Origin of the sequence: Clostridioides sp. ES-S-0190-01 (assembly GCF_020658275.1) — a bacterium.
GTDB lineage: Bacteria > Bacillota > Clostridia > Peptostreptococcales > Peptostreptococcaceae > Clostridioides.
Genome location: NZ_JACVWA010000045.1, coordinates 1 through 57,671, shown reverse-complemented (window position 1 = coordinate 57,671; position 57,671 = coordinate 1). Strand labels below are relative to the sequence as shown.

General features: G+C 28.0%; 49 protein-coding genes, 1 riboswitch and 1 other annotated feature (1 of these 51 running past the window's edge). Of the genes, 38 read left to right on the top strand and 11 right to left on the bottom strand.

Going from position 1 to position 57,671, the window contains the following annotated elements:
- Nucleotides 1-332: the 3' portion of a GNAT family N-acetyltransferase gene (locus IC214_RS18570; protein WP_227866882.1), read on the top strand. It extends 193 nt beyond the left edge of the window; 332 of the gene's 525 nt are visible here — the last part of the coding sequence; the start codon falls outside the window, past its left edge; it ends in the stop codon at nucleotides 330-332.
- 115 nt (nucleotides 333-447) lie between these two features.
- Here IC214_RS18570 and IC214_RS18565 read toward each other — a convergent pair whose 3' ends face one another.
- A complete protein-coding gene (locus IC214_RS18565; protein WP_227434777.1) occupies nucleotides 448-594 on the bottom strand; it encodes a hypothetical protein in 147 nt (48 codons plus the stop codon).
- 138 nt (nucleotides 595-732) lie between these two features.
- Nucleotides 733-1,659 (bottom strand): AEC family transporter, encoded by a 927-nt coding sequence (locus IC214_RS18560; protein ID WP_227482557.1) that lies wholly within the window; start codon nucleotides 1,657-1,659, stop codon nucleotides 733-735.
- Nucleotides 1,660-1,848: 189 nt separating this feature from the next.
- Here IC214_RS18560 and IC214_RS18555 point away from each other — a divergent pair, with 189 nt between their 5' ends.
- The gene (locus tag IC214_RS18555) at nucleotides 1,849-3,720 is read left to right on the top strand and encodes a tetratricopeptide repeat protein (RefSeq protein WP_227434775.1); all 1,872 of its coding nucleotides are present in this window, start codon (nucleotides 1,849-1,851) and stop codon (nucleotides 3,718-3,720) included.
- A 93-nt stretch (nucleotides 3,721-3,813) separates the two neighbouring features.
- On the opposite strand, the gene IC214_RS18550 is transcribed toward IC214_RS18555, so the two are convergent.
- On the bottom strand, nucleotides 3,814-4,749 hold the full coding sequence (locus tag IC214_RS18550; RefSeq protein WP_227866881.1) for a magnesium transporter CorA family protein: 936 nt from the start codon (nucleotides 4,747-4,749) through the stop codon (nucleotides 3,814-3,816).
- A 518-nt stretch (nucleotides 4,750-5,267) separates the two neighbouring features.
- Between IC214_RS18550 and IC214_RS18545 the strand changes: the two genes are divergently transcribed.
- Nucleotides 5,268-5,780 (top strand): flavin reductase family protein, encoded by a 513-nt coding sequence (locus IC214_RS18545; protein ID WP_227866880.1) that lies wholly within the window; start codon nucleotides 5,268-5,270, stop codon nucleotides 5,778-5,780.
- Between the two features lie 314 nt (nucleotides 5,781-6,094).
- Here IC214_RS18545 and IC214_RS18540 read toward each other — a convergent pair whose 3' ends face one another.
- The 3 genes from IC214_RS18540 to thrC all read right to left on the bottom strand — a co-directional run bounded on the left by IC214_RS18540 (nucleotide 6,095) and on the right by thrC (nucleotide 9,664).
- On the bottom strand, nucleotides 6,095-7,153 hold the full coding sequence (locus tag IC214_RS18540; protein WP_255606541.1) for an NAD(P)H-dependent flavin oxidoreductase: 1,059 nt from the start codon (nucleotides 7,151-7,153) through the stop codon (nucleotides 6,095-6,097).
- A 126-nt stretch (nucleotides 7,154-7,279) separates the two neighbouring features.
- Nucleotides 7,280-8,173: a homoserine kinase gene (thrB, locus tag IC214_RS18535; protein ID WP_227835462.1), complete on the bottom strand. Its 894-nt coding sequence runs from the start codon at nucleotides 8,171-8,173 to the stop codon at nucleotides 7,280-7,282.
- Nucleotides 8,174-8,182: 9 nt separating this feature from the next.
- Nucleotides 8,183-9,664 carry a threonine synthase gene (gene thrC / locus IC214_RS18530; protein ID WP_227850990.1) on the bottom strand — a complete coding sequence of 494 codons (1,482 nt, stop codon included), beginning with the start codon at nucleotides 9,662-9,664 and terminating at the stop codon, nucleotides 8,183-8,185.
- Nucleotides 9,665-9,770: 106 nt separating this feature from the next.
- Nucleotides 9,771-10,000: a binding site (T-box leader), on the bottom strand.
- An 876-nt stretch (nucleotides 10,001-10,876) separates the two neighbouring features.
- Between thrC and trxB the strand changes: the two genes are divergently transcribed.
- Nucleotides 10,877-11,785, top strand: coding sequence for a thioredoxin-disulfide reductase (trxB, locus tag IC214_RS18525; protein WP_227482559.1), 909 nt, complete (start codon nucleotides 10,877-10,879; stop codon nucleotides 11,783-11,785).
- 92 nt (nucleotides 11,786-11,877) lie between these two features.
- Here the strand turns inward: trxB and typA are convergent, their stop codons facing one another.
- Nucleotides 11,878-13,701, bottom strand: a complete 1,824-nt coding sequence (gene typA / locus IC214_RS18520) for a translational GTPase TypA (RefSeq protein ID WP_227434769.1) — start codon at nucleotides 13,699-13,701, stop codon at nucleotides 11,878-11,880.
- Nucleotides 13,702-13,915: 214 nt separating this feature from the next.
- On the opposite strand from typA, the gene IC214_RS18515 reads away from it, so the two are divergent.
- The 10 genes from IC214_RS18515 to IC214_RS18470 all read left to right on the top strand — a co-directional run bounded on the left by IC214_RS18515 (nucleotide 13,916) and on the right by IC214_RS18470 (nucleotide 23,158).
- Nucleotides 13,916-14,158, top strand: a complete 243-nt coding sequence (locus IC214_RS18515) for a hypothetical protein (protein ID WP_227434768.1) — start codon at nucleotides 13,916-13,918, stop codon at nucleotides 14,156-14,158.
- A gap of 117 nt (nucleotides 14,159-14,275) precedes the next feature.
- Nucleotides 14,276-14,467, top strand: coding sequence for a DUF1450 domain-containing protein (locus IC214_RS18510; protein ID WP_227434767.1), 192 nt, complete (start codon nucleotides 14,276-14,278; stop codon nucleotides 14,465-14,467).
- A gap of 310 nt (nucleotides 14,468-14,777) precedes the next feature.
- Nucleotides 14,778-17,276, top strand: a complete 2,499-nt coding sequence (locus IC214_RS18505; protein ID WP_227482561.1) for a heavy metal translocating P-type ATPase — start codon at nucleotides 14,778-14,780, stop codon at nucleotides 17,274-17,276.
- Between the two features lie 155 nt (nucleotides 17,277-17,431).
- Nucleotides 17,432-18,100, top strand: a complete 669-nt coding sequence (locus IC214_RS18500) for a response regulator transcription factor (RefSeq protein ID WP_227434765.1) — start codon at nucleotides 17,432-17,434, stop codon at nucleotides 18,098-18,100.
- Nucleotides 18,084-19,361 carry a sensor histidine kinase gene (locus IC214_RS18495; protein ID WP_227434764.1) on the top strand — a complete coding sequence of 426 codons (1,278 nt, stop codon included), beginning with the start codon at nucleotides 18,084-18,086 and terminating at the stop codon, nucleotides 19,359-19,361. Before IC214_RS18500 ends, IC214_RS18495 begins: the two co-directional genes overlap by 17 nt.
- A 554-nt stretch (nucleotides 19,362-19,915) precedes the next feature.
- Nucleotides 19,916-20,839, top strand: a complete 924-nt coding sequence (locus IC214_RS18490; protein WP_227866879.1) for an ABC transporter ATP-binding protein — start codon at nucleotides 19,916-19,918, stop codon at nucleotides 20,837-20,839.
- A complete protein-coding gene (locus tag IC214_RS18485) occupies nucleotides 20,832-21,641 on the top strand; it encodes an ABC transporter permease (RefSeq protein WP_227866878.1) in 810 nt (269 codons plus the stop codon). The genes IC214_RS18490 and IC214_RS18485 overlap by 8 nt, the downstream gene beginning before the upstream one ends.
- A complete protein-coding gene (locus IC214_RS18480) occupies nucleotides 21,629-22,036 on the top strand; it encodes an ABC transporter permease (RefSeq protein WP_227866877.1) in 408 nt (135 codons plus the stop codon). The genes IC214_RS18485 and IC214_RS18480 overlap by 13 nt, the downstream gene beginning before the upstream one ends.
- 114 nt (nucleotides 22,037-22,150) lie before the next feature.
- A complete protein-coding gene (locus tag IC214_RS18475; RefSeq protein WP_227866876.1) occupies nucleotides 22,151-22,420 on the top strand; it encodes a hypothetical protein in 270 nt (89 codons plus the stop codon).
- A 516-nt stretch (nucleotides 22,421-22,936) separates the two neighbouring features.
- The gene (locus tag IC214_RS18470; protein ID WP_227434761.1) at nucleotides 22,937-23,158 is read left to right on the top strand and encodes a hypothetical protein; all 222 of its coding nucleotides are present in this window, start codon (nucleotides 22,937-22,939) and stop codon (nucleotides 23,156-23,158) included.
- Between the two features lie 273 nt (nucleotides 23,159-23,431).
- On the opposite strand, the gene IC214_RS18465 is transcribed toward IC214_RS18470, so the two are convergent.
- On the bottom strand, nucleotides 23,432-24,196 hold the full coding sequence (locus tag IC214_RS18465) for a DeoR/GlpR family DNA-binding transcription regulator (RefSeq protein ID WP_227434760.1): 765 nt from the start codon (nucleotides 24,194-24,196) through the stop codon (nucleotides 23,432-23,434).
- Nucleotides 24,197-24,482: 286 nt separating this feature from the next.
- Between IC214_RS18465 and fsa the strand changes: the two genes are divergently transcribed.
- Nucleotides 24,483-25,157 carry a fructose-6-phosphate aldolase gene (gene fsa, locus IC214_RS18460; RefSeq protein WP_227434759.1) on the top strand — a complete coding sequence of 225 codons (675 nt, stop codon included), beginning with the start codon at nucleotides 24,483-24,485 and terminating at the stop codon, nucleotides 25,155-25,157.
- A 129-nt stretch (nucleotides 25,158-25,286) separates the two neighbouring features.
- Here fsa and IC214_RS18455 read toward each other — a convergent pair whose 3' ends face one another.
- Together IC214_RS18455 and IC214_RS18450 are read right to left on the bottom strand one after the other, a co-directional pair.
- Nucleotides 25,287-26,681: an SLC13 family permease gene (locus tag IC214_RS18455; RefSeq protein WP_227866875.1), complete on the bottom strand. Its 1,395-nt coding sequence runs from the start codon at nucleotides 26,679-26,681 to the stop codon at nucleotides 25,287-25,289.
- 63 nt (nucleotides 26,682-26,744) lie between these two features.
- Nucleotides 26,745-28,091 carry an MATE family efflux transporter gene (locus IC214_RS18450; RefSeq protein ID WP_227434757.1) on the bottom strand — a complete coding sequence of 449 codons (1,347 nt, stop codon included), beginning with the start codon at nucleotides 28,089-28,091 and terminating at the stop codon, nucleotides 26,745-26,747.
- A 266-nt stretch (nucleotides 28,092-28,357) separates the two neighbouring features.
- A riboswitch (purine riboswitch) is annotated at nucleotides 28,358-28,460 on the top strand.
- 93 nt (nucleotides 28,461-28,553) lie between these two features.
- Here IC214_RS18450 and IC214_RS18445 point away from each other — a divergent pair.
- Complete coding sequence (locus tag IC214_RS18445) at nucleotides 28,554-29,930, top strand: NCS2 family permease (protein ID WP_227434756.1); 1,377 nt, start codon at nucleotides 28,554-28,556, stop codon at nucleotides 29,928-29,930.
- Between the two features lie 91 nt (nucleotides 29,931-30,021).
- On the opposite strand, the gene IC214_RS18440 is transcribed toward IC214_RS18445, so the two are convergent.
- Nucleotides 30,022-31,167, bottom strand: a complete 1,146-nt coding sequence (locus IC214_RS18440) for a DEAD/DEAH box helicase (protein ID WP_227434755.1) — start codon at nucleotides 31,165-31,167, stop codon at nucleotides 30,022-30,024.
- A gap of 277 nt (nucleotides 31,168-31,444) precedes the next feature.
- On the opposite strand from IC214_RS18440, the gene IC214_RS18435 reads away from it, so the two are divergent.
- The 22 genes from IC214_RS18435 to IC214_RS18330 form a co-directional block, all read left to right on the top strand.
- Complete coding sequence (locus tag IC214_RS18435) at nucleotides 31,445-32,152, top strand: ABC transporter ATP-binding protein (protein WP_227866874.1); 708 nt, start codon at nucleotides 31,445-31,447, stop codon at nucleotides 32,150-32,152.
- Between the two features lie 48 nt (nucleotides 32,153-32,200).
- Nucleotides 32,201-33,796 carry a putative ABC transporter permease subunit gene (locus tag IC214_RS18430; protein WP_227823995.1) on the top strand — a complete coding sequence of 532 codons (1,596 nt, stop codon included), beginning with the start codon at nucleotides 32,201-32,203 and terminating at the stop codon, nucleotides 33,794-33,796.
- Nucleotides 33,797-33,899: 103 nt separating this feature from the next.
- Entirely contained in the window at nucleotides 33,900-34,979 is a 1,080-nt protein-coding gene (locus IC214_RS18425) for a lysylphosphatidylglycerol synthase transmembrane domain-containing protein (RefSeq protein WP_227434752.1), read from the top strand.
- Between the two features lie 205 nt (nucleotides 34,980-35,184).
- Nucleotides 35,185-35,346: a DNA polymerase III gene (locus tag IC214_RS18420; protein WP_227482569.1), complete on the top strand. Its 162-nt coding sequence runs from the start codon at nucleotides 35,185-35,187 to the stop codon at nucleotides 35,344-35,346.
- A gap of 344 nt (nucleotides 35,347-35,690) precedes the next feature.
- Complete coding sequence (locus IC214_RS18415; protein WP_227434750.1) at nucleotides 35,691-36,959, top strand: cation:proton antiporter; 1,269 nt, start codon at nucleotides 35,691-35,693, stop codon at nucleotides 36,957-36,959.
- A 193-nt stretch (nucleotides 36,960-37,152) separates the two neighbouring features.
- Nucleotides 37,153-37,941, top strand: coding sequence for an FAD binding domain-containing protein (locus tag IC214_RS18410; RefSeq protein ID WP_227434749.1), 789 nt, complete (start codon nucleotides 37,153-37,155; stop codon nucleotides 37,939-37,941).
- The gene (locus IC214_RS18405; RefSeq protein ID WP_227434748.1) at nucleotides 37,941-38,390 is read left to right on the top strand and encodes a (2Fe-2S)-binding protein; all 450 of its coding nucleotides are present in this window, start codon (nucleotides 37,941-37,943) and stop codon (nucleotides 38,388-38,390) included. Before IC214_RS18410 ends, IC214_RS18405 begins: the two co-directional genes overlap by 1 nt.
- A 3-nt stretch (nucleotides 38,391-38,393) precedes the next feature.
- A complete protein-coding gene (locus tag IC214_RS18400) occupies nucleotides 38,394-40,658 on the top strand; it encodes a molybdopterin cofactor-binding domain-containing protein (protein WP_227835971.1) in 2,265 nt (754 codons plus the stop codon).
- 142 nt (nucleotides 40,659-40,800) lie between these two features.
- On the top strand, nucleotides 40,801-41,109 hold the full coding sequence (locus IC214_RS18395) for a hypothetical protein (protein ID WP_227434746.1): 309 nt from the start codon (nucleotides 40,801-40,803) through the stop codon (nucleotides 41,107-41,109).
- Nucleotides 41,110-41,391: 282 nt separating this feature from the next.
- Nucleotides 41,392-41,892, top strand: coding sequence for a QueT transporter family protein (locus tag IC214_RS18390; protein ID WP_227434745.1), 501 nt, complete (start codon nucleotides 41,392-41,394; stop codon nucleotides 41,890-41,892).
- 73 nt (nucleotides 41,893-41,965) lie between these two features.
- Nucleotides 41,966-42,943 (top strand): helix-turn-helix transcriptional regulator, encoded by a 978-nt coding sequence (locus tag IC214_RS18385; protein ID WP_227482571.1) that lies wholly within the window; start codon nucleotides 41,966-41,968, stop codon nucleotides 42,941-42,943.
- A 49-nt stretch (nucleotides 42,944-42,992) separates the two neighbouring features.
- Nucleotides 42,993-43,715 (top strand): cell division protein, encoded by a 723-nt coding sequence (locus IC214_RS18380; protein ID WP_227482572.1) that lies wholly within the window; start codon nucleotides 42,993-42,995, stop codon nucleotides 43,713-43,715.
- Nucleotides 43,716-43,742: 27 nt separating this feature from the next.
- On the top strand, nucleotides 43,743-45,677 hold the full coding sequence (locus IC214_RS18375) for an McrB family protein (protein ID WP_227482573.1): 1,935 nt from the start codon (nucleotides 43,743-43,745) through the stop codon (nucleotides 45,675-45,677).
- On the top strand, nucleotides 45,670-46,938 hold the full coding sequence (locus IC214_RS18370) for an McrC family protein (protein WP_227830596.1): 1,269 nt from the start codon (nucleotides 45,670-45,672) through the stop codon (nucleotides 46,936-46,938). The genes IC214_RS18375 and IC214_RS18370 overlap by 8 nt, the downstream gene beginning before the upstream one ends.
- A gap of 336 nt (nucleotides 46,939-47,274) precedes the next feature.
- Nucleotides 47,275-48,315, top strand: a complete 1,041-nt coding sequence (locus IC214_RS18365) for a sigma-54 interaction domain-containing protein (protein ID WP_227434740.1) — start codon at nucleotides 47,275-47,277, stop codon at nucleotides 48,313-48,315.
- A gap of 346 nt (nucleotides 48,316-48,661) precedes the next feature.
- A complete protein-coding gene (locus IC214_RS18360) occupies nucleotides 48,662-49,984 on the top strand; it encodes a uracil-xanthine permease family protein (protein ID WP_227434942.1) in 1,323 nt (440 codons plus the stop codon).
- Between the two features lie 295 nt (nucleotides 49,985-50,279).
- Nucleotides 50,280-51,641 carry a uracil-xanthine permease family protein gene (locus IC214_RS18355; protein ID WP_227434739.1) on the top strand — a complete coding sequence of 454 codons (1,362 nt, stop codon included), beginning with the start codon at nucleotides 50,280-50,282 and terminating at the stop codon, nucleotides 51,639-51,641.
- A gap of 72 nt (nucleotides 51,642-51,713) precedes the next feature.
- Complete coding sequence (locus tag IC214_RS18350) at nucleotides 51,714-53,108, top strand: amidohydrolase family protein (protein ID WP_227434738.1); 1,395 nt, start codon at nucleotides 51,714-51,716, stop codon at nucleotides 53,106-53,108.
- A 61-nt stretch (nucleotides 53,109-53,169) separates the two neighbouring features.
- Complete coding sequence (locus IC214_RS18345; protein WP_227434737.1) at nucleotides 53,170-53,640, top strand: (2Fe-2S)-binding protein; 471 nt, start codon at nucleotides 53,170-53,172, stop codon at nucleotides 53,638-53,640.
- Nucleotides 53,641-53,642: 2 nt separating this feature from the next.
- Nucleotides 53,643-55,859 (top strand): xanthine dehydrogenase family protein molybdopterin-binding subunit, encoded by a 2,217-nt coding sequence (locus IC214_RS18340; RefSeq protein ID WP_227434736.1) that lies wholly within the window; start codon nucleotides 53,643-53,645, stop codon nucleotides 55,857-55,859.
- 81 nt (nucleotides 55,860-55,940) lie between these two features.
- Nucleotides 55,941-56,612, top strand: a complete 672-nt coding sequence (locus IC214_RS18335; protein ID WP_227434735.1) for a flavodoxin family protein — start codon at nucleotides 55,941-55,943, stop codon at nucleotides 56,610-56,612.
- A 595-nt stretch (nucleotides 56,613-57,207) separates the two neighbouring features.
- Nucleotides 57,208-57,671: pyridoxal-phosphate dependent enzyme (locus IC214_RS18330; RefSeq protein WP_227866873.1), on the top strand; the 464-nt coding region annotated here is incomplete at its 3' end.

Below are 57,671 nucleotides of genomic sequence, written 5' to 3'. Positions count from 1 at the left end.
ATGGAGAAAAAAATGTAATAGGTTTTGCTGGTTTACATGTGAATCCATCTCCAAGATTAAGACATAGTGCAGAATTAGGAATAACTGTTGATGAAAAGTATCATGGTATAGGAGTAGGTCAAAAGCTTATGGAACAACTTTTAGACATAGCAGACAATTGGATTAAGTTGATGAGAGTAGGGTTAGAAGTAATTGTAGACAATGAAAAGGGATTAAACTTATACAAAAAACTGGGATTTGAAATAGAAGGAACTAAAAAATATGCTGTAATTAGAGATGGAAAATTTGAAGATGTTTATATCATGGGAAGATATAATAAAGATTTAATTTAACTCATTCCAATAAAAATAGAGAAGTAGAATAGATTATCTATTAATAAAGAATTTTCATTAAAGATAATTTAATATTACTTCTCTATTATATTTTAAAAACTTTATTATCGAAAATTTATAAAAACATTCTATATACAAATAGAATTATTAGCAATATCAAAGCTACCTTAAAAGCTAGACTAGCAACAGTTTTTATAATTTTTACAGAAACGCCTATAGCAACTATAGCAAATACTATTTTAAAGAGTAAATCTATATCCATATTTAAGCCTCCTATTCTATCATACATATAGATATTATTGACAAATATCTAGGAAAAAATTCCATCAATACACTATAATAAATTGTTTATATTTGTAATTTATTGAGTCTATTATTATATAATACATAAAAGAATAAATCAAGATAGTAAAAAAATACTTATAAAAGGTATTGATATAACTGAAAATAATGTCGTAAAAAATACACATTGTGAGGCTAGTGTTACATTAGAGTCATATTGATTAGCAAATATAGCAGTATTTGCAGCAGCAGGCATAGAAGAAATTACTACTGGTATAGCTAAAATCATTTTATCATTAACCCACCCTTTTAGAATAAAGTATATAATCACAGGAAGTACTAATAATCTTACAATAGTAACTAGATATAATCTTTTATTTACAAAACAATCTATTGCTGAAGAATTAGCAAGCAAACTACCAATAATAATCATAGATATTGGTGTAGTCATATCTCCTAACATCTTAAGTGGATCATTTATAAACTGAGGTAATCTAAGACCTGTTATAAATAAAAATAAACCAATAACTACTGCTATTGTAGCAGGGCTTATAAGTGATTTCATTGAAAATCCTTTAGTGCTACTACCTTTAGATAACAAGTAAATTCCCAAAGTAAAAGAAAACAAGTTAAATGGTAGATTAAAAATAGCGGTGTAGAATATAGCCTCGTGACCTAGAACTGCTTCAATTACAGGATAACCCATGAAAGCTACATTTGAAAAAACAACTATATACTGATATATCCCCAGGTCTTTTGTATCTTCACATTTTAAAATGTATTTTAACAAAAAAGCAATTATAATAGAAACTATATACATAACTAAGGATATAAATAATAATAGTAGTATTTTTTGTATCATTTTATTATCAAAGTTAATCTGCATAGAACTAATTATCATAGATGGTAAAAAAATAGTCATTGTCAAATTTGAAAGTTTAGATGTACAGTGTTCATCCAATAAGTTGAATTTTCTGACAAAGTATCCTACTAAAATAATTATAAATAAAACTGCAACTTGAATAAAAATATTGCTGAAATTCATAAAATGTCCCCCCTATATATACATTATATACCAACTCAATAATAAAATCTAATGATTATAAAATTTAAAATTCAATATTACAATATAGTGACAAAAGGTAAAAATTCAATATTATAGCATTAATTATGGTTTATAATGTATAATAATGTTTGAGAGAATATATTTTATAAAATGGGTAGGTAGCGAATAATGAAAAACACAAAATTTTCTATAAGAAAAATAAAAAATATATCTAGTGACCCCAAAGTTATACATACTAAGGGAGCTCTTTTTGAAAAGATGGGAAAGACAGAAAGTGCAATAGAATTATATAAAAGTGCAGCATTAGATAATTATGTAAAATCTCAATATACTTTGGGAAATATATATGAAAATAAAAAGCAATTTAAAGAAGCAGAAAAATGGTATTCAATGGCATATAAGAATGGAAGTGAAGATGCTGCATTTGACTTAGGTAATATGTATTATAGATTAGATGGATATGAGTATGCTATATACTGGTATGAGAAAATAGCTACTATAGGATATTTACAAGCACAAAATAATTTAGGTGTATGCCATTTTAAAATGAAAGATTTTATAAGATGCGAAAAGTGGTTAAAAGAAGCAGCAGATAATAATCTCGGTAAGGCTTGTTTTAATCTAGGAGTATTGTATACATTTTTAGAAAAAGAAGATGAGGCATATGAATATTATAAAAAAGGTTCTGTACTTTTAGATGATGATGCGAAGTATAATCTAGCAATACTAAATGGAAAGAAGAAGGACAATAAATCTACAGTAAGTCTATATAAGCAATTGTATAAGTCTGGTCATATGAAAGGTTGTTTTAACTTGGGTATGATTATGGAAATCAATGATAATTTGGAAGAAGCAGAGAGATATTATAAAAAGAGCGCAGATAGAGAAGATGTAAAATCTGAGTATAGACTTGCATATGTATATGATAGAAAAGAAGAATTAGGAGACGCAATTTATTATTATGAAAAAGCAATAGAAAAAAATCACACACTTTCTAAATATAGACTTGCAAATTTATATAATAGAGAGAATGAGATAGAAAAAGCAAAGACTTATTATAAAATGGCAGCAGAAGATGATATAACAGAAGCTAAAAACAATCTAGCAGGTATATATTTTGAAGAAAAAGATTATGAAAATGCTATAAAGTACTATGAAGATGCTATAGCTGTTGGATGTAAAAGTTCTCTTGAGAATCTTGGAGACTTATATTATCAAAATCAAGATATAGAAAAAGCAGTTTCATATTATTCTAGAATTCCAAATAATGTATCTTGTCAAATAAAATTAGGGAATATATATGAAGATTTAAATAACATAGAAGAAGCTATAAGTTGGTATAAAAAAGCATCTGAAAATGGAGATACCAAATCTAGCTATAGATTGGGATGTATATATGAGAATTTAGGAAATACAAAAAATGCTAGAAAGTATTTTGAGATGGCAAGTAGTAAAAATCATATGAATGCGCGTATACATTTAGGTAGAATTTATTTTAGAGAAGGAAAACTAGAAGAATCTAAAATGATGCTTGACACACCTGCTAATGAAAATAATATATATGCTCAACACATGGTAGGACTTATTTATGATATGTTTTACAAAGATTATGTTAATTCCAAATACTGGTATGAGAAGGCTAGAGCACAAGGTTGTGTTGAATCAATATATAATTTAGGGCAAATTTATTTAAAATTAAATGATGATGCAGAAGCTGAAAAATATTATAAAGAAGGTATTAAATTTGGGAGTAAGAAGTGTGAATATATGCTTGCAGGACTTTACTACAAAAAAAGTTTAGATATGTATATTTCTCTAGCAGATGAAGAATATGATAACTGTGGAGAAATAGTAGAAGATTTCCCTAAACTAAATATAAACTTTGATGAAATATTAATTCCACCATTTAAATTACAGGAAGAAATACTTGATGAAGAAGAGTATGTTCCAATTTATATATTGAACATAAAAGAAAGTTTAGACTCAATGTTGGAAGGTCTTGAAACTGAAATGAGTATAGATGAAGAATATGATAATTAAAAAACCTGATAAAAAGAGTATTTTTAAAATAAATAAAAGCCATTGGAGTAAATGTAAATTAATTAACTCTAATGGCTTTTTCTTATTAATATTTTATAATAGCTTGTTTCTTGACATAAAAAATGTAATTATTATGCATATTATAGAAGTAATGAGCATAATTATCCAAAATCCATTTGGGTTATCAGAAAATGGCATATTGATAACATTCATACCAAAGAGTCCTGATATTATTGTAGGTATTGAGAAAATTAGTGTAACTACTGTTAAAAATTGCATAACATTATTTTGATTATTACTTATAATTGCACTGAAAGCATCCATAATTCTACTCAATATATCTCCATATATTTTAGCCATATCAAGAGCCTGTCTATTTTCGACTATAACATCTTCTAAGAGGTCTTCATCATCTGGATATTTCTTTATACCAGCAGTTCTAACCATCTTGTTTAAGACCAATTCATTGGACTTTAAAGAGGTAGAGAAGTATACCAAAGACTTTTCTAATTCCAATAGTTGTACTAGTTCTTTGTTTTTCATAGATTTGTAAATTTCTTGCTCTATTATGATTGTCATTTTATTTATTTTTCTTAAGTAATGCAAGTAATAAGCTGCATTTTTATGAAGAATTTGAAGCAAAAAGCGAGTTTTTTTAAATGTAAAAAAATCTTTAATATGACCAACTATAAAGTCATTTAAAATCTTAGTTTGCGCATTACAAACTGTTATAATAGCTTCTTGAGTTATTATAATACCTAAGGGTATTGTAGTATAATGAGAAGAATTAGAGTCACTTTCGTCTACTGGTATATCTATAAGTATAAGAGTATGATTGTCTTCAACATCTATTCTTGAGCGCTCTTCTTCATCTAGTGCAGATTCTATACTTTCTACATCTATATTTAATAAATTAGAAATTTCGTTGATTTCACTATGATTAGGTTCAACAAGATTTATCCAACAGCCATCTTCAAAAAAACTAAGTTTCTCTAATTTTGAATCTATAGTTTTGTAATATCTTATCATGGCAACACATCCTTTATTCAGTTTTATATAAATCTCATCATTTAATAGTATCTATTAATTAACTAATTTATATAACTGAATATCTGTATTAGTTTTAAATTTAGATATTATTAAGTGATGAAATTGTAAAAAATTCTCTCCGCAACGGACTAGTATCCATTGCTCATCACTCTCCTTATTTATTATTTTATACATGCCTATATACAAAAGAAGTATTTTAAGCACTCTTTAATATAATACCTTTTCCAGGTATATAAATCAAGTTTTGATTTAGTCAAATGATATTTTTGTCATAATTTACATGTAAAACATAACAGTCATATTTAACTTAGATAAAGTATATATATACTCTGAGTGAAAATATTAAATATATTAGAAAATGAATAGGTATCTATATCCTTACTCCTTTATAATATGTTTAATAAAAAATACTTTATTTTTCAAAGTAAATTCTAGTAATAATTTATGATGAAAATAAAAGTATTATCAATATAAAAGAATGAGAGGTTATTAGAGGTATGAGTGAATTTAAAGAGATTATGTCAGAAGAAATAAAAAGTAATCCATTTAAGTTGATAGGTAAAGACTGGACATTGATAACAGCTGAAAAAGAAGGTAAAGTAAATACAATGACTGCTAGTTGGGGTGGACTTGGAGTTATGTGGGGAAAAAATGTTGCTTTTGTAGTAATAAGACCACAACGTTATACTAAAGAATTTATAGATAATACAGATTCATTTTCTCTTACTTTTTTTGATGAAGATTTTCGTGAAGAACTTTCTTATTGTGGTAAAGTATCTGGCAGAGAAGAGGATAAAATATCTAAAACAGGATTTAATGTAGAACATTTAAATGGTACACCTTATTTAAAAGAGGCAAAGTTGGCTATTATATGTAAAAAAATGCACTACCAAAAAATTGACCCACAATGTTTTATTGATGAAGAGATAGATGGAAGATGGTATCCACAAAAAGATTATCACACTCTATATGTAGCTGAGATAACAAATGTACTTGTAAAAGAAGATTAAATAATATGCAATGATAGGGTTATATCAGTAAGCAGTATTATAGAAAGCAAAGAAAATTTAATTATGATATATAAGTGATTGAGTTTTTATACATGAAATTTTCTACAATTGATTGGAAAATAAATTAAGTAAGAGCAAGTGAAATTTTGAAATATACTATTAATAATGGTGTAAATTATATTTATATAGTATCTTAATAAAAATAAAGATGAGAATATAAATAAGCTAAGGATATAAATATGTTAATATAGATTGATTAGTAACATATTTAAAAATCCTTAGCTTAATAAAAATTTAATTTGTAAATTTTCAAATTATAATTCAGAAATTAATTCATTGATAACATCTTCAACAGAACTTAACTTATCAATTTTATACGCATTATTGCCACAGAATAAAAGTGAATTTTCCACATCTCCTTTAACAGCATTAATTAATGCTTGAGAAATACAGTATGGTGTTTCTTTTGGATTGCAAGGAATCAAACAGTTGTAACATTTTTTTATCTCTGGACGATTAGTTTTAACATCTTCTATAAATTTATTTCTTATAGCACGTCCAGGAAGACCTACAGGGCTTTTAACTATGTGTACATCTTCTTCTGTAGCATTTATATACGCCATTTTAAAGTTTTCATGTGCATCACACTCATAAGTAGCAACAAATCTCGTACCAACTTGTACACCACTTGCTCCCATATCAATATATTTTTTTACATCACTACTAGAAGTTATGCCACCAGCAGCAACAACTGGAATGTTCTTGCCAAATTTTTCTCCATAATTATTTGCAACTTTTAATATCTCAACAAATTCTTTATCATAGTCTATAGAATCTATGTTATCAAGCTCCTCATTAGAGTATCCAAGATGACCACCAGCTTTTGGACCTTCAACAACTATTAAGTCAGCAGTAGTTTTCTCTTTTCTATCCCACATTTTTAAGATTACACTAGCAGCTTTTGCAGTAGAAACTATAGGTGCTATTTTTACATTACTTCCTTTTACTAAAGATGGTAGTTTATTAGGAAGTCCAGCCCCTGATATTATAAGGTCTACACCAGCTTTAACAGCTTCTTTTACATATGTTTCATATTCTTTCATAGCGACCATGAAATTAATGCCAATAATGCCACCATTTGAAATTTCTTTTGCTCTGGAAATATGTTTTTTTATAGCTCTTAAATTTGCATTTATAGTGTTAGTCTCAAAATCTTCCTCATCATAACCAATTTGAACTCCAGAAACTACACCAACACCACCAAGCTTAGCAACAGCACCAGCAAGTGATGATCTAGATATACCAACGCCCATTCCACCTTGAATTATAGGAACTTTTGCAACTAAATCTCCAATTATTAACTCTTTTATGATAATCCCTCCTCAATGTAAACATGTTTAAAGAACTAGATTATAATACTTAATATTATTACCTAGTCCTAATTATTATACTACAAATTATAATAAAAGAGTAGTTATATTTTATATGTGAGACAATAATTATAGAATATTTAAAACTGCTCCTTTAGAATCACAACACAACTCTTTTATTTCCCAATTAGATTTTAAGTTTGATAGATAATCTCTCATATTATACACGAAATTATCATCATTTTCTTTTATTAAAGCCATTATAGTAGGCCCAGCTCCACTTAAGAATACGCCAATACTATTTAATTGTTCAGATTTTTTAACAATATCACTGTAGTTTTCAATTAAAGTACCCCTATAATCTTGATGCAATTTATCTTGACAAGCTACTTTAAGAAGCTCAAAGTTTTTGTTTAACAGTGCAGACACAAGTAAAGCGACTCTACTAACATTAAACACTCCATCAGAATATGGTATTTCTTTTGGTAAAACACCTCTAGCTTTTTCAGTTGACAGTTTGAAATTAGGTATCATTGCACAAAATTTGAGTTCATTAGGGATTTCTATAATATCGTAGTGTATATTGTCATTATCAGTAACAGAAACAACCATATTACCTAAAATAGCAGGAGCAACATTATCTGGATGTCCCTCTATTTCTGAAGCTATATTTAACAACTGGCATTTATCTAAATTAGCATTTGATAGAGCATTTGCAGCTATAACGCCAGCAACTATACAAGAGGCACTACTACCAAGACCTCTACATATAGGGACATCACTTTGGATTTTTATTTTGATACCAGTAGGTATTTTAGCTGGCTTAACTCTATCAAAGAAGTATTTCATAGATGTATAAACTAAATTATTTTCATTTTTGTAGGCATCTTCGCAACCTTCTATTTCAAGACCACTTTCAATTTCTTCAACATAAAATTTATTATATATATTTAAAGCAATTCCAAGACAATCAAATCCTGGACCTATATTTGCACTTGTTGCAGGAACTATAATTTCTAACATAATAATCACCTATACCTTTAAGAATTTTTCTATAGCTATTTTTAATTCATCCTTTTCATAAATATCTTTATGTAGTATTTCTGCATTTTGAAGATTTCTAATAGGTTTTGGTATATCTACCTTAGCAATATTTGATAATCTATCTATTATGGCAAAATCATCAAGATTTCCCAAATTGGAGTCTATAGATTTTAAAACATCTTCAGAAAACTTAAATGGGCTTGCAGTACTTACAACAACAGTTTTTGTATCATCAGAAGTTTCTTTTTTGTATTTTTCATAACAATTATATGCAACAGCAGTATGAGTATCGATTAAATAATTGTAATTTTTAAAAATATTATTTATCGTGTTTTTAACTTCTTCCTCATTAGAATATTCACCATAGAATGAAGCCAGATTCTTTTTCATATCTTCATTTATTTTATAAACTCCATCTTCACTAAGATTAGATAGAAGTCTGCTTACAGTTTCAGTATTTCTATTTGATATTTCAAATAATAATCTTTCTAAATTACTTGAAATTAATATATCCATAGAAGGTGAAGAAGTCAATTTCAATGCTCTATTTTTATCATATATACCAGTTTTAAAGAAGTCATAAAGTACATTGTTGTCATTTGATGCACATATCAATTTATTTATTGGAAGTCCCATTTGTTTAGCATAATATCCAGCTAAAATATTACCAAAGTTACCAGTTGGGACTACAAAATTTATTTTGTCATTTAACTTTATTTCATCACTATCTACCAATTTCATATATGAATAAAAATAGTATGCAACTTGAGGAAGAAGTCTTCCTATGTTAATTGAATTAGCAGAAGATAAGATATAATTACTATCTAATAGTTTTTCATTAAATTCCTTATTAGAGAAAATTTTCTTTACACCAGATTGTGCATCGTCAAAATTTCCTTTTATACCAACTACATATGTATTTTTTCCAGTTTGAGTCTTCATCTGAAGTTTTTGCACTGCACTTACACCATCTTCTGGAAAGAATACAATTATTTTTATCTTGTCTATATCTTTAAAACCTTCAAGTGCTGCTTTTCCTGTATCTCCAGATGTAGCAGTAAGAATTACAACATCTTTTTCTAAATTATCTTTTTTAATAGATGTTTTAAGAAGGTGAGGCATTATAGTAAGTGCCATATCCTTAAATGCTAAAGTTGGACCATGATATAATTCTAAGAAATAAGCATCATTTACTTTATTTAATGGAGCTATACTAGTGCAATCAAATTTTTCGTCATATGCATTTGTTATACAATCTTTAATCTCAGATTCAGTAAAATCGCATAAAAATTTACTAAGTACAAAAAATGCTATTTGGGAATACGTTAAATTTACTAAATCTATAAGTTCATTTTTTACATTTGGAAATTCACTTGGAACATAAAGACCACCATCGTTTGAAATTCCTTTTATTATTGCTTGTGATGCAGTTACTTTTTCTTTGGTGCCTCTTGTACTTGAATAATACATTTCTATAATCCTCCATATATTTTAAATTTTTAATTAGCTAATTAAACTAGATACAGAATATTTTAAAAACTGAATTTAGGTAATAAAAAAAGACCCTCATCCCTAAAAAAGGGACGAGAATCTGTTTCCCGCGGTTCCACCCAAATTGATTTTAAAAAATCCACTTGATACTTTAACGTAAGTAGTAAAACGTCTATTCTTACTAAAATCATAAGATAACTTCAGATAGAAGCTCATAGGTAGTTTTCAATCTTTCTAGTTAAAGAAACTTTTCAGCTAATAGTTTCCTTCTCTGGTAACCGATTCAGATTTACTCTTCCTAATCAAAGCCTTTCAATATTCTTAATATTATTAATTATTCTAGAATATAAAACAGACAAAGTCAAGTATTAATATAAAAATTTGGAAAAAATATTTTTTGAAATGTAAAAAAACTGTAATCAAATTGACTTATATACAGAATATTTTTTTAACCTTTTTAAATCTATAAAAACTTGAATTTTCATAGAAATGAAGTGGATTTTAATAAAAATTAATTAGAAGATAAGAGTTACATATCTGTAATATTAAAATTTTATGCTACACCATATTACAAAAAAAGTTTACAAAACTTTAATTTGAAAAATGTAATTATATGGTATATCATATAAATATAGATAAATAGCGTTAATATTTAAACGATTAATTGTACTTGAATTAATAAAAGTATATAATTCTTAATTTGAAAAAAATACTATTGTAAAATTACAAATATGTTCAAATTAAATTCACAAGTATTTCACATAATAAGAGTATACTGTAAACAAAAGGAGGTATTAAATATGGGAATAGTACTTATAACAGCAGCATTAGTTTTGGTTATGTATGGACTTTCAATTCTATCATATATATCAGAAAGCAATATATTAGAAGACACTGTAAATGATAACCAATAAGGTTTTAAATTATATAAATAAGTAGAACTGTAAGTAAAAATTACTTTTTATTTACAGTTTTTTTATATATTTATTAAATAAAGTTAACATATAAATAAATAAAGTTAAAATGTAAAAAATAATACTTTATTTATAGCTATCAGTTTTTAAATTAATCCTTTCTATAAACTAACAAAAATAATGTTTTGTTTATAGTATATATGGATAATAATAGTAAAGTATAAGAATAATGAGAATAATATATAAGAAATAATAATATAAAGAGAGGTAAATTGTCATGGTAGATATTATTGTAATTGGTGCTGGACCAGCAGGTTTAACTTCAGCAATTTATGCTATGAGAGCTGGTTTAAGTGTAACAGTCTTTGAAAAAAGTATTTATGGAGGTCAAGTTGCAAGTACATCTGAGGTAGAAAATTATCCAGCAGTTCAAAAAATTTCTGGTATAGAGTTTTCTACTAACATATATAATCAAGCAGTCGATCAGGGTGTTGATATTCAGTTTGATGAAGTAGAAAGGATAAGTTTAGAAGGTAAAGTAAAAATTGTTAAAACAGCATCAGGAGAACATAAAGCAAAGGCTGTTATCCTTGCAAATGGAGTCGAAAGACGTAAATTAGGATGTGTTGGAGAAAAAGAGTTTACAGGTAGAGGAGTATCTTATTGTGCAACATGTGATGGAGCCTTTTTTAAGAATAAAGAAGTTGCAATAGTTGGTGGAGGAAATACTGCATTAGAAGATGCTTTATTTTTAGCTAATAATTGTACAAAAGTGTACTTAATTCACAGAAGAGATGATTTTAGAGGTGAAGAAGTATTAGAAAAGTCAGTAAAGGCAAGAAAAAATATTGAGATACTTTATAGTCATGGTGTAGAAAAAATAGAAGGTGAAAAGACAGTATCAAGAATAGAAGTAAAAGACTTAAAAACTGAGGAGAAAAGAACTATAGATGTAAGTGGTATTTTCATTGCTATAGGACTTAAACCTAACAATAAAATGTTTGAAAATGTACTTGAGTTAGATGAAGGTGGGTATATAGTTTCAGATGAGTCTTGCACAACATCAGTTGAAGGTGTATATGTAGCAGGAGATAATAGAACGAAGTTTTTACGTCAAATAATAACAGCAGCTTCAGATGGTGCTATCGCAGCTGTTCAAGCAGCTAATTATATAAATGTTGAATAAATATAACTCTTAAATAAAAATAGCCATATAACACTATAAAGAAAATATATCTTTAAGTATTATATGGCTATTTAGTAAATAGATATTAGAATTTATTTACCTTGTCTAGACTTATTATATCTTAATCTATCATGTTCATTTAATAATCTTTTTCTAAGTCTTATAGAATCTGGTGTGATTTCAACTAATTCATCATCTTCTATAAATTCTAATGCTTCCTCAAGAGTGAATATTCTAGGAGGTGATAATTTTATAGCATCATCTGAACCAGAAGCACGTACGTTACTCATTTTCTTGTTTTTACAAGGATTAACTACCATGTCATCTTTTCTAGAATTCATACCAATTATCATGCCTTCATAAACTTCTACACCAGGGTCTACAAACATCGTAGCTCTATCACTTAAAGCATTAAGAGAATATCCCATAGTAACACCAGGCCCTTGTGCTATTAAGACACCATTTCCTCTTGAAGGTATTTCACCCTTAAATTCTTCAAATTTTTCAAATGAACGAACTAGAGTACCTTCTCCACGAGTAGCATTTATAAACTCACTTCTATATCCTAAAAGACCACGAGTAGGAGCTAAGAATTCTATTTTTACATAGTCTCCTTCTATTGACATAGACTCCATCATACCTTTTCTCATGTTCAATTCATTTATAATAGTACCTGAATAAACTTCTGGACAGTTTACAATAACTCTTTCTACTGGTTCCATTAACTTTCCATCTTCTTTATGCATTAAAACTTCAGGCTTAGAAACACCAACTTCATAACCTTCACGTCTCATATTTTCAAGAAGTATAGATAAATGAAGTTCTCCACGTCCAGAAACTTTATATCCATCAGTAGTATCAAGAGGTTCAACTTTAAGTCCTACATTTACTTCAAGTTCTTTTTCAAGTCTGTCTTTTAAATGTCTAGTTGTAACGAATTTACCACTTTTTCCAACAAATGGAGAATCATTTACTAAGAAGTTCATAGAAAGAGTAGGCTCTTCTATTTTTATCATTTCCATAGGAAGTGGATTATCTAAATCACATAGAGTTTCTCCTATAGATATATCAGGAATACCAGATATAACAACTATTTCTCCACTAGTAGCTTCATTCACTTCAACTTGTTTTAAACCTTCATATACAGAAAGTCTTGATACTTTTCCTCTAGATACAACAGAACCTTCTCTACAAATAGCAACTTGTTCATTGCTTTTAAGTGTTCCTTTATAGATTCTACCTATACCAAGTCTACCTACATAATCATCATATGCAAGAGCTGATATTTGGAATTGTAGAGATTCATTGTCGTAATCAGGATAAGCTTCAACATGATTTACAATAGTTTTAAATAGTGGAGATAGGTCTTCACTGTCATCATCCATTTCAAGTTTAGCTATACCTTGTTTAGCTATTCCATATATTATAGGGAACTCACATTGTTCGTCTGTTGCATTTAAGTCTACAAATAAATCGAAAACTTCATTAACTACTTCTTCCGCTCGTTGGTCTTTTTTATCAATTTTATTGATAAATAGTATTGGTTTTAAACCGAACTCTAAAGATTTTTGTAAAACAAATCTAGTTTGAGGCATTGGGCCTTCGCTTGCATCAACTAGTAAAATAACTGTGTCAACAGTTTTCATAACACGTTCAACTTCAGAAGAAAAGTCGCTATGTCCTGGTGTATCAACTATATTTATTTTATAGTCTTGATAGTTTATTGCACAGTTTTTTGAATATATAGTTATGCCTCTTTCTTTCTCAAGGTCGTTACTGTCCATAACGCAGTCTTTAACTACTTCATTTTCTCTAAAAACACCACTTTGAGAAAGGAAAGCATCAACTAGTGTTGATTTTCCTGCATCAACGTGGGCAATAACTGCGATATTTATAATTTTATGTTTTTGTGACATTTTTGTTGCTCCCTTCGATTAAAATAACTTATTAATTATATCACAATATATTGTTAGGTACAAGGAAAAATAGATTAAAATGCATTAATATAATTTAAATTAGGTAAAAATGTTGATTTCAAATATATAAATTTATTTTGTTTAAAAAAAATTTTTAGACAAATAATAAATTTATAAATGAACATACTAATTTAAAAGTAGAGGATGATATATATTGGAAGTAACTAAAATAATCATTAAATATTTTACAAGTGAAAGTGATACTTTCATAAAAGAGGAAGTAGATAATTTTGAAGAACTTTTAAGATGTTCTAAAAAGTTTATTGAGGGTAAAAAAATAGAAGAAGATGTTTTATATATAAAATCTAAAGAAAACTACAAAGTAAATGTAGTTAAGTTTATAGAAGTTAAAGAGTTGGAGATAGTAAGAAAACAGCAAATACCCCCATACATGTAATAATAGAATTACTATAAAATGGAATGCATGGAAATAATTTATTGTAAAAAAAAAATTACAAAGCTTATATTTGGGTATAACTGTATTAATTAGACATTAATTAGGAGGAACTTAAATATGATAAGAGTATGCCCAAACTGTTCAAATGTGGATGTAAATAAGCTAAAAACTTTAGTTGGAGAAGAAAATGTGAAGACTGGTTGTATAGGTCAATGTAGAGCATTTAAAAAAGAAGCTGTAGGAATAATAGATAATGAGCTTGAAATAAGAGAAACAGAGGAAGAATTTTTTGAAGCATGTAAGAAATAAACTATACATGTAAGAAAAAACTACAGTAGAAAATAAATTATATAAAAGAGAGCATATAAATTGAGTAAGTATTTAGCAATTTATTTGCTCTCTTTTTATGTACATATTTAATTATGAGTATACTTTTTTATTAAATACAAATAAATATAACTAAATTAAATTTATTTATTAAAAAAATATTGATTAAATATACCTATAGGGGGTATAATAAATACTATAGATTTCCAAATAAAGAATTTATCAATATTACATATCAAAATAAAATATACAAATTAATTGAAAATATATTGAAAGAGAGGAAGAGTTTATTATGAGTTCAAATAAAATAGTAGAAAATTATAAAATAACAGGTATGACATGTGCAGCTTGTGCAAAGGCAGTAGAAAGAGTAACTAAGAAATTAGATGGAGTATATGACCAAAGCGTAAACATAGCTACTGAAAAACTTAAGATAGAATATGACAATTCTAAAGTTAGCTTTGATGACATAAAGCAGGTTGTAGAAAAAGCTGGATATGGAATTATAAAGGAAGAAAGTAATAAAAAAATTGATATGAAAATTGATGGAATGACATGTGCAGCCTGTGCAAAAGCTGTAGAGAGAGTAGTAAAAAAATTGGATGGAGTAGAAAGTATTAGTGTAAATATTGCAACTGATAAAGCTAATATAGACTATAATCCATCAAAAGTAAAATTATCTCAGATAAAAGCAGCTATAGAAAAAGCTGGTTATAAACCAATAGAAGAAGTAAAAAATAAAGTTGATGTAGATGAAGATAAATTAAGAAAAGAAAAAGAAATGAATACTTTATTTATTAAATTCATAGTTGCAATAGTATTTGCAGTACCTTTGTTTTATATAGCAATGGGTCCTATGATAATAAAACCTATAGGACCATGGCCTTTACCAGAAATTCTAAATCCTATGACAAATACTTTAAATTATGCATTAGTTCAATTGATTTTAGTAATCCCAGTTATGATAGCTGGATATAAATTTTATATAAATGGGTTTAAAGCACTTTTTTCTTTAAGTCCTAATATGGATTCTTTGGTTGCAATTGGTACCTTGGCAGCATTTTTATATAGTCTATATACAACAGTACAAATAGCAAATGGACAAATTCAGGGTATGCACCATCATCAGTTGTATTATGAAAGTGCAGGAATAATAATAGCACTTATATTACTTGGTAAATATTTAGAATCAAAATCAAAAGGAAAAACATCAGAAGCAATTAAAAAACTTATGGGGCTACAACCTAAAACTGCAATAGTAATAGTTGATGGTAAAGAAATAGAGACTCCTATAGAAGAAGTTGGAATAGGAGATATAATACTAGTAAAACCAGGGACTAAAATACCAGTAGATGGAGTTGTAATAGAGGGATATACATCAGTTGATGAATCTATGCTTACAGGTGAAAGTATACCAGTAGAAAAAAATATTGGAAGTAAAGTTACAGGAGCTAGTATAAATAAAAATGGTGTTATTAAATTTAAAGCTGAAAAAATTGGTGGAGATACAGCTCTTGCTCAAATAATAAAATTAGTTGAAGATGCACAGGGTACAAAAGCACCCATTGCTAAACTTGCTGATACTGTTTCTGGATATTTTGTACCAATAGTAATTGCAATAGCTATAGTATCATCATTATTGTGGTTTTTAGTGGGTGGAAAAGATATAGTATTTGTACTTACTATATTCATATCAATACTTGTAATTGCTTGCCCTTGTGCATTAGGATTGGCTACACCAACTGCTATAATGGTTGGAACTGGAAAAGGTGCAGAAAATGGAATACTGATAAAAGGTGGGGAAGCACTAGAATCTGCTCACAAAGTAAATACAGTAATATTTGATAAAACAGGTACAATAACAGAAGGAAAACCAAAAGTAACAGATATTGTATTAAATAATGTGAAAGAAGAATACCTAATTAAGATTGCTTCAAGTGCAGAGAAAGGTTCAGAACATCCTCTAGGAGAAGCAATAGTTAGATATGGAGAAGAGAAAAATATACAGATTGAAAAAGTTGATAACTTTAAAGCTATACCAGGTGCTGGTATACAAGTTGCTATAAATAATGAAAATATATTACTTGGAAATAGAAAGCTTATGAACGACAATAATATTAACCTTAAAGATTTAGAGGAAAAATCTAATATACTAGCAAGTCAAGGTAAGACACCTATGTATATTGCTGTAGATGGAAATTTATCAGGAATAATTGCAGTTGCAGATGTGGTTAAAGAAAGTAGTAAAAAAGCAATAGATATTCTTCATGATATGGGAATAAAAGTTGCAATGGTAACTGGAGATAATGTTAAGACTGCAAATGCTATAGCAAGTCAAGTAGGTATAGATATGGTATTAGCAGAGGTTTTACCAGAAGATAAATCAAAAGAAGTTGAAAAATTACAAAATCAAGGTAAGTTTGTTGCAATGGTAGGAGATGGAATAAATGATGCACCAGCTCTTGCAAAAGCTGATATAGGAATAGCAATAGGAAGTGGAACAGATGTAGCAATTGAGTCTGCAGATATAGTGCTTATGAAGAGTGATTTAATGGATGTTCCAACTGCGATTAAACTTAGTAATGAAACTATAAAAAACATAAAGCAAAACTTATTTTGGGCATTTGGATATAATACAATTGGTATACCTGTAGCAGCAGGATTATTGTATATATTTGGAGGACCTCTTTTAAATCCAATGATTGCAGCAGCAGCCATGAGTTTAAGTTCAGTTTCGGTAGTTTCAAATGCGCTTAGACTTAAAAATTTCAAAGCATATAAAAAAAATTAGAATAATAAATTAAGTAAAAATGTATTTAAAAGAGCTATCTTTAATTAAAAGGATTAATTTACAAATTAAGATAGTTCTTTTTTCATGTAAAATTCACAACAATGAGATAAAATATAAGTAATATAAGAAATTTTAAAATAGAAAGGATTGATAGGATGAACTCGTCAATACTTGTAATCGAAGACGATTCAAACATACAAGAATTAATATCAGAGTTTTTAAGTGCAGAAGGCTATCAGGTTGAGTCAGCAAATGATGGATTAGAAGGTATACAAAAATTTAAGCAAGGAAGTTATGACTTGGTAATATTAGATATAATGATGCCAAACTTAGATGGTTATGGAGTTTGTAAAATGATAAGAAAATCATCAAGTGTTCCAATTATATTTTTGACTGCTTTAAACGATGAAGGAGATCAACTTAAGGGATTTGACTTAGAATGCGATGATTATATAACAAAACCATTTTCATTTAATCTTCTCATTAAAAGAGTAGAAGCTATCTTGAGAAGAAGCAACAAAACGATAAATGATAAGTTTATAGTTTTTGAAAAATTAAAGTTAGATTTAAACACATATATTGCTGAAATAGATGGAGAGCCTATAGAACTTACATTAAAAGAATTTAATATATTGAAAGCTTTGATAGAAAAATATCCACAGGTTATAACTAGGGAAGGTCTTTTAGATAGTATATGGGGTTATGATTATTATGGAGATACTAGAATTGTTGATGCACATATAAAAAATATAAGAAAAAAAATATCATTACCATATATTAAAACTGTAAAAGGAATAGGATATACACTTGAGAAGGATATTTGATAAGTGGGAAAAATTAAGTATAAAGTATAAATTATTTTCCATAACAACATCATTATTAATAGCATTAGCTTTAATAATATACCTAATTTTATATTTTTTATTGCCATCATATTATCATGAGTATAAAATTGAGTCTCTTCAAGAAAGCTTAAAATCTCTAGTAGATAGTTCAATTCACTTTGATACATATACTTTAGAAGAAAGACTCTATTATATGGCTAAAGACCAAAACCTTGCTATTTTACTAAAAGACAACCAAGGAAAAATTGTATATGGTAAAAATGAAGTAGTTATTTTAAGATATAGTAAGTATATGATTAATAGTATTGAAGATGAGTATAGAACATCTATACCTATATATACAAAAGACTCAAAAGACGGGCCATATAGTTTAGAACTTGTTATGCCATTACAGCCAATTGACGAAGCAAATGAAGTCATAAGAAAGTTAATGCCATACATTATATCAATAGCGATATTAATAGCAATTATTGGAGCATATATATATTCAATCGTAATAACAAAGCCTCTTATAAATATAATAGAGAGTGAAAGAGAACAGGAATATAGAAGAAAGGATTTTGTTGCAACGATATCACATGAATTAAAAACTCCAATAACCATAATAAGTGGTCAAATTGAAGGAATGATTTATAGTGTAGGTAAGTATAAAGATAGGGATACTTACTTGAAAAAATCATATGAATGTACACAAGAGCTAAAAGATTTAGTAAATGAGATGATAGAGGTTTCAAAATCAGAAATACTAGAAAAAGATTTAAAATTAGTATCAATAAATATAAGTGAACTTTTAAATAGACTGGTAAAAAGACAAGTATTTTTAATAGAAGAAAAACATATGAAAACTATTCTAAAAATAGAAGAAAACCTAGAAATTAAGGCAGACCAAGAGAGAATAACTAAAGCAATTAATAATATAATAAATAATGCTATAAAATATTCTCCTGAAGGCTCAGACCTTATAATTAGACTTTATGATAAAAACAATCGAATAAACAAAAAAACTTCTAATCAAAGAGTTATTTTAGAAATTGAAAATACTGGTGTAACTATAGAGAAACGTTACTTAGAAGAGATATTTAATCCATTTTATAGAATAGAAAAATCTCGTTCAAGAAAAACTGGAGGAAGTGGTCTTGGTCTTTATATAGTCAGTCAAATTTTTAAAACTCATGGGTTTGAATACAGTATAAAAAATAAGGAAAACTCTGTAGTATTTACGGTTGAATTTAAAAATTAGCTTTAAAACATATATAGAGTATCTTTTCATAAGTTGGAAAATGTCAGCATAGCCTGTATTTACGAGTTTTGATAAGGATGGTAGTAGAAAATTAGCAAAATCAAGGCTTTGCAGACAGCAGGCAGACAGTGTGATTATATAAAACTGAATATTATGATAGAAAAAGGACGCATTTTTGAAATCTGCGTCCTTTTTCTATTGGATTTTGCTTATCCTTGAAAAGTCAGCAGGAAGTAAAGAACATCATTGAATGGGCTTCATTGATGGCTTTTGATTAAATGGGTTTTAGAGCCGTGTTACAGTCATTTTTAGATACCGAAGATACAAGGCATCTTACTTAGAGGATGGGCAAAATCTAGCGCTGGATAAGGTAGATTTTGGTTATCTCATTGAGCATTTATACAGGCAGACTGGAACTGAATATGAGTTATTCCCTGCTGAAGAAGAAATTTGAGAGGGATTTTTTGGATAAATTGCAAGGTTAATGCAAGGTTCTAGCAAGATTAATGTAAGATTAGAGTGTTATAATGGGAATCAGAATAGGGGGAATGTATATGAACAAATACATAATTGAAACGAAAAATCTTACAAAACAGTATGGTTCGCAAAAAAGTGTTGCTGACCTGAACATCCATGTACAGAAAGGGAGAATTTACGGTCTGCTTGGTAGAAACGGAGCAGGAAAAACTACCACAATGAAAATGTTGCTTGGATTAACACAGCCTACTTCTGGTGAAGTGAAGATTTTTGGAAAATGCTTAAAAGACAATGAAAAAAAATTGCTGCCACGCATAGGAAGTCTGATTGAATCGCCTGGTTTTTATCCGAATCTGACTGCTACGGAAAATCTGTGTATTTTTGCTACTTTACGTGGAATTCAAAACCGGAACGCTATCAAAAATGCTTTGGATTTAGTAGGTCTTCCCTATAAAGACAAAAAGCTGTTTTCTCAATATTCTCTGGGAATGAAACAAAGACTAGCGATTGCCCTTGCTATTATGCACGAGCCAGAATTATTGATTTTGGATGAACCAATTAACGGTCTTGACCCTATTGGAATTGCAGAAATACGCTCATTTATCCATGACCTATGTAAAAAAAGAGGAAAGACCATTTTAATCTCCAGTCACATTTTATCAGAGATAGCTCTGCTGGCTGATGATATAGGAATTATCGACCACGGAGTATTATTGGAAGAAGAAAGTCTATCTGAACTGGAACAGAAAAGCAACAAACATATTCATTTTACGATTTCTGATACAGCACAAGCAGGAAGAGTTTTGGAACACATATTCCATGAGCAGCACTTTACAATTCAAGATGACCACAATTTAAGACTGCATAATCTTGATTTATCTGTTGGAAAAATTGTAACTTCGTTTGTAGAGAATGGATTAGAGGTTTTTGAAGCACATACTTGCGAAGAGACCCTTGAAGACTACTTCAAACGAGTAACCAGAGGTGAGGTAATTGCTTAAACTTATAAAATGTGAATTTTGGAAGTTAAAACGCAAAAAGTTATTATACGCACTTTTGTCATTATCATTATTCTTTCCCTTAATTTTAACATATATGGCAAAATCCAGAACAAACACAGATATGACAGAACATTATCTTCAAACAAGATTTGATTATGTCTATACAATGATGTTAGGTTATGGATTGGTTTTTTTACTGCCTTGTTTAATTGGTATTATTGCAGCTATTCTTTTCTTTATAGAAAGAGACTGTAATACTTCAAAAAATATCAGGACAATACCTATTGCAAATACGCAACTTATCATGGCAAAAATCTATATGTTATTTATTTTTGGAATTGCTTTTTGCCTAATAAATACCTTATCAGTTGCATTGTTTTCCAGTTTGTTTCATGCAGGAATGGTTTATGGTATGTCCTATAAGTTAATGATGAGTTTAGTTTTTGCTGTGCTTATTGTAGCGGCTTCTTTACCGATTGTTTTTCTGATTATTTATTTTAACAAAACATTTTTATTGTCCATCTTGCTTGCATTTTTCTATTCTATTTTCAACTGGGGAATATTGGGGACTGTGGGAACCTCCATAAGTGCTTCTAAAATCACTTTTTTAAATTTCTTTCCAGTTATATGTGTTATGAACTGGGCGAGCGGTTCCATGATGAATAATCTGCAAAAAGATAATCTTTTACCAGAAGCATACGATATTGTACCAACCACTAGCCATACAGTTTTACTCATGGTGATTACTGTTACTATCTCCTTATGGCTGATAGTTCGATTCTACAAAAAATGGACGAGGTAATATATATGGAAAATATAGTAAAAGTTGAATTTTTGAAATTAAAACGATATTCTGTAATAAAGGCTGGAATTATTATGACAACACTTTCTCCACTACTGTCATTATTTTATTCAACAGCTAGTGGTGGACAATCATGGACATTTGAATATTTCATGCAACAGGTTATGACTAGTAATTGTACCCTTTTTTTCCCGATTATTATTACATTGATTGCTGGATATATCATAACACGGGAATATACAGACGATACCATAAAAAGCCTATTAACAATTCCTATTCCTTACAAACAACTACTTTCCAGCAAATTACTTATACTACTACTCTTAACAATTTATTTCAGTTTTATAGGATGTGTTATAGCGTTAGTAATCAATATAATTGCTGGATTTCCATGAGTAGGTTTTGGCAATATCATTAATATGTTTATTCATATTATCGGAGCAAACATTTTTGTATACATTGCTGTTTTACCCATTATCTTACTTTTCTGTTGTTCAGTAAATAACTTTTTGGGTGGTGTTGCACTTGCTTTTGTATATGGATATTTTGGAACTTTTGAAGGAACATTATTAAATTATTATCCGATTAAAGCAAGTATGATTTTAATGGATTCTAATTGTAGTGCGGAGTATGGATATACTTATCGTATTTTTCCTGCTTTAATTGTACGGCTGTTCATTTTATTGATTTCTGGAATTATCCTTGCTGGCAAAAAGAAAGAAACTAGTGTATTAACGATTACTAAAAAGAAAAAAACAGCAAGAAAAAAGGGATGGTAATAATTTAAAAATAAGCCAACAGAAGATTATTCTTCTATCAGTTTATATTGGATAATTTCGTAAATTAAATACTGATCTGCAATACAATATCTTTACATATATAGTATTTTCTACATTAAAAAGTAGAAGTTTCAATAATAGTTCATTGTAAAATCATAAAAAATTCATACTAAAAATGTATTATGTAAATAGAAATAAAAAATTTTAAACCATAAAATAACACCAAGCTATAATGATGATATAACCTAATATCCTCCAATTAAATCATCATTATAGTAATTCCCAACAATTAAATGCAATGAATTTAAGAAATAACATCGAGCATAGAGTATATATGCTTGATGTTATTTTTATTTTAAAACGAAAAATAGGTAATCTTTATTAAAAGTTATATATTCAGATAGTCTTAAATTACATTTAATAACTTAAAAATTATACTTGATAGAGCAAATAAATATATACATTTTGGGAAAAATAACTGTAGGAAGTATTATATTTACAGAGGAGGTAGTTTTGATGGATAGACTTAAAAGAGATATGAAAAACATGAAAGAAGATTTAAAAGAAGGTGCTAAAAAGACAGCTTATGTAATGAAAAATACTGCTGAAGACTTAAAAGATGACGCTCAAGGTGCTATGGTAAACCTAGAAATGAAGAAAGATGAAATGATGGAAAGATATGAGCAAAAGAAATTTGCAAAAGATTTAGAAAAGCAAATGAAAGATGAAATGAAATAAAGTTTTGTCTATAGATTTAGGTACTATTGTCAATAATAGTTCTTAGATAAGAAATACTATAAAAGGTTTTACAGAAGAAATAGGCTTTCTAAAAATAACTGTATTATATTTAGAAAGTCTATTTCAAGTATGTTGTATTTAAATCATATCAATTTTAAAATTTTAAATATTAAATTTGATTATTGCTGTAATCATATAGAATTAAGGCTTTTAAGGATATTTACAAAATAATGGTTTATCTCTTTAATCTATTTGAAAAATATATCATTAAGTTTATAAAACATTCACATTAAATTCTGATAAAGTATTTACTATGTCAGGAGTAGGTGATTTTTCTGTAATTATAGAACTAATGTCTTCTAAATGAGCAAATTTAAAGTTTCCATCAAATTTAAATTTTTTATCTTCCATAACTATAAATACTTTTTTACTTGAATTTATTATAGCTTTTTTTGTAAGTCCATCTTCAATTTCAAATGTTGTAAGAGAAGAATTAAATACATCTATACCACAACTGCCCATAAAAGTTTTATCAAATTTATATCTTGATATAAAGTCTATTGTCGGAGTACCAACAAATCCATCTAAGCTAAGATTTAATAAACCACCAGTAGAAATTACATTTAAATTATTGGGCTTTGAAGTAACTACATTTAGTATATCTAGCATATTTGTGACTAATGTTACTTTCTTATTGCTTTCAGCTAACAGTTTAGCCAACAATATATTGATTGTAGATATATCTAAAAATATAGTTTCTCTATCTGAAATTAGATTAAATGCTTTTTCTGCTATTATTTTTTTTGTTGGTATATTAATTTCTTTTCTATCTTTTGTATCTTGGTTTTCAAGGGTTTCTCTGACTAGTACAGCTCCACCATAAATTCTTCGTATTGAAGAAATTTTTTCTATATTTTTTAAATCTTTTCTTATACAATCTTCAGTAACATTAAATTTTGAACTGAGTTCTTTTACAGTAACTCTTCCTTCTTTTTTTAGGATATTTAATATAGCTTGAATCCTTTCTTCCGCAAACATCTTTTACCTCTTTTCCTGAATATAGTATTATAGTAAATATTATAAGATAAAAGATAAAATATCAACTATTTTAATATGGAATACAACATTAATTTAATATAAAAAGTATATTATTCTTAATAGTTTATTTAAAACTTAATAAATAAAGAAATTATAAAAATATACAACAAAATCAAACAATAAAAAAACATAAAAAACAATAATAAAAAAGTTGAAAATAATACCAAACCAATATATAATAAGAATAAATAAAATAAAAAAATAAAGTTTAAAGGGGGATATTTTAATGCAACTAATCTTAGATACAGGTAACATAGAGGAAATTAAAGAGCTAAGTACTTATTTACCAGTTGATGGTGTAACAACAAATCCAAGTATTATTTCAAAGGAAAAAAAGAATTTTAAGCAACTTATAAGTGAGATTGGTGAAATTATAGGTGAAGATATGCCTATACATGCTCAAGTATTAAGTACAAAGTATGAAGATATATTAGATGAAGCATTATATATAAGTAGTTTGAGAGAAAACATATATGTGAAAATACCTGTAACACAAGATGGTTTAAGAGCTATAAAAGACCTTCATAAAAAAGGAATAAAAATAACTGCCACTGCAATATTTACTGCTCATCAGGGATTTTTAGCTGCAAAAGCTGGAGCAAATTATGTTGCACCTTATGTAAACAGACTTGATAATATATCTGGGGATGGTGTATCTGTGGTTTCAGAGCTTATAAAAATAATAGATACTTATAATATGGATACAAAGGTACTTGCTGCTAGTTTTAAAAATGCACAACAGGTTATAGAATTAATGAAGTGTGGAGTACACAGTGTTACAGTGCCATATGATATTTGTAAATCCATGATGAATCATCCATTGACAGATTGGAGTGTTGATAAGTTTATAGAAGATTGGGAAAATACTTTTGGAAAAGGTAGCAAAACAAATAACATTTAATTTTAGAATAAAAAATTAGTTTTTATGCAATTTTATAAATAGATTTTTATAAAAAAGATGAAAATATGAATTAACTTAAGATAATAATGTTCTAAATTATTAAAAAGAAAATTCATATTTTCATCTTTGTTAAACTTCTAGACCTATAAATCTCCACCAAGGGAAGGTTATACAGATTATTATAAAATAGGTTAAAGGAATTAAAGTCAAACCATACTTAAAAATAACCTTACTATTATATAGATTCTCACCATGTCCAACCATTATTGTTGCATGATGAAAAGGCAATATGTATTGTATACTTACTACAATATAAACAAAAAGGCAAAGAACAATACTATTTTCTTTCAATATATGTAAACTTCCAAGTAATGGTATCACCACGGAGGATGTAGTGACAGCACTTCCAAGGCATATATTCAGTATTATTGTCAGGGTTATTAAAAATAATATTGAAATAGTTTTTGAAGAGTTTGGAATTAATTTTATTAAATAGTTTCCCATTATATCAACAACTCCAGAATACTTTAGTACTCCTCCAATTGAAAACGCTGCTACAAAAAAAATGAGAACTTTCCAATTTATTTCTTTTAAAGTATTGAAACCAATTATTCCTTTTAACAACAAAAGAAGTACACAAATAGACATTATAATTAGTGTATTTAAATTATGAATAAATTGAGTTAAGAACATAAAAAACATTATTCCTAAACATAAAAATACATGTTTTTGTTCATCACTTAATAAACAAAATTCTTTTTTTAGATTAGAATATGAAAATTGAAATTTATTAGAATTAAGATTATCATAAGAAGTAAATTTTATTAAAGATAATTCTTTTTTAAAAACAATTATAAATAAAAAATAAGTTATAAAACAAGTAATTATAGTTGGAACAGACATATAAAAAGCCCACTGCCCCCAGTTTATATTACAATTTCCAAGTTCTAGGACTACATAGTTTAAAAGAGTATCTCCATTTACAAAAAACATTGATGTAAATGTAGATGCTGTAAATATACTAAAGAGAAGTATAGATTTTGAATCATCAGCTAAGTGTTGTTCTTTAAAAAATTCTTTATAAAAAGCTGACACAAGAATGACTCTTGGAAATGGCTGTGGTATGAAAAATATTAATAATACACCTAAAATATATGATAAAAAAATCATTTTTTTAGGGGTATCTACAGTATTTAAAATTAATTTTTCAGAAATAATTTTTGCAACACCTGTATTTGCAACTGCATTAGTAATTATGTAAGCAAGGATTATTATATAAAAATTTTCTGTAAATAAAAATTGTAAAATGACTTTCAAAGGTGCAATATTAAAAATAAAAGCTAATATTACAAAGACTAGTGCAACTACAGTTTTTTCAACAGAGTCTACAGCCCATATTAAGATAGTTAAAAACGATAAGCATATAGAAAATTTTATATTGAAACTATAATTTAGAAAGAAGTAAAGAATTATAGTAACCATAATAGTCATGCAAAATTGTTTTGGTTTAAGAATAATATCCATTTTTTGTATCCACCTCCATAATTTATTATATCATAATGAAGGTGAATACATTTTATTAAAAGATTATTCATTAATTCTATGATTTACAATAGCTTTAGTTTTCCAATAACCTTTTTTATAATAGATGACTGTAACAATAAGACCTAAAGTCCAACCAAAAGGTATACCCATCCAAATTCCATCTGTTCCAAATAATCTAGAAAATAAATAAGAAGCAGGAATTCTTCCAAGCCATAAAGATACGACTGAACTCATCAAAGCAAACATAGAATCACCAGCACCTTTCATTGCACTTGAAAGTACAAAGGAAGTACCAATAAATAAGAAAAAAGGTCCTATTATAAATAAGTAAGAAGAACCAATTTTAATGACATCTTTGTCTGTATTAAATAGAGAAATTAAGTTTTCTCTAAATAATAAGATTAAGGCAACGACAACAATTGCTAGAATTAAAGCCATTTTTATAGATTCACGAATTCCTTTTCTAACCCTTTCATTTTCTCCAGCACCTATATTTTGAGCAACAAAAGTGGAAACAGCAGAACCAAGGTTCATGATAGGTAAGCTTATAAAGTTTTCTATTCTAAGACCAGCTCCAAAAGCTGCCATGGCAGATGTACCATAACCATTAACTAAAAATTGAAGAGCCATGTTGCCAATTGAAAATAACATCTGTTGAACTCCACTTGGAAGTCCTAATCTAAGACCATCTTTAAATATTTTATTGTCATATACAATTCCTTTAATCTTAAATTTAAGTACTTCATGTTTTTTATTTAAATATATTATGCTAATTATAAATGATACTGCTTGAGCCATTATAGTGGCAAGTGCAACACCTTCAACTCCCATTTTCAAGACAACAATAAAAGTTAAATCTAAAACTATATTTAAAATTGTGGCTATTATTAAAAAATAAAGTGGAGTTACTGAATCTCCAAGTCCTCTAAGTATTGCACTTACTGAATTATATCCAGCAGAAAATAAGATTCCACCAAATATTATAGTAAGATACAGTTTTGATTGATTAAAAACTGATTCTGGAGTATTCATAAGCTTAAGCATAGGACCTCCAAATACTATTCCAATAACACTTATCAATATAGAGCCAATAAATAAAAGTATATATGTAGTATCAATAGTAGCTTTTACTTTTTTTAAATCTCCTGAACCATAAAACTGTGAAATTAAAATAGAAAAACCAAGACTGACACCCATAAGCATTGCTACAAGCAAAAACATTATAGGGTTAGCACCTGAGACTGCTGCCATAGCTTCTTTACCAATAAATCTACCAACTATAATACTATCAGCAGTATTGTATAGTTGTTGAAATAAACTACCAATAAGCATAGGCATAGCAAAAAAGAATATAGATTTTCCCTCATGACCTGTAGTTAAATCTTTCACCCTTATTCCTCCAAATTTAAAAATTATTAATTATCAATTTGCTATAATAAATATAATATAATCTTAACATAAACTTTATATCTGTACTATAAATAAATTGTATTAAATAATCATATATTTTATAAAAATGTAAAGAATATAAGTATGACGTAGATATAGAAAATTAACATTTAATATAATCGAATATTAATACAAATTTATTCTAATATATACGCATATATTGACAAAATTAACTATATAAATTAAAATAATATTCGTAAAGAAAAATTCATGTTTTATATTGTATAACATATAATTTTGACAATACGGGTCATAAGTTTCTACCGGAATACCGTAAATATTCTGACTATGTATACTATTATTTAGTTAAATAAATATTTATTTAACTAAATTATGAAGGATACGACTCAGCTTATTAGTTACTGCGTCGTTTTTTTGTAAAATTTAATAGGAGGTGTTGTTATGCAAACAACAAACAGTAGTACCATGCAGAAACTTTTTCCAATTTTGACTAATAAAAATGTCGACATGAAGAAAGAAGTAATTGCTGGTGTAACTACTTTTTTAACTATGGCTTATATAATAGCTGTAAATCCAAACATTTTATCAGCAACAGGGATGCCAGCAGGTGCTCTTGTTACAGGGACATGTCTAGCAGCAGCATTTGGATGTATTTTAATGGGAATGGTTGCAAATCTTCCTTTTGCTTTAGCATCAGGTATGGGTCTTAATGCATTTTTTGCATACACAGTAGTCTTACAAATGGGGGTTCCTTGGGAAGTAGCTCTTACAGCGGTATTTGTAGAAGGTATCATTTTTATAATATTATCAGTAAGTGGAGTTCGTGAAGCTGTTGTAAATGCAATACCAAAGAATATGAAGCTTGCTGTTACAGGTGGTATAGGTATATTTATTGCACTTATAGGTTTAGTTAATTGTGGAATCGTAATTGGAGATCAAGCTACTCTTATAAAGATGGGGAAATTTACTCCAGCAGTAATAATAGCTTGCATAGGATTAATAATTGTAGCAGTATTAGATAAAAAAAGAGTTAAAGGTTCTATCCTTTTTGGAATAGTAGTAAGTTCATTACTTGCTTGGGGATTTGCATTTATGAATCCAGAATATGCACAAAAATTAGGTATATACTTACCTAGTGGAATATTCAAGTTTGAAAGTTTAGCACCGATAGCAGGTAAAATAGATTTAGGATATGTATTACATCCAACAAATATAGGTGGTTTCTTTGTAATAGTTTGTACATTCTTATTTGTTGATTTCTTTGATACAGTAGGTACATTAGTAGGGGTTTGCTCTAAAGCAAATATGCTAGATGAAAAAGGAAATGTTCCTAATGTAGGTAGAGCTTTGCTTACAGATGCAGTTGCAACTACAGTAGGTGCAGGGCTTGGAGTATCTACAGTTACAACTTATGTTGAGAGTTCAACAGGAGTTATTGCAGGTGGTAGAACTGGATGGACAGCAGTAACAGTTGGTGTTTTATTCTTAGTTGCAATGTTTTTCTCTCCTGTATTTATAGCAATTCCATCATGTGCTACAGCACCAGCTTTAATTTATGTTGGGTACTTGATGCTTGGTACAGTTAAAGATATTGAGTTTGACAATATAACTGAAGGTGTTCCAGCTTTCGTTACTATTGCTTGTATGGCATTAACTTATAGTATAGGTGATGGTTTAACTCTAGGTATATTAACTTATGTTTTTGTAAATGTATTTTACAACATATTTGGAGCTAAAAAGGCTGAAGATAAGAAACATGTTTCAGTAGTAATGATTGTTCTTGCTATATTATTTATAATAAAACTTTGGCTATTATAATAGATATTGTTTAAAAATTTAATTCAATAAAATAAAGAACTGTAATTTCTAATCTATTTTGAGAAGAAGTTACAGTTCTTATTTTTTTGTATTACTTAGATATATCTACTAATTTTCCCTTTTCTAAGGTTTTAGGCACAATTGTTATATTAAATTCTTTTTGCAATTCTTTTATAATATCTAATTCTTTTTTTGTTATTATTGAAATAGTATCTCCACTTCGGTTTCCTCTAGCAGTTCTACCACATCTATGCAGATATTCATTTTTACTATTTGGAAAATCTAAATTAAAAACATGGCTTATATCTACTATATCAAGTCCACGAGCAGATAAATCTGTTGTAACTAAAATTTTTGCTTTTCCAAGTTTAAATTTATTTATTGCATTTTTTCTATCCTCTTTTGGCATATTTCCAAATATTCCAATTGCTTTATAATTATGATAGTTTAATTTTGATACTATAACATCTATGTTTTTTTCATTGTTTACAAATACAATAGCTCTTTTTGGGTTTGTAGCAGCTAATGTTTTTCTAAGAAAATTAAATTTATCTCTTATTTCCCCTAACATATATGTATGATTTATATTAGGATTTATCTGTGACTTTTCTTTTGTTTTTATTAATTCAAATTCTTTCATAAATTTATCACAAATTTTTATAGTACTATCTGTAAGACTTGCAGAACAACCTATGATTTGTCTATCTCTTAATGTAGTTTTTATTATGTCTTCTACACAAGTTATGTTTTTACCATTCAACAAATTGTCCACTTCATCTAAAACGATAGTTTTTATGTTGTGTGATTTTAACTTCTTCTGCTTTATTAAGTCTAAAACTCTTCCACAAGTTCCTATTACTATATGTGGTTTTATAGCCTTTATATTTTTTATTTGTTTTTGTATATTAACTTCTCCAATTAAGGATAGTGAAGTCAAAGGAGTTTCTGAGTTTTTTGCTAATAATTCAATTTGATTTGTAATTTGCATTACTAATTCATGTGTTGGTGCAAGTATAAGAGCCTGAGTTTCTCTTTTTGATGTATCAATTCTTTCAAATATAGGTAAAACATATGCAAGTGTTTTTCCTGTTCCAGTTTGTGAGTTGATTAATAAATCTTTATTTTGCATTATATTTTCTATAACAAGTGACTGAACTTCTGTTGGAGAAGTTATGTCTTGTTTTTTAAGTCCATTTATTAGAGTAGAACTTATCTTTAATTGTTCAAATGTGTTCATCTTTTGCTCCTTCTATTAAAAACTTATATTATTGTAGTTAACTATTTCTTATTATACATTGTTTAGTCAAATCGAACTATACATTATTTTATAATTATGTGCAATTTAGAAGTAAATATAGATGTTTTTTGTATATTTATATTGAGTTCAGTATTTTTACAATTGTCTAATACTTAAATTTAAAAATTTAGCAAATTGTAGTTGCAATTGCTTAATACTTGTTATATATTATATATAACAAGTATTAAAACTATAATATATAACATGGAGGGAAATTATGTTAAAGATAAGTAATGTATCTAAATCATATAAAAATAAAAAGGTAGTAAATAATATTTCATTTGAGGTAAATGATGGAGAGATTTTTGGCTTTATAGGTCATAATGGTGCAGGAAAAACTACTACTATTAAAGCAATTGTTGGGATACATGATTTTGAGGGAGGAGAAATACTTATAAACTCTAAATTTATAAAAAAACAATCTGTTGAGTGCAAAAAGGAAATGGCGTATATTCCTGATAATCCAGATTTATATGAAGCTCTAACTGGAATACAATACCTTAATTTTATAGCAGATATATTTGAGGTAGATAAAAATGAAAGAGAGGAATTAATAAAATACTATTCAAATAAATTTGAAATTAATAGGGCATTAGGAGATTTAATATCTTCGTATTCACATGGAATGAAACAAAAACTAGCTATAATTTCAGCTTTAATCCATAATCCTAAAATTCTAATTCTTGATGAACCTTTTGTAGGTCTTGACCCAAAAGCTTCCTTTATATTAAAGGAAATAATGAAGGAGTTTTGTAAAAAAGGTGGTTGTATATTTTTCTCAACGCATGTATTAGAAGTTGCTGAAAAAATCTGTGATAAGATTGCCATAATAAAAGATGGAAATATAATTGCTTATGGAACTACTGAAGAAGTGAAAGGAAACAATTCTCTTGAAAATATTTTTATGGAATTAATAGAAAAATAAAATGCTATTTTTACAGAATATAATGTCTAAAGTGAGGTATGATAAATTATGAGTAATCTAAGTATATTAATAAAAACTAATATAATAAATGAGTTTAAATTGAATGCTTTAAAAAATATAGACAGCAAAGAAAAACAAAAAATAATAGGAATGATGTTTTCAATAGTTGTTGTAGTAGGGCTATTAATATTTTATGTAACAAGTTTAAGTCTTTCTCTAGTTGATATTTTAAAACAAATAAATCAAATGGAAATGTTGCTTGTGTTTGGCTTTGGATTATCAACAGTAATGGCAATTGTTACATCATTATATAAAACTTCATCATATCTATTTCAAGCGAAGGATTTAGAGTTATTAACTAGTTTGCCAATAAAAGAATCTACTATATTGGCTAGTAAAATATTAATGTTAGTTGGAACTAATTATTTGTTTTCTTCAGTGTGTATGATTATACCAGCAGTAGTTTATTTTTTTAATGCCAATGTAAGTATAACCTATTTTCCTTACTTAATATTATTATTTTTGGCTCTGCCATTACTACCAATAGTTGTTTCATCAATAATTTTCTTATTTATAGGACAGCTATCATCAAGGCTAAAATATAAAAATTTAGTGTTAATCATAGGTAATGTAATATTAATTTTGGCTTATACTGTACTTCTGTCAAAATTAAACTCTATATCAGTTGAGTTATTAAAAAATAGTGCATCTATTTCAGAAACAATTAATAAAATATATCCACCTATATACTATTTTGTTGATGCTCTTAAAACTGGAAGTATAGTTTCATTTTTAATGTTTATGGCAACATCATTAATACCATTCTTTATCTTTGTGACTCTGTTTGCAAAAGGATTTACAAAGATAAATGCTAGAATGGGTGAAAGTTATAAGACTAAAAACTATAAATTTAAAAGTCAAAAAATTTCAACACCCTCAAAGGCTCTATTGAAAAAAGAATTTAGAAGATATACTTCTTCATTTATTTACTTTTTGAATTCATCTATTGGTCTGTTATTTTTAATAGTGGCTACAATCGGTGTGTTGGCATTTGGAGCTGATAAAATAGGTGAGTTACTAAAAATGAATATAGATTTTAGTATTATAAAAATACAGTTATTAGGTGCGTTTCTATTTATAATAGTAATGAACTGCACAACATATTGTTCAATTTCTTTTGAAGGAAAGAATCTATGGATACTAAAGTCTTCTCCAATAGATGAAAGGGAGATATTTTGGTCAAAAATATTGATGAATTTTTTATTAAATGCACCATTATCTGTTTTATGTCTAATATTAGTGTCTATAAAACTAAACTTTGAAATTCAGTTCGTGATGGTAGCAAGTTGCTTGATTGTAACTATGTCAATGTTTGTAGCTTTAATGGGATTGTTATCAAATTTACTTTATCCAAACCTTGATTGGAAAAATGAAGTGGCGGTAGTAAAAAGAAGTGCAAGTATGATAGTTACAATATTAGTATCATTAATTTATATAGTTATACTTGGAGGCACATATATGTTATTGAAAGTTTCATTTCTAAATATATATTTGATTTTAGCAAGTGTGCTTACACTTATATTAGACTTTATGCTATGGAGAATTATTTCCACTAAAGGAGTAAAAATATTTAAAAATTTATAGATATATTTGTGTTAAAAATAGACTTATTTTTTAAAGTATTGCAAAGAATATGCTAAGTAGTATACTATTGTATAGTGATATGAAAAAATTTAGGAGAAAATAAATGAGAAAATTATCCAAAAAAGAGAAAGATTTTATTCAATATGGATTTCTGATATTTTTGATATGTATTACTACTTATTTAGTATCAACCACTTTAGATGTAAAACTAATACCTAAAATTATAAGTCTAGTAAATAAAACCTATATATTTCTTGGCATACTAATAATGTTAATATATATGATAATTGAATCTATTGTGACACATTTGATAATAAATGCAGTTCAAAAAACAAAAGTAAAATTTATAGGTATCAAAATGGCTACAATGGGATTTTATTATAATTTAGTTACTCCCTTTGCATCTGGGAGTCAGCCAATGCAAATATATGCACTTACAAAGTATGATGTTAGTCTCAGTAAATCTGTAGCCATAGTTACTAATAAGACAGTTGTATTTCAAAGTACAGTTACTATATTTTGTGGAATTTTAATTTTATTGAATAAGTCATTATTAATGGAACAAGTGCATTCAGTTAGAGTTTTAATCGCCGCTGGGATGACCATGAATGTAAGCATGCTATTAGGAGGACTCTTAATAGTATTTAGTCCTAAGCAAGTAAAAATGATAGCAGAGGTTTTGATTAATTTTTTATCTAAATTTAAAGCATTTAAATTTTTAGATTTAAAAAGAGATAGAATAAATCATTATATTGATGACTACAATTATTCTATAAAAATATTTATCAAAAATGTAAGGATTTTATTTTTAAGCATATTGCTTACTGCACTACAACTTATAGCATACTTTAGTATAGTTTATTGTGTGTATAAAGCTTCAAATTTAAAAGGAGTATCATATATACATATAATGACATTGCAAGTATTTTTATACATGGCAATATCACCAGTTCCAACACCAGGAAATGTTGGAGCAAATGAAGTTACATTTTTTACCATGTTCTCAAACATAATTCCAAAAGAATTATTGGGATATTCAGTGCTTTTGTATAGTGGATTTGTATATTATATGTTATTAATAATTTCAGGATTGTTTACATTCAGAACACATTATACATTGAATAACTGGAAACATGATAACAAAAGTAATTCTAGTTTAGGAGAAGTTATTGAAAAAGTTTAATTATTAGAAAATAAAAAGAAATATAAATTACTTAGTTTGTAAAATTTAATCGATAAAATTATTATTAGGGAAATTCTAAATATAAATATACTGCTAAAATAAGCTGTATTGTATTGAGATATTTCCCTTTTTTGATTAAAATTATAGAAATTTGAAATAATAAGTAATAAATACAAACTCTATATTATTTAGAAAAGGAGAAAATATGAAACAAAATAAAGAAAATGAAAAACAAATGAGTAATTCTAATATTAAAAAAAATAGTGATAATAAAATCGAAATTGCTGAAGAACTATATCCAAGTAAAAATATAGGTAGTATGCTTGGAGATAGAATAGATAAGAAAAAAATCAATCGTCCAAGTTAATGAAGTAGTTGAAAATGGTGTGTTTTAAAAAAATAATATAATGAGATGTTTTATTGTTAAATTTAAACTTATTTTAATGATAAAAAAAGTCGAAAATCGTCTAAAATGCACCTGTATGGGGGACAACGTTATTTTATAGATGCATAAAACTTGACAAAATCAACCTTTTCTTGGCAAGAAAAAAAAGATAAAATTATATGAGCGTTATTTAATTGTCAAAAATGAAGGTAAAGTTGCAAGTGATAAAAAATATGATTGATAACATTTATTTCTGTGCTATAATTGTATAGTAAAATGAATAAATGAATATGTTGTATACATGCATATTAGGAGGAGAGACTGACATGGAATCATCTATACATACAATTGCCAGCAATAATTTATTGATAATTTTTGCTATTGTGAGTATAACTGGAATAATTTGCAGCAAACTTAGCGAAATCGTAAAAGTTCCAGATGTTGTATTATTTTTACTTGTAGGTATTTTAATAGGACCATCATTTTTGAAATTTATAGATATTCGTGGATTCCAAATAGAGAATCAACTGATACTTACATTTGGTTCTGCATTTATATTATATTTAGGTGGAAAAGAAATAAGTTTAAAAGTTTTGAGAAATGTAAAGATATCTGTATTTTTACTAGCTACTGTAGGAGTAGTGATATCTGCTTTTATAATGCAACAAGTAATAGGATTTACTTTTGGAGTAAGTGCAATGACTGCTTTATTAGCAGGAACTATAATAGCATCAACAGACCCTGCTACTCTTGTACCTATATTTAATCAAGTAAAGATAAAGGATAGAGTAAAACAAACTGTAATAAGTGAATCAGCTTTTAATGATGCAACAGGAGCTATATTAACATCAGCAGTGTTAGCTGTAATTTTATCAAATAAGTTTTCTTTAAGTGCCAATATTTATGAATTAGGTACAATGGTTGTTGTAGGAATTGTAGTTGGTCTAATTACAGGAATACTGCTTTTGAAATTGGTTAATGATAAGCCATATGGTATATTTAAAGATTTTGCACCAATAATATCTGTTATTTCAGTTGTGGTTGCATATGAATTATCTACAAAATTAGGCGGAAGTGGATATATGTCTTGCTTTATTGTAGGTATAATAACTGGTAACAAGAAAAACTTTAAAATATGGTTAAGCCAAAAATCTTATGATGCAGATTTTTATGTTGCTGAGACTTTAGGAACTATTTGTCGTATGGCGATATTCATAATATTAGGTAGTCAAGTTAATTTGGCTCAGTTAGGTAAATATTTTGTACCATCTGTAATTGCAGTGCTAGTATTAATGTTTATAGCAAGACCAATTTGTGTCTTAGTATGTGCACTTGCAGACAGAGAAGCAAAATGGAGTAAAAATGAAATATTGTTCATGATGTGGGTAAGAGAAACTGGTGTAATCCCAGCTGCACTTTGTGGTATTATTTCAGCAATGAAAGTTCCTGGATATGAAGTAATTTCATCAGTAGTATTTATGTCTATATTAATTACATTAGTAATACAAGGAAGCACTACAAAATTGGTAGCTAAAAAACTTGGATTATTAGAAGAAGAAGTGATAAATATAAGCGAAAAGGTATCAACTTTTTAGTTTTTCACTTTAAAGGATACATAATAATGGCTATTTTAAGGTTATCTAGTGATAATTATTGAAGTAGCTATTTTTTATGTAAAAATGAATTTACATAATTTACATATTGCATATATTTATTATCAAAATTTGTTGAAGCTGTGATATAATTAGTTGTATTTAAAATAAGAATAGCGAATAAGGGAGGAAATTTATGTTTACGGTTATAGATATTGTACAACCAGATACAGTGGAAGAAGCGTACTCAATTTTAAATAAAAGAAAAACTAATCAAGTAATTGGTGGAAGTGCTTTTTTAAGAATGGGGAAAAAAAGAATAGGAACAGGAATAGAGTTATCTAACCTAAACCTAGATTATATAAAAGAAGATAAAGAGTATGTTGAAATTGGTTCTATGACTACTTTTAGAACATTGGAAACAAGTTCAATAATAAAAGATAATTTTGGTAAAATAATAGAAGATTCAGTTAAAGATATAATAGGAATTCAGTTTAGAAATGTAGTAACAGTTGGTGCAACAGTCTTTTCTAAATATGGGTTTTCTGATTTGATAGTGGCATTGCTTTCATTAGATACAGAAGTAGAGTTATATAAGGGTGGGAGAATTAGCCTTGAAGAGTTTTTAGATAGAGATTATGGGAAGGACTTATTGACTAAGGTGTATATAAAGAAGGAAAATAAAAAAGCCTCTTATAAGTCATTGAGAAATGCAAAAAGTGATTACCCTATTTTGAATGTGTCTGTTTCAAAAGATGGTAAGAAGTTTAAGTTATGTGTAGGAGCAAGACCTCAAAAAGCTATGATTGCAAAAAAAGCTAGTGAATTTTTATCTAATAATGAAATTAATAAAGCTAATATAGATAGGGCAATAGAAATAGCTTCAGAGGAATTAACATTTGGTTCTAATATGAGAGCATCTAAAGACTATAGAAAAGCTATGAGTAAAGTACTTTTAAAAAGAGCTATAATGGAGGTTATTTAATGTTAGTAAAGCTTAATATAAATGGAAAAATGAAAAATATTGATATAGAGCCAGAAGAATATTTGGTTGATACCTTAAGAAAAGTTGGCAATTTAAGTGTAAAAAGGGGTTGTGATACAGGTTGTTGTGGTCTCTGTACAGTTTTAATAGATAAGAAACCTACATTATCTTGTGCGACATTAACCTTGAGAGTTTTAAATAAAGAGATAACTACAATTGAAGGTTTAGAAAATGAAGTTAAAGAATTTAGTGAAGTTTTGGTAAAAGAAGGAGCTGAACAATGTGGTTTCTGCTCTCCTGGCTTTATACTTACTGTACTTGCAATGAAAGATGAGCTTAAGAACCCTACAGACGAAGAAATAAAACATTATTTAACAGGAAATTTATGTAGATGTACAGGATATATGGGACAGTTAAGAGCTATCAAAACTTATCTGGAGGTAAAGTAGAATATGAATATAGTTGGAAAAGGAATTGAAAAAATAGATGGAATGAGTATAACAACAGGAAAACCTGTATATACTGATGATTTAGCAGCAAAAGATGCTTTAATAGTAAAGATACTTAGAAGCCCTTATGCTTATGCAAAGATAAAAGATATAGATACATCAAAGGCAGAAATGGTTGATGGTGTTGAATGTATTTTAACATATAAAGATGTACCAAAATCTAGATTTACACTTGCTGGTCAAACCTATCCAGAGCCATCACCTTATGATAGGCTAATTCTTGAAGATGTTGTGAGATATGTTGGTGATGAGGTAGCCATAGTTGCAGCTATAGATGAAAAAAGTGCAGTTAAAGCAATGAATCTTATAAAGGTAAATTATGAAGTACTAACACCTGTTTTGAATTTTGAAGAGGCAATCGGAAATAAAACTATAGTACATGATGAAGATAGACATTGTAATTTTGAAATAGGTATGCAGAGAGAAAAGAATATAGTGTCACATCATGACTATACAAAAGGTGATATAGAAGAAGTATTAAGTAATTGTGACATAGTGATTGAAGAAACATATTATACTCAAGCTCAAGCCCATGCAATGATGGAGACGTATAGATCATATAACTATTTAGATCATGCTGGAAGACTAGTTGTAGTAAGTTCAACTCAAATACCATTTCATGTTAAAAGACATCTATCCCGTGCATTAGAACTACCAGCTAGTAAAATTAGAGTTATAAAACCTAGAATTGGTGGTGGCTTTGGTGGTAAACAAACTGCTTGTGTTGAGATTTTTTCAGCTATTGTAACTTTAAAAACAGGTAAGCCAGCTAAAATAATATATGATAGAAAAGAAACTTTTAATTGTTCGACTAGTAGACATGCAATGAAACTAAAAGTTCGACTAGGTGCTACTAATGATGGAATAATAAAGGCTATCGATATAAATGCACTTTCAGATACAGGAGCATATGGAGAACATGCTTCTACAACTATTGGCTTAGTTGGGGAAAAGACTTTACCAATGTATAATAAGGTTGAGGCAACAAGATTTATCGCAGATGTAGTTTATACTAATAAAATGCCAGCAGGTGCACTTAGAGGGTATGGAGCTTCTCAAGGCTGTTTCGCTGTTGAATCAACTATAAACATGTTAGCTGACAAATTAAAAATGGACCCAACGGACTTGAGATTAAAAAATGTAGTAACACAAGGTGAAACTACCTTTGCATATGGAAAAACTTTAAATAGTGTAGACTTAGTAAAATGTATAAATAAAGGGAAAGAACTTATCGGATGGGATGAAAAATATCCTTGTAAGCATCTTGAAAATGGAAAAGTTAGAAGTGTGGGTATGGCAATTACTATGCAGGGTTCTGGTATACAAGGGCTTGATAAATCTTCAGCTGAAATAAAACTAAATGACTGTGGAGACTATACACTTATGATAGGTTCTACTGATATGGGTACAGGAAGTGACACAATTCTAGCTCAAATGGCTGCTGAAATTCTTGAGACAAGTATTGAAAATATAACAGTTATATCAGCAGATACAGATTTGGTCCCATATGACCCAGGTTCATATGCTTCAAGTACCACTTATGTAACTGGGATGGCAGTGGTTAAGGCAGCTCAGGATTTAAGGGATAAAATAATATCTGCTGGAGCAACTAAACTAGGTGTAGATAAAGACGAATTAGAATTTGATGGTATAAAATTAACTAGTAAAGAATGCAGTACTTCGTTATTTGACATAGCAGTTGACTCTACAATTGGACCAAATACTAATCAATTAATAGGTCTTGCATCTCATGGTAGTCCAGTATCACCACCACCTTTTATAGCTGGTTTTGCAGAAACTGAAATTGATAAAGAAACTGGAAAAGTTAACTTATTAAATTATGTAGCCATAGTGGACTGTGGAACAGTTATAAATAAAAACTTAGCAAAGATACAGGTTGAAGGTGGAATTGTTCAAGGTATTGGAATGGCAATGTTTGAAGAAGTTAGATATACAGAAAAAGGTAACATGGATACAAACACATTTATGCAATATAAGATTCCAGCTAGATGTGATATTGGAAATGTGGAAGTTGATTTTGTTGAAAACTATGAGCCAACAGGACCTTTTGGAGCTAAATCTGTTGGAGAGGTTGTTATAAATACACCTTTACCAGCAATACAAGAAGCTGTTTTTAATGGTGTTGGGGTTAGAGTAAATACACTTCCTATTACACCTGAAAAAGTTTTTATGGAAATGAATAAGTAAGTATTTTATACAGATTTTAGACTAGTTTTACATGTTAAACAACCAGTTATGTCATACCTGTTGAAAGATATTTAATAAGTAGTTATTATAATATTATGAAACTTTACTTGTAAAATATAAAATTAACTAAGGGGATGATGTTTTGGCTGGAAATCTAAATAATATGAGAGCAGTAAATAATTTTAGAGGAGATAATAACATTTTAGAATGTTTAGTCAGCTTTGAGGGTCGTTCAATAAGTCAGAGAAAAGCAAGGGTATTTTTTAAGGAAATGAAGAATCAAATAGAAATCGACTTCGTAGAAGAAGAAATTTCTAAACTTGTTGAAAATGTTGTTTTAAATACATCATATCAAGAAATGTTATATGATGAAATAGAGAAACAGCTGGAAATTGATTGTGTAGGAACTTGGATGATATTATCTAAATTAAAAGATGCTAGAGTTCATTGATTTTAAAATAAATTATTAGAGCCTAATTTTAAGGCTCTTTTTTAATGTTTTTAATTAAGATATAAACTTATTTTAATTTATATATATGATAATTATAACATATATTTAAAATCTAACTATTTAATTTTATATGTATTCTATTGTATAATATAAATTAGATTAATAAAATAGTTCGTTAAAATAAGTTATTTATTTTAAATTATTGTTTAAGTTTATAAATTTTGTATAAAATAAAATTATATTATTAATTTTTAGCAATAAAATTTTCACTAGGAGAGATATATGAGAAGAAATAGTACCAATATAGCAGTAACAGCAGTTGTTACATCAATTTATGCAGTTTTAACTTTATCATTAGGATTTATAAGTTATGGACCAATACAATTTAGGATAGCCGAGATTATGATGCTTCTAGCATTTTTAGATAAGGGATATATAGTAGGTCTTACATTAGGTTGTTTTTTAGCCAATGTAATAGGTCCATATGGTGTACCTGATATAATTTTTGGAACATTTGCCACATTTGTAAGTGCAAGTTTAGTGTATATTACTAGAAAGTTAGGCGGTCAAAATAAAAGCACATTAATTATAGCTTCTATATGGCCTACTATCATAAATGCAATTGTAGTTGGATTAATGTTAAATATATTTTTTGGACTTCCTCTAATATTATCGATGATACAAGTAGGTTTTGGAGAATTTGTAGTAGTAACCTTGGTAGGAGTACCATTCTTTTGTTTTTTAATGAAAAAATATAGAAATATCATTGATATTAAGTTTTAGAGTGCAGAAAGTTATTTTGTAGATTAAAAATTAGTGTGAATTAAGAATAGTATTATTATAAGGGGGATTTTATTTGTCAAAGATAAAGAGATTAACTGATGTTTGGACATATATTAATGATAGACAAAAGTTTACAATCAAAGAGTTGTCAGAGAAGTTTAATCTTTCAACTAAAACTATTCAACGATATTTAATAGAATTAAATGAAATGGGGCTTCCAATTAAAGCAGAAAAAGGTAGAAATGGAGGTTATAGAGTATTAAATAATAGCTATATACCTCCTGTTATATTTACAGAAAAAGAAGTTATGTCTATAGTTTTTGCATTTAAGTCACTACAAGTTTACAATTTTTCACACATAAAAAAAGAAATTGATTCTATAATTAAAAAAATAAATTATAATCGTGAAAGTAGTGCAAAAATAGGTATAAACAACATTGAAAAATATATTGAGTTTATAGCTAATTATAAAAATATTGATGCCAATATTGTGACTGAATTTTTCAGGTCTTCATCAAACTCTTGTGTTTTAAATATCAAATATAAATCTGGAAATCAGTTGCTGGAGAAAAAAATATGCCCAATAGGTATATATTTAAATGAAGGATTTTGGTTTTCACCAGTGTATGACTATGAAAGTGATAATATTATACTAATACGTATAGACAAAGTACTGGAAATCGAAAAAGTAGGAGAGTCTAAAAAAGCATGTATAAGTTTGAAAAGTTGGCTAGATTCAGTATATAGCAAGTTAAATGAAGAGATGGCAATTACTAAGAAAACTAGTGAAATTGTTCATTTGCATGTATTACTCACAAAAGAAGGTATTTCTAAAATAACTAGAAGTTTTTTAGATTTGGATATAGAATTAAATGAAAATGGAAGTGGAACAATTAGTAAATTTATAAAGTATGAAGAAATAGATTGGTGGATATCTACATTATTTTCAATAGGAAAAGATGCTAAAGTTATAGAACCAAAATTTATGAATAAATTACTTTATGATAGGGCTAAAGAGTTAAAATATTTTTATGAAGAAAATATGATATAATATTTAAAAATGTTAAAATTAAATAATTATTAAGGAGATATATATTATAATGGAAAGTTTTAATAAGAATGCTAAGATAATTGGTATTGGAGCTAAAGGTATTAATATAATAAATGAAATAGAAGAAAAAGTAAAAATAAATATGGATATAGAAAAAATTACTATGAATCAAGAGGTTGAAAAAGAATATGTTAGAAGTCTTTTAGATGGAGTTGACATATTATTTTTAGCATATTCAACTGAAGATAAACAAAGTCGAGAAGTTATAAAAGCTATTTCATACATGTCTAATGAAAGACGAATTTTATCTATAGGTATAAATTCTTCAGAAGAAGAAAATAAAGATGACTTAGGAATTAATAGAGAATTTAAAGTCAATGAAAATAGTATTTTAAAATTTGTTGATTTGATGAATGTTATGATAGAATCTATTTCAGACTCTTGTATGATAAATATAGATATAACTGATTTAAAAGAAGCTATTATAAGTGATAAAGGGATTAAGTATTCTTTTGAAGAATTTGAAGATTCAAAACAGCACAGTGAAATAGTAGATATTTTATTTGAAAATATGGAACATTTTGGTGAAGAATTTATTGGGAAAAAAGGTATAGTTTTTGTTGAAGGAAATGATAAATTTTCACTAGTTGAATTAAATGATTTGATGAATAATATTCAAAGTAAGGTAGAAGAAGGCTATGAAATAATATTTTCTTTATACTTAAAAGAAAATTTAGATGGAAAGATTAAAGTGGGAATGTTATATAATTAATGTATTTTAGATATTAAGGAGAAGTATATGTCTGAAAATATAAATGTTACAGAGTATTGGCTAATGGAAGAATTTTTTTATCAAGAGACAGATACACCACAAATTTTTAAAGAAGAAAGCATAATTGCATTGGGATTTGATATAAAAATAAATTTAAAAAAAGTGCTTAATATGGGAAAAAAATCCGAAAAATACATTAATGAGAACTGTAATGACAAAGATTTTATAAAAAAATTTATTTCAGTTAAAAAAGGAGATTATTTTCTATATAAGGCATATCAAAATGTAGAAGGAAAAATTAAGTATAGTGTTCTTATTGGTATTGTTGAAGAAAGTTTTGAAAATGGTTATGAATTAAGTCATATCTTGGGTCATACATTACCTATAAAATGGATGTACACATTTGATACAGTTTTAAATTGTAAAATATATACGAGTGAGTTTTATAAATTAAATAATGAAGATATAAATACATATTTAGACATTATTAAATTGCAACATAATAAATCATTAAAAAAAAGAATAGAAGAAAATGACAATAATAAATGGTACCTAAAAAACTATTATTATATAGATGTAGATAAGTGTGTAGAGAATGAAGAACTGTTTATTCAACCTACTAATTTAGAACAATTAGAAAACTTGAAAAATATAAATACAGATGATTATATTCTAGTATATAATAGCGAAAAAGTAAGTTACGAAAATGACCATACAATGAAAAGCTTATTTGGTGTTTGTCAAGTTAAAGAGGGTTTTGATAAAGACAAAATAACTACTTCAGAAGGTGGATGTTTTTTACCTGTAGAATGGATAGAAAATGAAAAAGAGAATATTGATGGAAATGCATGGGTTATCTTTGAAAATAATAATTTAGTTGAAAAATATATAAAAAGATGTATTAATAAAATTCCATTAAATACCATACTTTATGGTCCACCAGGGACGGGTAAAACATATAATGCAAAACAAATAGTTTATAATTTAATAAATGAAACTAGTTTAAAAAATAATGATTGTACAAGTTATGTAGATTATAAAAATAATGTAGAATTTTGTACTTTTCATCAATCATATGGATATGAAGAGTTTATAGAAGGTCTCAAATCCGATGGTGAAGGTAATTTTAAGCCAGAAGATGGTATATTGAAGGAAATATCTATAGAAGCATGTTACGATGGGTTGAAACTTGAAAAGAAGCTAAATCTTGAGTTAGAAAAAGATACTTTAACTATAGAAGATGTAAAGGCAAGAAAAAAGATGTTGGTGCTTGATAATATAGAAGATGTCGAGAACTTTAATTTTGAAGAATCAGAAAACTATGTTTTAATAATAGATGAAATCAATAGAGGAAATATATCTAAAATATTTGGGGAATTAATAACATTATTAGAAGATGATAAAAGACTTACTAAATCAAATCAAACTATCGTAAAACTACCATATTCAAAAGAAAGATTTTCTCTACCTCCAAATTTATATATAATTGGTACTATGAATACATCAGATAAATCCATAGCTCTTTTAGATATAGCTTTGAGAAGAAGATTTGCTTTTGAAGAAATTATGCCAGACTATGATTTATTGTCCGTTGTAGATGGAATAGATGTTAAAAATATGCTATATACAATTAATAAGAGAATAGAGTTTTTATATGATAGAGACCATGTTATTGGACAGGCCTACTTACTAAATGTAGAAAATATTGATGATATAGTGGCCGTATTTAGAAAAAAAATAATACCACTTCTTCAAGAATATTTCTATTATGACTCAGAAAAAGTAGGACTTATTTTAGGTGGTATAGGTAAAAATGAAAAGGACAAATATATTGTTTATAAGGAAGAAATCACAGCATCTAAATTATTTAAAAATAATAATTCATCAATAATGGAAAGTAAAGTTAATTATTGTATAAAACGAAATATATCTATTGAGGAGTTAAAAAATATATATGAGTAAAAATATATATGTAAAGGAAACTTATGAATGGATAAAAGTAGGTAATGGTGAAAATGAACTTACAGAAACTGAATATGAAAAATTACTTAAATATCTGGATAATAATAATGATGTGTTAAAGAGTAATATAATAGATATCAGATATAAAAAACTGAGATTCATAAATTATGTAGGTGTTATATATTTTGAAAATGTAATATTGGAGATACTTCCAAAGCTGTCATTAAGTAATGATATTGTAAAAGATAGAGAAATGCTATTACAAATGCTTTCTACATGTAATAAGATTCCAATTATAATAAACGAAAATATAAAATCAAGTTTAAAAAATTATAATCTCATGAATTTTTTTGTTATGTATTTTATTGAAAGTATGCAAATGCAAATTAAGAGAGGGATTTATTTTGAATATATAAATAAGATAGATAATTCGAATGTTGTAAAAGGCAAGATATTAATAAGTAAATATGCAAGAGAAAAAAATATATCTCCAATGAAAATAAAATGTGAATATGATGAGTATAGCGAAAATAATTTTTTGAATCAAGTTTTAAAAAAGGCATGTATATCTATATTATGTAGAGTAAATGACAATTTAATTCAAAATAAGATAAAAAAAATTTTGAGTTATTTTTATAATGTGGACTTAGTTTATATAAATAGAGAAGAACTATTGGATTACAAATTTTATAAAAATAATGATAGATTTAAAGATTGTTACTCATTGGCGAAACTTATACTTTTAAATTTATCGATGGATAACAGCGAAAATAATCAAGATGCATTTTCTATATTATTTGAAATAAACATTTTATATGAAGAATATATCGGAAACTTAATAAAAAATATATGGAATAATGAATTTAGAGAAACGTATATACAAGATAAAAGTAAATTTCTTTTAAAAAATGAGCAAACAGGAAAGAAAACTTTTAATTTAAGACCAGATATAGTTTTATATGATTCAAAATATGAATCTGAAATCATAATTGATACAAAATGGAAAGCTATTGAAGTGGATTCAAATATCTTCTATAGATCAAGTGATATATATCAGATGTATGCATATATAACATCTTATGAAAATGCAAAAAGGTGTATATTATTATATCCTTGTATTAAAAAAGATAAAAATTATAGCTCTTGGAGATTATTGGAGTCGTTTAAAGGTAAATTTATAGAAGCAAAAACTGTAAGATTGGATAATATAAAAAACACCATATCTGATTTGAAAAAAATAATTTTTAATTATAAATTTTAAAAATAAGAATTATAAAAATAATAAAAATACATTGTATAAAGCAATAAACAATTTTATAGCATATAAGAACTATAAAAAAATAATAAATGAAAATTTTTGTAAACTATTTTAGATGTTAAACATGGCACTATAATTGCTTATTTAGCATAGAATGCTTGCAAAATAAAGAAAGTATACCTGCTAAATTGAAATTTAAGTAGGTATATTTTTTCTTAAGCTTCATTTGAAAATTAAAATATTATTGTAAAATTATAACTAAGCTTTTCTGTTATGATATAATTAAATAGATAATTTAAATGATGATTATATATAATACTTATTTGGAGTTGATATTTTATGGATAAACACAGTGATTCAGTAATGTATGGTGGAATGGAAGTATACAATATTTGGGGAACAACAACAGTAGACTCTATAATTGGGGAGTCTGATGTAATGCTTGCTCTTAAAAATAGAATTTGTAAAATTGGAAATAGTGATTCTACTGTAGCGATAACTGGAGAAAGTGGCACTGGAAAAGAGTTAATAGCAAGAGCCATTCATCTCGCAGGAAACAGAGGGAATAAAACATTCGTTGCTATAAACTGTGCTGCTATACCAGAGCCCTTGCTAGAAAGTGAACTTTTTGGGTATACAAAAGGAGCTTTTAGTGGGGCAGATTCAAAAGGCAAAATTGGTAAATTTGAATTAGCTAATGGAGGAGTTGTATTTCTAGATGAGATAGGGGATATGCCAATTCAATTACAATCAAAGCTTTTGAGAGTGTTACAGGAAAAGAAGTTTACAAGAATAGGTTCAAATGAACTAATTGATATAGATGTTAGAATTATATCAGCTACTAATAGAGATTTATTTGAGTTGGTTAAAGAAAATAAATTTAGAGAAGACTTATATTATAGATTGAATGTAATACCTCTAGAAGTACCTCCTCTTAGAGATAGAGGAGATGATATACAAATATTAATAAATAATTTTATAGATAAATATTCAAGGAAGATGAAAAAAAATGTATACCATATAGAGCCAGATGTAGAACATATGCTGCTTAAATATCCGTGGCCAGGAAATATAAGAGAATTAGAAAACACTATAGAATTGGCTTTAAATCTTCTTGAAGAAGATGGGATAATACATAAAGGTATAATAAATAGAAAGATAATTGAATATTTTAAGTTAAACAAAATAAATATAAAATTACTTGAGGAAAGTGACTATGAAATAAATATGGAACAAGATATACTTACCCTTGAAGAATTTGAGAGAGCATATATAAAAAAGGTATTAAAGTTTTATGGAAATGATACTAAATCTAAAAAGTTAGCTGCTAAAAAGCTTGGAATATCGCTAGCAACATTGTATAGAAAGATAGATGTATAGTAATTATTCTTTTAATTCTCAATTCTAAAATTTGAAATTATAAAATTGATAAAAATCACTTGAAAAACTATTTTCTAAGTGATTTTTTTTGTAATAAGATTTTATTATCCAAAAATAAAAAAAATTTGAAAGAATTTAAAAAAAGAAATGCTTTATCAAATTATTAAATACTAACAAATATAATAAAAATTATATATGTAAAACAATTTTGTTAAAATATTGGCATTATAATTGCTTCATATTAAATCAAGATGACAAAATAAAAAAGAAAGGATGTTGAATAATAACTGTCATTAAAAAATAGTTGGGAGTGATAACCTTGAGTAAATATCAAAAAAGTGTATCTATGTTTGATATTGATGGAAGGCCACCAATTTTAAAGTGTTTACCACTATCAATGCAGCATATACTAGCAATGATAGTTGGAACTGTCACAGTACCTATAGTTGTGGGAGGAGCTGTTGGTGCTAGTGCCACACAAATAACACTTTTAGTGCAATATGCATTAATAATAGCTGGAATATCAACACTTATACAACTATATCCAATAGTAAATATTGGTTCAAGATTGCCTATAATTTTTGGAGTCGGTTTTACTTATGTGCCAACACTCGTAGCAGTTGGAGGAAGTTATGGACTAGCGAGCATATTGGGAGCACAATTAATAGGGGGAGTGGCTACAGTATTAATAGGAATATTTATAAAAAAGATAAGAAAATTTTTTCCTAATATAGTTGCAGGAACAGTAGTTTTTACAATTGGATTATCTTTATATCCTATAGCAATAAATTATATGGCAGGTGGTGTAAATAGCCCTACTTATGGCTCTATGCAAAATTGGGCAGTAGCAGCTATAACACTAGTGGTAGTTATAGGTCTTAGTCAATTTGCAAAAGGTTATGCAAAATTGGCAGCAATATTTTTGGGAATTATAGTTGGATATTGTGTATCTTTAGTTTTGGGCATAATAAATTTTGACCCTATTAGAGAGGCAGCTTGGTTTGCTATACCTAAGCCACTTGAATTTGGACTTAAATTTGATATACCAGTAGTAATCTCTGTAGTAATTGTAAGTATAATCAATGCTGTTCAAGCAATTGGAGATTTGTCAGCTACTACAATGGGAGGTATGGATAGAAATATAACAGATAAAGAACTGTCAAGTGGAGTAATAGGAAGTGGAATTTGTACTATGATAGGTGCTTTGTTTGGAGGTTTACCACCATCATCATATAGTCAAAATGTAGGTATGGTAGCTATGAACAAAGTAATAAGCAGATTTGTACTTGGAATAGCTGGTATATTTATGTTATTATCGGGGTTTGTACCTAAGTTTGGTGCATTGATGACAACTATACCATATTCTGTTTTAGGAGGGGCTACAATATCTATATTCAGTATGATAACAATGACAGGTATAAAGTTAATTATTACAGAAGAATTGTCATCAAGGAATATTACTATTGTAGGTTTGGCAATAGCTTTAGGTATGGGAATAACATCAGTTCCGGCAGCACAGGAAGCATTTCCTCCATTTGTAAAGTTAGTATTTGGAGAATCTCCAATAGTAATTGCGACATTGGTTGCATTTGTTTTAAATCTAATAATACCAAATAAAAGTCTAGAAGATGAAGCTAAAGAAAGAGCTGTTATGGAAAAGGCTAATTAAAAAATGATAATTTAAAAGGGTTGTTTAAATTATTTTATTATGAGATTGTTAGATTACTTCAGATAGCTATTCATTTTAATAAGAAATTTAATAAAGAGTATACATCAGACATTTAATGTTTAGTCAAAAAGAAAATCGGGGAGGGTATATTTGCACGTTTGTTAAATTTTTATAAAAATAGCTCAGTTTAGCTGTGGTTATCGGTTGAGCAATAAATTCATGGTCATAAAAATATTTATAGAAAATAATTATAAAATATTTAGTCAAGATATTTATGTATGGGAGGATTTATTTTATGAAAACACGTAATACTTCAAAATATGATGTGGATGGGATACCACCACTAAAGGAATCGGTACCTTTAGCTTTACAACATTTGTTAGCAATGATAGTAGGAAATATGGTGCCTGCAATATTAATAGCAAACGTGGTAGGACTTAACCAGGGGCAAGCGACGATGTTGATTCAAGGCTCTATGTTAGCAGCAGGTTTGGCAACGTTTTTACAATTATATCCAATACCTTTATTTAAAGGATTTAAATTAGGTTCAAGATTACCTGTAATGATGGGAATGAGTTATGTATTTTTAGGGGCCTGTCTTTCTGTAGCAGCTAAAGACGGTTTAGCAGCTCTATTTGGAGCACAAATTGCTGCTGGGGTAATCGTATTCTTTGTAGGATTTGCAGTTAAGAAAATTAGACATATATTCACTTCTATAGTTTCTGGAACTATAATAGCATGTATGGGACTTGGATTATTTGCAACAGCTATAAAGAATTTAGCAGGAGGAGAAGGTGCACAAACATTTGGAAGTCCAATAAATTTTATAGTAGGAGTTATAGTTGCTTTTGTAATAATAATGATAAATAAGTATGGTAAAGGCTTAGTTAAAAACTCTTCAATATTAATTGGAATATTAGTAGGATATGCTATATCTTTAGTTTTAGGATTAGTTGATTTTTCTGCAGTTAAAGGTGCAGCTATAGTATCTTTGCCAACACCAGCAGCTTTTGGATTGGAATTTAGACCAGAGTTAATAGTAATGTTTACTATTATTTACATAATAGGTATAGCTGATATGATGGGTGCGTGTACAATAGCAACAATAGGTGCAATGGACAGAGAGGTAACTGATGAAGAGTTATCATCAGTTGTTTTAGGAAACTCTGTAACTTCTATAATTTCATCACTATTTGCAGCTCTTCCAACTGGAGTATTCAGCCAAAACACAGTAATTGTATCTATGAATAAAGTTACAAGTAGATTTGTAATAGCATTAGGAGCACTTGTATTATTGCTAGCAGGAATATCTCCAGCATTAGGAGCAATAATGACAACTATACCATCTTGTGTTGTTGGTGGAGCAACTTTAGTAGTATTTTCATCAATAGCAATGTCTGGTTTTTCTATTATGAGTATGGATGGTTTTACTGAAGAAAATAATCTTATAGCAGGAGTATCTATAGCAACAAGCATGGGTCTTACAACTGCTCCACAAGTTTTAGACCAATTTCCAGCAACAATTGGAACTGTCCTAGGAGGCTCAAGTATAGTTTCTGGAGCAATAATAGCTATATTACTTCAAACACTATTTAAACTAAAAGGAAGTAAGAAAGCTGAAAACGTTACTTCAAATCTTGAGGAAAATATTGGATAAATGTATTAGATATGATATGAGAAAGCTATGTGATAAAATGTTGTAATGAAAGTATTAAAAGGGGGATTTAAGATGATTGATATACTAATAAAAAATGCAATAGTTGTTACAGTTAATAAAAATAGAGAAGTTATATTTGATGGAGCAATAGCTATTCAAGGTGACAGAATCTTAGATATAGGAAATACAGATGATGTTGAGGTGAAGTATACTGATGTTAAAAAGGTTATAGATGCTAAAGGAAAAGTGATATTCCCTGGATTTATAAACACTCATAATCATCTATTCCAAGTATTATTAAAAGGTCTAGGAGACGACATGGCACTTCATGAATGGTTAAACACAATGATGTTTCCATCAGCAAAGTTCTTGACAGAACAAGATACCTATGATGCTGCAATGCTTGGATGTATGGAAGGTTTAAAAAGTGGTATAACTACAATGGTTGATTATATGCATACACATAATAGACCAGGACTTACAGATGGAATAGTAAAAGCATATAAAGATTTAGGTATAAGAGGAGTAGTTGGTAGGGGCTGTATAGATTTAGGTATTCATAAAGAGCTTATAGAAGACGTGGAAACGGTTGAAAAGGATTTGAGAAGAGTATTTGAAAAATATCATAATTCAGAAAATGGAAGAATAAAAATTTGTGTAGCACCTTCTTCAATGTGGGCTATATCTGAAGAAATGGGTAAAATGCTTTGGAATATAGTCAAAGAGTATGATTCATACTTCACAGTTCATATTTCTGAAACTGAATTTGCAAGAACAGCAACAAAAGATATACATGGGGAAATAGATATAAAATTACTTGAAAAATGGGGAATAGTAGGTCCAGAGGTTGTAGCAGTGCATTGTGTATGTATAACTGATGAGGACATGGAAATGCTTAAAAAGTATGATATAAAAGTTTCTCATAATGTTGCAAGTAATATGTATCTTGCTTCTGGTGTTGCACCTGTTCCAGAAATGTTAAAGAAGGGTATAAATGTAAGCTTAGGTCTTGATGGTGCAGCAAGTAACAATGCACAAGATATGGTAGAACTTATGAAATTAACAGCTTTACAACATAAGGTAAACAATTGTGACCCTCTTGCAATTTCTGCAGAAAAAGTCCTTGAAATGGCTACAATTGAGGGAGCAAGAACTCTTAGAATGGAAGATGAAATAGGTTCTTTAGAGGTTGGAAAAAAAGCTGATTTAGTAATATTTAACTCAATGCTTTCTCCAAAATCAATACCTCTTCACAATCCTGTATCAACTTTGGTATACTCAGCTAGTATGCACAATGTAGAAAGTGTCTTAGTTGATGGAAATATAATACTTGAAAATGGTAGAGTTACTACAATTGAAAGTGAAGAACAAGTCTTATTGAATGCTCAACATGCAGCAGAAGAATTATGTAAGAGAGCTAATGTAACTAATAGAATGGAAGGGCATAAGTGGAATAGCTTATACTAGTATAAAAACAAACTTGTAATAATATTCTATTACAACATTAGTTTATCTGTAGGAGGAGAAAATGGAAAAAATAAAATTAAATATTAATGATTACATGTATGAAGTAGAAGTTGAAAAGAATGAAACTCTTTTGCATGTACTTCGTGAAAAATTAAATCTAACTGGAGCGAAACAAGGTTGTAATAGTGGCAGTTGTGGAGCATGTAAAGTTTTGATAGATGGAGTAGATATAAAATCTTGTAAACTTCTTGCAAGGAACTGTGAAGATAAAGTTATATACACTATAGAAAGTTTTGCTAATGGAGAAAATCTTCATCCAATACAAGAAGCTTTTATAGAAGTTGGAGCTGTACAATGTGGATATTGCACTCCTGGCATGATTATAACTACACAAGCTCTTTTAAATAGAAATTCATCTCCTAGTGAAGATGAGATTAGAGAGGCTTTTAAAGAAAATCTCTGCAGATGCACAGGATATATAAAAATTATAGAAGCTGTAAAATTATCTGCAGCTAGATTAGGAGGTAGATAGTTATGGAAAAAGTCATAGGAAAATCATACCCTCTAAAAGATGCAGCTTTAAAAGTTACTGGTCAAATGAAGTATGTAGCAGACATGAAACCGCAAAATGCACTTCATGCTAAAATGCTTTTAAGCCCAGTAGCACATGCAAAAATAAAAAGTATAGATACAAGTGAAGCCGAGAAAATCGTTGGAGTTAGAGCCATAGCTACACATCTCAATACATCACAGAGAAAATATAATGGTTCTTTACGATTTTATGAACATAATATACCTGAAAATGAAGTTATTTTTTCAGATACAGTTAGATTTGTAGGTGACCGTGTAGCAGCAGTTGCAGCAGAAACACCAGAAATAGCAGAAAAAGCTGTAAAACTTATAAAAGTAGAATATGAAGAATTACCAGCTATATTTACTATACAAGATGCAATAAAAGAAGATGCTATATGTATACACGGAGATTCAAACATGGTTTCTCAAAATAATATAAATGGTGGAGATGTAGAAAAAGGTTTTAAAGAATGTGACTACATCTTTGAAGACGAATACTCTACTCCTGCTATACATCATAGTGCAATAGAAACTCACAGCGTAATTGCACATTATGATTATAATGATAAATTGATTGTACATACACCTTGCCAAAATACATTTGGTTTTAGAATAATATTATCTCAAATTTTTGGGATGTCATTAAATAAGATAAGAGTTATAAGACCTGCTATTGGAGGTTCATTTGGTGGGAAATTAGAAATGACAATTGAGCCAGTAGCAGCAGCATTGTCAAAAATGACGAGAAGACCAGTCAAAATGGTTCTTACAAGAAAAGAGTCTATGATATCAACAAGAACTCGTCATGGGTCTTTTGTAAAACTAAAAACTGGTGTAAATAAAGATGGAGAAGTAATAGCACAGGAGATAAAAATATACACAAATACAGGTGCATATGCATCAAGTGCATTAAATGTTATAGGAGCACTTAGCCATAAAGTGTTTAAAGTCTATAAAATACCAAATATAAAATTTACTGGAATACCAGTATATACAAATACACCAATAGCAGGTGCCATGAGAGGTTATGGTTCACCTCAAATATTTATGGCTCAACAAGCTCAATTTGCAAAAATAGCTAAGAAAATAGGTATGGATTTAGTAGATTTTCAAAATAAGAATGCTGTAGAGCCAGATGATGTTGATATAATCTTCCACGGTTCTCTTGGCAATCCTAGAGTTCTTGATTGTATTGAACAAGGTAAAAAAATGTTTAAATGGGATGAGAAGAAAGCTCTTCCAAAAGAAGAAGGAAATTATTTAAGAGGTATAGGTATGGCAATAGGTGCACATGGTAATGGAGTTTTTGGTGCACATAGAGATGTTGTCACATTGACTCTTAAATTAAACGAAGATGGTACACTAACACTACTTACGGGAGCACATGATATGGGTAATGGTGTTGTAACTATGCAAACAATGATGGTAGCTGAAGTTTTGGGAATAACTCCTGATAAAGTTGATACTTTTGAAACTGATACTGATGCATGTACATTTAATCTTGGAGATTATGCAAGTAGAGGTGTATTTGTAGAAGGTGGAGGAGCTAAAAAGACAGCAGAAAAATTAAAGACTTTAATACTGGAAGAAGCAGAAAAATTACTCGAAATTTCAAAAGAAGAGCTATATCTAGATAATGGATATGTAATCAGTAAACTTGATGAAAATATTAAAGCATCATTATCTGATGTTGCAGTATATAGTCAAAGTAAGTCTTTGAGAGAATTGACAGTTGTTGAAGATTACTCTTCTCCAGCAGGTATTACTTCTTATGGTGTACATTTTGCTGAAGTTTTAGTAGATAAAGAAACTAAAGATGTAAAAGTAGTTGATTTTGTAGCTGTACATGATGTTGGTAGAGTTATAAATCCTCTAAATTTAGAAGGTCAATTAGAAGGCGGAATTCATATGGGGTTAGGTTATGCGTTAAGTGAAGAGCTAGCCTTTGATGAGCAAGGAAGACCTAAAGCTACTGATTTTAAAAATTATAAATTATTTAGAACTGTCGATATGCCAAAGTGTCAAGTTGCATTTGTAAATAGTTATGAAAAAGCTGGACCTTTTGGTGGCAAGAGTATTGGTGAATGTGCAGTTGTACCAGTTGCACCTGCTGTAGCAAATGCAGTATATGATGCAACTAATGTAGAGATACATTCATTGCCAATAAAATTAAAATAATAATACTTAAACTTAAAATGAAACTTTATTAAAGTTATAGAAAGTAATAAAAATAGATTTATTTGATGAGGAGATATTGTTATGGCAAAGATATTAGGTATTTGTGGAAGTCCACGTAAAGGAGCAACAGAATATGCAGTATTAGAAGCTTTGAAAGAAGCTGAAACTATACCTGGTATAGAAACTGAGTATTGGTCAGTTAGAGGGAAAAAAATAAGTCCTTGTGTGCATTGTGATGCATGTATAAGAAAAGAGACTATGTGTATCATAAAAGATGACATACAAGAATTAGAGCAAAAAATATTAGAAGCAGATGGAATTATAGTGGGTTCTCCAGTGTATGATATGAATATAACTGCTCAACTTACAGCAGTATTTAATAGACTTCGTCCTATGTATTTAGTTCATCCAGGAAAACTTCAAAATAAAGTTGGAGCAGCTATAACTACTGGTGGAACTAGATATGGTGGTCAAGAATTAACAAAACTTCCTATAATAAATTTCTTCTTAATGCATGAAATGTTAGTATCTGGAGGATTAGGAGGATGCTATATAGGCGGTACAATATGGAGTAAAGATGGAAAAGCAAAAGGGGCTCAAGAAGACGAAACAGGTATGGACACAGTAAAAAGACTTGGAAAAGGTGCTGCAGAAGCAGTTATGGTTTCTAAGTTTGGTCTTGAAAAATGGAATCTTGTAAAAGAAGAATTAGATGTTAAAAAAGATGAAAAATCACCTCTTAGAGACCATTAAAAAGCAATTACTTCTTCAAAAAAAATAAAGACATATGGATATGTGAGATATAAAGTTGACACTCTAAGGGAAAAGGAAATATAGCATTTTACTTTAATCTGACAGATGATAATTACAAATCTGCAATTATTTATGTGAATGCCAAAAGTAGTGTTGTTTGTTTCACTTTATCACAAAATTCCATAACTGAAAACTAAGTTGATACAGTTACAAACTTATATACATACGAGTTGAATTTTTACTATTCGCTCAATAAAAAATAGTGATGTAATAAAATATTACATCACTATTTTATGTCTTTTATTAAATATTTTATAGATTTATATGTCAAAAAATACATAAGGAATACGTTTTAAGTATTAATTTTTAAATTTTAAAAATGAGAATTAAAAAGTGAGAAGATGAAAAAGGTTTTTTTATTATCAAATTCTATATACATTAGATAACCTAATAGATAAAAGTAAAAAAAGTTGAAAGTATTGCAAATTCTATGCTAAATAGACACAGAAAAATATTTGATATATATTAAGTGTTGGCATGTTAATTGCTAATATATAGAGTATAAAAATTTAACAATAATTTGGAGGTATTTTAGATGCTAAAAGAAATTAAATGGAAAGTAAACAATCTGCCAAAGGGTGATAAAGAAAATTGTATCAAATTTTTAAATGAACAAGAAATAACTAAGGTTAGAAACTTCCATAAAAGCTTTCCTCAATATAAAGAAACTCCATTAGCAAACCTAGAAGGTTTAGCAAAAAAATTAGGTGTTGCAGGAGTATATGTTAAGGATGAATCTTATAGATTTGGATTAAATGCATTTAAAGTTTTGGGTGGTTCTTACTCTATGGGTAAATACTTAGCTCAAAGATTAGATACAGATATATCAGAGTTAGGATATGAAAAATTAACTTCAGATGAAATAAAAGAAAAATTAGGAGAAATAACTTTCTTTACAGCTACAGATGGAAATCATGGTAGAGGAGTTGCTTGGACAGCTAATAAATTAGGTCAAAAATCTGTTGTATTAATGCCAAAAGGTTCTTCTGAATTTAGATT

Coding starts and splice junctions, on each gene's coding strand:
- IC214_RS18410 (WP_227434749.1), top strand. CDS start 37,153: ATGTTTACGGTTATAGATATTGTACAACCAGATACAGTGGAAGAAGCG.
- IC214_RS18345 (WP_227434737.1), top strand. CDS start 53,170: ATGGAAAAAATAAAATTAAATATTAATGATTACATGTATGAAGTAGAA.
- IC214_RS18545 (WP_227866880.1), top strand. CDS start 5,268: ATGAGTGAATTTAAAGAGATTATGTCAGAAGAAATAAAAAGTAATCCA.
- IC214_RS18405 (WP_227434748.1), top strand. CDS start 37,941: ATGTTAGTAAAGCTTAATATAAATGGAAAAATGAAAAATATTGATATA.
- IC214_RS18415 (WP_227434750.1), top strand. CDS start 35,691: ATGGAATCATCTATACATACAATTGCCAGCAATAATTTATTGATAATT.
- IC214_RS18400 (WP_227835971.1), top strand. CDS start 38,394: ATGAATATAGTTGGAAAAGGAATTGAAAAAATAGATGGAATGAGTATA.
- IC214_RS18565 (WP_227434777.1), bottom strand. CDS start 594: ATGGATATAGATTTACTCTTTAAAATAGTATTTGCTATAGTTGCTATA.
- IC214_RS18370 (WP_227830596.1), top strand. CDS start 45,670: ATGAGTAAAAATATATATGTAAAGGAAACTTATGAATGGATAAAAGTA.
- IC214_RS18500 (WP_227434765.1), top strand. CDS start 17,432: ATGAACTCGTCAATACTTGTAATCGAAGACGATTCAAACATACAAGAA.
- IC214_RS18425 (WP_227434752.1), top strand. CDS start 33,900: ATGAGAAAATTATCCAAAAAAGAGAAAGATTTTATTCAATATGGATTT.
- IC214_RS18435 (WP_227866874.1), top strand. CDS start 31,445: ATGTTAAAGATAAGTAATGTATCTAAATCATATAAAAATAAAAAGGTA.
- thrB (WP_227835462.1), bottom strand. CDS start 8,173: ATGTTAGAAATTATAGTTCCTGCAACAAGTGCAAATATAGGTCCAGGA.
- IC214_RS18555 (WP_227434775.1), top strand. CDS start 1,849: ATGAAAAACACAAAATTTTCTATAAGAAAAATAAAAAATATATCTAGT.
- IC214_RS18550 (WP_227866881.1), bottom strand. CDS start 4,749: ATGATAAGATATTACAAAACTATAGATTCAAAATTAGAGAAACTTAGT.
- IC214_RS18465 (WP_227434760.1), bottom strand. CDS start 24,196: ATGTTTGCGGAAGAAAGGATTCAAGCTATATTAAATATCCTAAAAAAA.
- thrC (WP_227850990.1), bottom strand. CDS start 9,664: ATGTATTATTCAAGTACAAGAGGCACCAAAGAAAAAGTAACTGCATCA.
- IC214_RS18355 (WP_227434739.1), top strand. CDS start 50,280: ATGAAAACACGTAATACTTCAAAATATGATGTGGATGGGATACCACCA.
- IC214_RS18390 (WP_227434745.1), top strand. CDS start 41,392: ATGAGAAGAAATAGTACCAATATAGCAGTAACAGCAGTTGTTACATCA.
- IC214_RS18340 (WP_227434736.1), top strand. CDS start 53,643: ATGGAAAAAGTCATAGGAAAATCATACCCTCTAAAAGATGCAGCTTTA.
- IC214_RS18445 (WP_227434756.1), top strand. CDS start 28,554: ATGCAAACAACAAACAGTAGTACCATGCAGAAACTTTTTCCAATTTTG.
- IC214_RS18365 (WP_227434740.1), top strand. CDS start 47,275: ATGGATAAACACAGTGATTCAGTAATGTATGGTGGAATGGAAGTATAC.
- IC214_RS18375 (WP_227482573.1), top strand. CDS start 43,743: ATGTCTGAAAATATAAATGTTACAGAGTATTGGCTAATGGAAGAATTT.
- IC214_RS18335 (WP_227434735.1), top strand. CDS start 55,941: ATGGCAAAGATATTAGGTATTTGTGGAAGTCCACGTAAAGGAGCAACA.
- IC214_RS18470 (WP_227434761.1), top strand. CDS start 22,937: ATGGATAGACTTAAAAGAGATATGAAAAACATGAAAGAAGATTTAAAA.
- IC214_RS18420 (WP_227482569.1), top strand. CDS start 35,185: ATGAAACAAAATAAAGAAAATGAAAAACAAATGAGTAATTCTAATATT.
- IC214_RS18430 (WP_227823995.1), top strand. CDS start 32,201: ATGAGTAATCTAAGTATATTAATAAAAACTAATATAATAAATGAGTTT.
- IC214_RS18440 (WP_227434755.1), bottom strand. CDS start 31,167: ATGAACACATTTGAACAATTAAAGATAAGTTCTACTCTAATAAATGGA.
- IC214_RS18510 (WP_227434767.1), top strand. CDS start 14,276: ATGATAAGAGTATGCCCAAACTGTTCAAATGTGGATGTAAATAAGCTA.
- IC214_RS18360 (WP_227434942.1), top strand. CDS start 48,662: ATGTTTGATATTGATGGAAGGCCACCAATTTTAAAGTGTTTACCACTA.
- IC214_RS18505 (WP_227482561.1), top strand. CDS start 14,778: ATGAGTTCAAATAAAATAGTAGAAAATTATAAAATAACAGGTATGACA.
- trxB (WP_227482559.1), top strand. CDS start 10,877: ATGGTAGATATTATTGTAATTGGTGCTGGACCAGCAGGTTTAACTTCA.
- IC214_RS18350 (WP_227434738.1), top strand. CDS start 51,714: ATGATTGATATACTAATAAAAAATGCAATAGTTGTTACAGTTAATAAA.
- fsa (WP_227434759.1), top strand. CDS start 24,483: ATGCAACTAATCTTAGATACAGGTAACATAGAGGAAATTAAAGAGCTA.
- IC214_RS18480 (WP_227866877.1), top strand. CDS start 21,629: ATGGACGAGGTAATATATATGGAAAATATAGTAAAAGTTGAATTTTTG.
- IC214_RS18560 (WP_227482557.1), bottom strand. CDS start 1,659: ATGAATTTCAGCAATATTTTTATTCAAGTTGCAGTTTTATTTATAATT.
- IC214_RS18455 (WP_227866875.1), bottom strand. CDS start 26,681: ATGGATATTATTCTTAAACCAAAACAATTTTGCATGACTATTATGGTT.
- typA (WP_227434769.1), bottom strand. CDS start 13,701: ATGTCACAAAAACATAAAATTATAAATATCGCAGTTATTGCCCACGTT.
- IC214_RS18380 (WP_227482572.1), top strand. CDS start 42,993: ATGGAAAGTTTTAATAAGAATGCTAAGATAATTGGTATTGGAGCTAAA.
- IC214_RS18490 (WP_227866879.1), top strand. CDS start 19,916: ATGAACAAATACATAATTGAAACGAAAAATCTTACAAAACAGTATGGT.